Raw genomic sequence first — 57,671 nt, forward strand, 5'->3', positions numbered from 1 at the left:
CTCGCTTTGTCCCTCGGGTAGGAGGGCGAATTCGGGTAGTGTGCGTAATGCAGGTGTGGGTGCTGGGGCAAATGATTTGTTCCAAAGTCTGGCGTGGTGCGCACAGTAATTGCGCACGATAGTTAACTGTTCCATCCAACGGACTAGAGGGGACTCGCGTTTGACCTTTTCCTGCTGCAATTTGGATAGTTGCTTGAGGTCTAGTTTGATTCCCATATCTTCGGCGATAGCTCGTTGGTCGGATGCAGGTAATCCTTCATATAGGCGTGAAATGTCGGAGAAATCTAGAACTTCAGTCAGCACCCAGAATGGGTATTCTCCTTCGTATTCATCGCGGTAGTGCTTAATGGCCTCATTGCGAGCCCCTGCACGAGAAATTCTCTTTTTGGCAGTAACCATCCACTTTTTATGATCGAATTTGGAGCGGAAGATTCTCGGATTTGTATACGCCAGTGGATCTTTTTTGACCAGTAGTTCACTCACACGTGTGCGCATGGCGATCTCAACTCGTTCCATACCATCGTGAACAAGAGCACGTAGTTTCCGATCCGCTTCGTAAAGTGCAACGGCGTCGCTGAAGCTAATTCCTGGTTTGAGTCGATCGGTTAGTCTTCCTTGAGCATCCATTACTCTGGCTGGATACCAATACGCTGACAAACGGTAGTAACTCACGTAAGTGAGCCACTGCTCAGCCAAGGTGGCGTCTACTTCCATGCCACGATCTCGCAACCGTGCTACGTGATCAACAATAGTGGCTGCTTGTTTTATTGCTCTGGTCACCGCAGTTACTCCGAGCCTAGATAGAGATCCAGCCCGCTCTCGCATGAGGTCGAGGCGGGCTGAACGATTGCGTCCATCGTATAACAAACTGGTGCATATTTGCCAGATGGCATTTTAGTGAAGCAGACAATAATCCGGCTAGTAGTAGCGTGAGCTTCAGGTCTTCTATTTACACCCACTTTGACTCTACGTGGAAAACTGGTTTCAAGAGTCCTCGCACAAAATATGTGCTTCTGTGTCCGCAGCCAAGCGTGTCAAGCGGAGCCAACATTGATGCTCGTCGTGAGACGCAAATGGCGGCGCATGATTCCAGAAGCTCCGCGCCTTCTGCTTGCGCAAGTGTGACTACGGCTGTAAACTCACAGTCAAGACTGATTTCTCAATAAGGCCCGCCTCGTTAGCGGGTTTATCGATTGCTCCATCGGGCCGTAAGGCCCGATATTTTTTTGAAAGCACGGATCGGCAACAGTAGCTGCATATTCACATTTAATGTCCGTGGTGTCTGCTAATAGTTACGTATGGCTAATTCATATCTTAAATACCGCGTCGGCGTAGACGTTGGACAGAACTCTATTGGTTTTGCAGCTATCGAACTGAACCATCAGGATCTTCCTATTCGTATTCTTAACTCCTGCGTGTTGAAGCATGATGCGGGCATTGATCCCGAGCAGGCAAAAACGCAAACTACGCGGCTAGCTTCTGCTGGTGTTGCCCGCCGCGCACGTAGAAGGCTGGTGCGTAAGCGTAAACGTCTTGAAAAGCTTGACCGGTTAATAACGGATTTGGATTGGCCGCTAATTAATTTGGAAGATCAGAGCGACCCTTACTATCCGTGGCGTGTTCGTGCCGAACTGGTGGAGGGTTTTATTGACGATCCTGATGAGCGGGCGCAGAAGCTGTCTGTAGCTGTGCGACATATTGCGCGTCACCGGGGGTGGCGTTCGCCGTGGATTCATGAGCGTACGTTGTTGCAACCTGCTGAGCCGAGCGATCAGTATGTAGCATTTAAACAGCGGGTTGAGGATCTGATTGGCTACGAGCTACCAAATAACCTGACTTTGGGAGAGCTTGTGGTAGCCGCAGGTTTGTCTCCCAAAGTGAATCTTCGTCGTACCGGCTCAATGGATAAGCCAAAGAATCCGATTCTTGGTAAGACTTTGCAGAGTGATAACGCGAATGAGCTTTTAGAGGTTGCGCGTGTTCAGGGATTGGATGACCAGACGGTTCGCAAGCTGGTTCTAGCGGTGTTTGAGAGTAAGAGTCCCAGGGGCTCTGCAGCCAAGCGGGTTAAGAAGGATGCGCTGCCCGGCCAGGGCGCCTATTACCGTGCAGAGAAGGCTCATCCTGCGTTCCAGAAATATCGAATCGCAACCGTTGTGGCTAATCTTCGCATTAAGAATCCGAATACTGCCGAAGTTGAGTCGCTTCCGCTGGAAGTTAAGAACCAGATAGTTGATTACTTGAATACCTGGTCTAAACGTCAGGCACCAACATGGATTGATGTTGCCGATTACATCGGCGTTGAACGCCAGTATTTGCGTGGTACTGCGTCTGCAACGGCGGATGGCGAACGCGCCGCAGCACGTCCGCCAATTAACGAAACGCATGTCAGGATTTTGAACGCATCTAAGTTGAAGCCGGTAAAAGACTGGTGGAAGAAGGCAGATGAGCAGAATCGCGGTGCTTTAGTTGATTGCTTGTCTAACTCGTCAGTGATTGATGAGGAAGACGTTAAGTACGCTGATGCTCTTGAACTCATTGGTTCGTTGGATGATGATCAGTTGGCAACGCTTGATGCGCTTAAACTTCCGATCGGGCGGGCAGCATATTCGGTGAACTCACTTGAGCGGCTTACGCGGAGAATGTTGTTGCACGGTGATGATTTGCATCAGGCGCGTAAGAATGAGTTTGGGGTGGATGATGATTGGGCGCCTCCTGCAGATTCGATTGATGAGCCTGTAGGAAATCCGGCTGTGGACCGCGTCCTCAAGGCGGTTAACAGGTGGCTGTTGGGAGCTGAAGAGGCGTGGGGAGCGCCGGTGAGTGTAAATATCGAGCATGTTCGTGACGGGTTCATGTCTAAGCGGCAAGCGCATGAGATTGAGCGTCAAAATGAGCGCCGGTATAAGCAGAATCAGGCTGCGCGTGAACGCTTGAAGGACAGCTTCAACGTGGAGAGTAACCGAACGTCAGATATTCGCCGCCTGTATGCGTTGCAGCGACAAAATGGTCAATGTGCTTACTGCGGTGTTGCGATTACCTTCCAGAACTCGGAGATGGACCATATTGTTCCCCGGAAGGGCGTTGGTTCGCGTAACACGATGGATAACTTGGTGGCGGTTTGTACGCGCTGCAACAGGTCTAAGACAAATAGGCCGTTCTCCGTCTGGGCTAATAGCAGACCATTCCCGGGCGTGAGCGTGGAAGAGGCGGTTAGTCGCGTTGATTTTTGGAACAACGACGGTGGTATTCCAACCGCGGACTTTAAGAAGCTACAGCAGTCGGTGAAGGATCGTTTGTCACGGAGTGAGCTTGATCCGGAGATTGATGAGCGGTCTATGGAATCGGTTGCATGGATGGCGCGTGAGCTTGCCCATAGGATCAAATACCATTTCTTAGAGAGTGGGAATGAAACTAAGGTGTTTGTGTTCCGCGGTCAGGTTACGGCTTGGGCACGCCGAGCTTCGGGCATGGAGAATCGCCTGAATTTCATAGGTGGTTCGGGTAAGACCAGGTTGGATCGGCGTCACCATGCAATGGATGCTGCAACGGTTGCGCTCATACGTAATTCGGTAGCTAAGACGTTGCTGCAACGCAATAGTTTGCGCCAGCAGGAGCGTTTTAGTGGGGGTACAGAAACTTGGAAGACCTTCCGTGGTGATCCAGCTGATTCGGGAGCTCGCGTTATTTACGATAAGTGGCTTGAGCAGATGCGGGTTCTCACAGAGTTATTTAATGAGGCGCTCGCTAATGATGAGATTCCGGTATTTTCTAATGTTCGTCTTCGCCTAGGTGACGGTAGGGCGCACGCGGACAAGGTGGAAAGTCTAGTCCCCCATAAGGTTGGCTCTGCGTGGAGTATGAAAGACATCGACAGGGTTTCAACGGAGGCCCTGTGGTGTGCGCTGACGCGACAGCCTGATTTTGTGTGGTCCAAGGGGTTGCCAGAGAATCCGCAACGAGAAATCGTGGTCAATGGAACTCACTTTAGGGCGGATGACGAAGTGGAGATGTTCCCCAGTTATTCGGCCTATTTGAAGGTTCGCGGTGGTGCTGTTGCGCTCGGAAACACCATTCACCATGCGCGTATTTACCGTTATAAGGCGGGTAAGAAGATTAGTTATGGCATGGTGCGCGTGTTTGCGCAGGACCTGCAACGGCACAGGCGCGAGGATCTCTTTAAGGCTCCTTTGAAACCGCAGTCGGTTTCTATGCGGGATGCCGATGTTAAGTTGCGAACTGCGGTTCAAAACGGTGAGGCAGAATACCTTGGATGGGTTGTTGTCGGTGACGAATTTGTGGTCGATCCCAACTTGTTCAATGCGGAGGGGATTACGGCGTTTAACCGAGAGTACCCAAATACTACACGATGGACGCTCACTGGATTCAACGACAATAGAAGAATCAAACTAAGACCAGTTCTGCTTGCAGCAGAAGGGATGCCAGATAATGTCTCAAAAGAGGTGAGCACTATCCTTTGTGGCAAGGGTTGGCTCACCACGTTCTCTCAGTTAGTAGAGAAGAGTGGCCTGACTGTAATTCGTAGAGACAGCATGGGGCGAGTCCGGTACAAGTCCAGGGCGAACTTCCCAGTTACCTGGACTATTGATCCAGAGCAATATGTCTAGCAACTGGCGGATCATAGACTGCACTCAGTTGCAGGGTGAGATCACCGCTAAACGTGGAAAAGTGGTGATCTCACCCAACAAGGCTTCCCCTACGGAGATAGCGGCAGTAGATGTAGCAGTTCTTCTGTTGGGCATGGGAGCCACTATTTCTGGTGCATCGTTGCACCGACTGTTTCAAAATGATGCGGTTGTTCTGTTATGCGACTGGAGGGGCGTGCCAGAAGCGGGCGGGTTCGGCTGGTCCGACCATTCCCGCGTTGCCGCACGCCGGCGTGCGCAAGCATCACTGTCTGAACCTCGACGGAAGCAGGCCTGGAAAACCCTCGTGAAAACGAAAATTCAGGGCCAGCGAGACTGCTTGCGTGCGTTAGACAAGCCGGAATATGTTCTGCTGGATAGATTTGCGAAGAGCGTTCGATCAGGCGATACCACGAATGTAGAAGGACAAGCTGCCCGGTTTTATTGGAAAGCTCTGTGTGGATCTACGTTCACTCGCATTCCTGGGGAGGGTGTTGGGGTCAATGGGATGCTTGACTACGCTTACACCATTGCTCGCGGGCACGGTATTAGAGCAGTTTTAGCTGCAGGCCTTGAACCCAGCCTCGGGATATTCCACAAGAATCGGGCCAACATGTTTTGCCTGGTTGATGATTTGTTGGAGGTATTTCGTCCAGCGATCGATTTGGCCGTTATTGAACTATTTCTATCGGGAAAGTGTTCTGTAGAAGAAGCTAGGGCCGAGCTAGTTTCCATTGCTTGTGGGCCGTTTTCAGATGAGGGGCATACCATTCCAACAGTTTTTCAAATGCTAGCTCAAAGTTATGGGCGCTATGTTGAAGGAGAGATAGACAAGTTAGAAATACCTGCCTGGAACCCTATTGAGGTAGTTAACCGTGGCGGATGATCCTATGTGGATGCTTGTCATGTTCGACCTTCCTGTGAAAACCAATGAGCAAGTTCGGCTTGCTAACAGGTTCCGTACGATCCTTCTTGATTCTGGGTTCAGCATGGTGCAGTTCTCTATCTACGCGCGATACACGCCCGCAGGTGGTAGTGACACTCGCATGCTTAGGATTATCAAGTCAAACGTTCCGTATGGAGGTAAGGTTCGGATCTTGTTTTTAACTGATAAACAATGGTCCGGGATGGCTAAATATTCCAACGCAGTGGAAGAGAAACCAGAAAAAGCTCCCGAACAGCTCGCTTTTTTCTGAGTCAAAAACCTCTTGAGGCCCGCAAATTCAACGAGAATTTGCGGGCCTCAAGTTTATCAAGGGGAATGAAGACTGATTCCCAACGATTGCGACGTCTAACGCGGACGCTTTGCAAGTTTATCAAGGGGAATGAAGACTGATTCCCAACCACTGCGATAGCGATAAGTCGCTTGTATCAAGTTTATCAAGGGGAATGAAGACTGATTCCCAACTAAGCAGTGAAGCAGTTAGCAGTTTGGACAAGTTTATCAAGGGGAATGAAGACTGATTCCCAACCGGCCTTCAAATGACCGTAAAAGAGTTCCAAGTTTATCAAGGGGAATGAAGACTGATTCCCAACCAGCATGAGAGCTAAACACAAACGTAGTCAAGTTTATCAAGGGGAATGAAGACTGATTCCCAACTCCCCCACTTCTTGACCTGCCGTTGTTTCAAGTTTATCAAGGGGAATGAAGACTGATTCCCAACCTAGGACCGAGCGGGCGGCTTGGGTGTCCAAGTTTATCAAGGGGAATGAAGACTGATTCCCAACGCCGCGATCGACGCGCTGTTCATTAAGCCAAGTTTATCAAGGGGAATGAAGACTGATTCCCAACACGCCTTGGTATCGTTATTGGCGTGCTCCAAGTTTATCAAGGGGAATGAAGACTGATTCCCAACGCATAATCCAGGTAGCCAACTCAACCACCAAGTTTATCAAGGGGAATGAAGACTGATTCCCAACAGTTTTTGTACCTGCATGAGAATCTCCTCAAGTTTATCAAGGGGAATGAAGACTGATTCCCAACAGCCTCGAGGTAGGCCGCCGCGTGGCTGCAAGTTTATCAAGGGGAATGAAGACTGATTCCCAACTCGTGACTCACTTATTCGGGGTTTGCGTCAAGTTTATCAAGGGGAATGAAGAGCGATCCGCCAGAGGGCCCCGACCTGTTGGTCGAGACCCCATGACAGCAACTAGGCTTACGCCTCTAATACTGATTTTGGTAGGCGATGCACTGTCACCGCACCAACCGCGTTGAACGGGTGTAGTGGGTCCGGGTTTTCAGAGCCGGTGGGCCCACCGAGCTCCGAGTGTGCCAGGGCGCTCATCACCACGTACGCATCGCCCGCGTCCCAACCATTATCGATGGTAAGGAAGTCGAACATATCCTCATAGTCATTAGTGATCGACTGCTGCACCGGGTTTCCAATACCTATGAAAACCACTCATCAGCCGTCTCAATGCGGGGTGCGCGAATCTTCTTACCCTTAACCAAGTCAACCTCAACCACAGCTACGCCCTCAGCCTCGATAGCCACAAATGAGTATTCGCCGCGCGCCATAATCGCGTGAATATCGCCAATGGAAAGGTAAGCGCCCTCCACCTCAACAGGTAGATACACGATAGAGTCTTGCTTACTTCCGCGTCGTCGAGCCTTCTATCGCTCAACTACTACGCGCAACGCGGCTCCTCTGAAATCGAACTAAGACGTATCAAGCGATCCGAATTGAACGGTAACGGTTAAGCGCCGCCGCTAAATCAACCATGCGGGGCCGCACCATGAACGCCGACTTTTCTGGACCGCCAAGACCATCCAGGCCGTGCTGCTCGATAATCTCATCGAGCGCCTCCAGAGCCTGCGCCAACGTGGTTTCGCCGTTAAACGCGGTGGCGCGCTCCCCATCAGTAAGCGCCCTAATCGCCCACGCTATGGCCTCCGTCTGGCCTCCGTCCACAATCTGCTCCACGTTGGACACGTCAATATCTTGGCGATCCAGCGAGATGGTATCCAGCCCCTTAGACTTCGTTTTCGCCTTACCACCATGCGCCTTAAGTGGGAGCATCGCGCGCTGCTTCACAGCCGGGAAATCCTCCACGTCCATGCGCTCGCGCGGCTGAGCCTCCACAACCTCGCGCGCCTTCTGCGTCACGTCATACGCCACATAGCTATCCATCATGAGAACCAAGTCCGCTACATCCAGATAGTCACCGGAGCCGCCCATCACCAAAATCGTTGAAACGCCAGCCCTCGCCAGCCCTCCAATGCGATCCACAAACGGAGTGATCGGCTCCTTCTCATCCGCCACCAAAGCGCGCATACGCTCATCACGGATCATGAGGTTAGTAGCCGAGGTGTCTTCATCCACTAACAGCACGGGGCAGCCCACCTCCACGGCCTCCACAATCGAAGCCGCCTGCGAAGTTGAACCCGACGCATTTTCCGTAGAAAACGCCGCGGTATCCGCCCCGCCGGGCAGGTCATTAATAAACGCGGACACGTCAACCGAAGTGACTGCCCGACCATCCTCGGCCCGGATCTTCACGGCACTTGGCACAACCGCAACAAGTTCCCGGCCATCACCCGGCACGTGAGCGTAAACGCCGCGCTGCAGGGCATTCAGCAACGTGGACTTACCGTGATAACCACCGCCCACAATCACCGTGATTCCCGGTTTCAAAGCCATGCCCTTAACCTCGCCCGCATGGGGCAGGGACACCGTTTGCTCCAGTGACCCTGGCGAAGTGAAACGCACAGCTTCATCCATTGGATAATCCGAAATGCCAGAGCGGCGAGCCAGCACCGACTCATTAGCCACAAAACCAATCCAACCGTTATCAGCCAGCGCGGCCTGCAACGCCTGGTAATCCACGTACGTCTCCACGTGGCGGCGCAGATTAGCTAGGTGCTGCGCGGCATCCTCGGAAACAAAATCGAACGTGTCCATCACCGTGTACGGAATATCAACGTCCGCAAGACGCGCCATGGAACGCCCCATGATTGTGCGCCCGCGAGCGGGGAACTGGCACTGGAACCGCACCTCAACCGTGCTTTTGTCAACGGATGCGTATGAGCGCTCCAAAATCTCCTGACCGCAACGAGCAATGCGGATCTCTGGCGTTTTTGAACTGTTCTTCGCAAACTCGCGAGCCAAGAAATCAGCTACAGCTACGCGCTTTTCGCGAGTATCAAGCAGATCTTCAGGGATGCCCATCTTGACCGGCGAGGCCGTAGCGCGCAACTGCGATGGTGGCGCGTACGGATCGGACTGCACGCGGTCGATATGCAAAGTGAAATCGCCATAGTCGTAATCGCCGACCACGGACTTGTACTGGCCATAGTTGCGCCCATCAATTTCGTGGAACCGATCAATCAGATCCTGATCCGAACCCGACTTGCGTTCAAACTCGCGCTTACCGCGGTATTCGCCCCGATCGCCGCGGAATCCGCCCTGGCCTCGATTGTCACGAAAACCGCCGTTGCGCCCGCCTCGATACTGCTTGCCGCGATCATAAAAGTCTGCCATGTTACTTCCTAAAACCTCTAAACCGGCTCTAATTTAACAAATCAAGATATTGTGCCCGAGCCTTCATCGCATGGATAACGAGTTCATTCCCGCTGTCAAAGATCAGCACGACGAGCTCTAATAGTCTTCCTGCGTTGTCGAAACCGAGTCTCAGTTCTCGTTGGGGATTTTCATCATCTAAAGCAGCGACCCACAGAGGGAACGTTGCTGCCTTGAGAATGTCGTCATCGTTAATATGGTCGCGTTCTTGGTGTTTTCGTGCTGAGTTGTGCAGTGAAATCTTCACGCCAGAACCGCTTCGCGAATCAGTGCGGATCGGGTGATGTTTTCTTTCGCCGCACGTCGGTCAATGCGTTTCAATTCGTCGGCAGTGAAACGGATGGCAACAACTTGGCTTGGTTCGGCTCCGCGGCCTGGCCGGCCACGTTTTTTCAGTTGTGTGACGTTGTATCCCGCTTCAGCTTCTTGAGCCCACTTCTCAATCTGTTCTTCGGTGACTTCTTTACCTGCAATAGTTTCACGCATATGAATATCGTAATACGAAATAGGTGAGGAAGGGAAGAGAGATTGCCTGGCAGTCATTGCTTTACGAGGATGTCTGGCTTCGTCGTTAGAATGAGCGTATGACTTTGATTGCTGCCACCGACGGATCCTCCTTGGGAAATCCCGGCCCTGCCGGCTGGGCTTGGTACATGGACGAGCAAAACTGGAGTGCAGGAGCGCTAGAAGAGAGCACGAATAATGTGGGCGAGCTGCTCGCCGTACTCGACCTTCTCCGTCAAACCAGGGGCACGCAAGAAGACCTGCATATTTTTGCCGATTCGCAGTACGTCATTAACGCCCTCACCAAATGGCGTTTCGCCTGGAAGCGCAAGGGTTGGAAGAAGGGCGATGGCAAACCGGTAGCTAACCGCGAAATCATGGAAGCTTTGGACGAAGAACTTGATTATGCCCGCAAGAAGGGTCGCAAAGTCGAGTTCGAGTGGGTGCGCGGACACAACAATCACAACATGAACGAGCGTGCCGACGACCTTGCCCGTGGCGCTGCAACGGCAATCCAAAGCGGGAAAACGGTTAAAGAGGGGCCGGGGTTTTCTCGCCTCGGCCAGGAAAGACAACCTGAAGAGCCTGTGAATGAGATGGACATGCTGTTCTCATTCGACGAGCCAGCGCAAGATAGTTCGAACGAGCGCTCACAGACTGCTGTGCCAAACGCAGAACCCGCGAGGGAAAGCGTGCCCGTCAGGGAAATCGCATTGAAAGAGGCCGGCAACACGGGCGAGAAGCACATAGAGAACAGGCAACGGATAGAAAAGAAGGTGGATCCGGTGAGCAGCGTGGTTTCAAAGTCGGCTAGCGAGGCAGCGGGCCGCCGCACTTACATTCACCGTGGCGTACACGTAACTGAGCACCGCTTGCAGGTCCCACTGGATTACTCCGACCCGAATGGGCGCCAGATTGAACTGTTTGCCCGCGAAGTGACGCTGGACAAGAACGGTCCAAACACTGACCAGCCCGCAATCATTTTCATGCAGGGAGGCCCGGGTGGACGCGCGCCGCGTCCCGGCGACTTCAATAGCGGCTGGATCGGTGAAGCGCTGAAAACTCACCGAGTGATCCTGATGGACGAGCGTGGCACGGGCCTTTCAACCCGCCTTGACGCTCTGACGCTTTCCGAGTTCGCTACGGTCAAAGACCAGGTCAACTACGTTAAGCACTTCCGCGCGGACAACATGGTGCGCGACGCAGAACTGCTGCGCGGTGAAATCAACGCCGGCAAGAAGTGGGCCAGCCTGGGCCAATCCTACGGCGGCTTCATCAACACGTCGTACCTGTCCCTAGCCCCCGAGGGTCTCTCGGCGGTCTGCTACACCGGCGGCCTGCCCGGTCTGGTAAGCATTGACGAAATCTACCGTCGCACCTACCGCGCAACAGCGGCCCGCAACGAGGCCTACTTCAAGCGATACGAGGCAGACCAGCAAACACTGAAAGACGTGCTCACCCACCTCGACACGCATGAAGAGATTTTGCCAACAGGGGAGCGCCTGACTTCCCGGCGTCTGCGCATGCTTGGCCTCATGCTTGGAACGACTACCGGATTTGACCAGTTGCACTATTTCTTCGAGGGCCCGTTTGTGAGCGTGCGTGGGCACAAGCGCCTGAACACGCAGTTCCTCGACATGGTGGCGCGCCAACTCTCGCACGGCGATTCACCAATGTACGGGGTGCTTCACGAGACGATTTACGCTGGTGCCACGCCAGCTCTCCGCGGTGAAGCCACAAATTGGGCCGCTGAACGTCTCCTAGGTGAGGTGGGATCAGGCATCCCCGAAGGGTTTGCGCCCGCGCCGGACTACCGGGCCGAAAGCCCTGTTTACCTGACCGGCGAGCACATGTACCCCCTCATCTATGATGAGGACCCTGCGCTTGCTCCCATGCGAGAACTGGCACACGAACTCGCGGCATTCACGGACTGGGAGCCGGTTTACAACCCCGAGCAGCTCGCAAACAACGAGGTGCCCGGAGCCGCAGCCGTCTACTTCGAAGACATGTTTGTGCCCACCGACCTGTCTCTTCAAACCGCGGAGCTTGCCGGCATTCGCACCTGGGTGACCAATGAATACCAGCACGACGGACTTAGAGCCGACGGCGCCGCCGTGTTCCAGCACCTGCAAAGCCTGCTCGAAGACTAGTTGCATAGACTTTTCGCCGAGGTCTGCCGCAAACTGTGATGGTTCCAGCCGCGTAAACCCCATCATTTCGTAGGGGAATGAATAGTCACGATTTGATCACCTATTGGCGTGTCTAGTTGAAACCGCTACAATCGGTACATTCGAGTGCGAATGCGGGGTTTTATGAGGCGAAAGATTCTTCACACCCGCCTCCTAGCGATGGGGGCGGCAATCGTTCTACCTCTCTCCCTTGCTACGCCAGCCCTTGCCGCGCCTGATCTCTCGATGGGCTCGCGCACAACCCTCATTTCCACCACTTTTGCTGGCGACATTCAGATGGTGCGTTACGAAGAAACCCCTAGCGAAGCCGCTATCGCAACTTCCATACGCCAATTCAATCAGTCCGCAAAAACTGTTTACCTTATCAACCCATTTGAGGATGGCGGAGCGGCCACCATCGCGGGAGCTCCCAAATCGCAACGTCCCGGCCCCGTCCTCTTCACCGAAAAGAACGGGGAGCTTAGCGAGCGCACACTACTTGAAATCGCGCGGCTTTGCCCGGAAACTGTAGTTGTTGTTGGCGAGGGAGTGGCTGAACAAGCCGGCGCGGTTGCACGCAGCTTCGCGCAAACTGCTCGTGACAATAGCAATGCCCTCACCGGACAGGTTGAACTATTGACCTGGCAGGGTGAATCCGCCGAGGCTACCTCAAACCTCATTGCACAAGCTACTTACTCAAAGGGAGCTAAACGCGTTTACCTGGTGGGGGCTGACGATGAGAACAAGGATGCGCTCGCGGCGATTGCTGGCACCATGGGGGATGGGCCCGTGCTTCTGGTCAGCAAAGATCACGTGCAACAGGCCAAGCAAATCGCTGCAAGCCTGAAACCAGATTATGTTGTAGGAATTGGCACGCTAGACCCCAAGCTGGTGGACGGAGTAGCAGGAGCGTTCCGCAAGAGCTCCATTAGCGGGTCCGTTAAGTCAGTTGCTCTAAACGCTGCAACCGCGCGGAAAGTTGAAAAGAACTCCGTGACGGCGGTTGCCGCCCAAGACGACCCGGCCAGCCTCATTTTGGCGGCTGAGTCCGCAAGCGGCCCCCTCATTCCACTACCTGCGAACACCAGCGAAGCCGAAGCGGTAGCTACCGTGCTGATGACAAATAAGCTCACCGAGGCCTCGTCGAAACGATTTGTAGCCTTTGGCGAAAAGGGCCTGGACGGCAAGCTTTTCAACGCGGTGCAGAAGTAGACGTTGCTTGTCTCGCTCTAGTCTGCCAGCCGAACTACACTAGAGCGTAACCGTTGTTAAGAATGCTAGGAGCAGCCATGAGCACGCAAACCGCACTCGAGCAAGACTTTAAAGGCGAGGTCGTTAAGACGCTGACCGAGCTACATGACTGGAGCGTTGATAATCCCGTTGAGGCCGAATCTATGGTGATTGGCTCAACCGTTTTCGCGTGGTACGCAATGCCTGACATTCTGCGCGGATCCGGTACTCGCTTCGTTGCAAAGAGCGCCCTGCTGGGCGGTATTGGCGCCTACTACAAGCACGTGGGTTATACCGCTGACGACGTGAAAGAGTCGGGGGCGCAGCTACAGGACTTCTGGAAGAAGAACTTTGGTGACCTGCCCATGGCTGCGCAGGTCGGTATCGGCGTTGGGTCGGTAGTGGTCTCGCTGAAAGTGAACTCGCTTGTGGAGCGTTACATCCTCCACCGCGGCGAGCGTCGCAAGCGCGCGGGCAAGAAGATGCCACACATTCGCCAGGGTCTAGTTCTTGGCGCAGTAGCTGGCGGGGTGACCTATTTCGCCCTCAAAAATCAGTAATAGTAAGGAAGTCACGCGACACGCGTGCATGATCGGTTGCAAGTGAAAGGCGCAGTTGAAGTTGGCTGAAGGAAACGTTTTCGAAGCAATTAACTGGAACAAGCTTGAGGACGAAAAAGACCTGGAGGTTTGGGACAGGCTTACGGGTAACTTCTGGTTGCCAGAAAAGATTCCGTTGTCGAATGACATCCCGTCTTGGCGCACACTAAACGACGCTGAGAAGGATATGACCAATAAGGTTTTCACAAACCTCACGCTTCTTGACACCCTGCAGGGCACGGTTGGCGCGATCTCGCTGATTCCCGATGCGCGCACGCAGCATGAAGAGGCCGTGCTCACGAACATCGCGTTCATGGAGTCCGTGCACGCCAGGTCTTACTCCTCGATCTTCTCCACGCTGCTTTCTACCAGCGAGATTAACGAGGTGTTCCGCTGGTCTGAAGAGAATGCGGAACTGCAAAACAAGGCGCGCATCATTAACAGCTTCTACGTGGGTGATGACCCGGAGAAGAAGAAGGTTGCCTCAACGATGCTTGAGTCGTTCCTCTTCTACTCTGGCTTCTACGCGCCCATGTACTGGTCTGCGCACGCCAAGCTCACAAACACGGCAGATCTGATCCGTCTGATCATTCGCGACGAGGCCGTGCACGGTTACTACATTGGCTACAAGTACCAGCTGGCGGTTGCTGAGGCTTCGCCGCAGCGCCAGGCTGAGCTGAAGGATTACACGTTCGAGCTTTTGGACGAACTGTACGAGAACGAAGAGAAGTTCACGGAAGACCTGTACGATCCGCTGGGTCTAACGGAGGACGTGAAGAAGTTCTTGCGCTACAACGCGAATAAGGCCCTCATGAACCTGGGCTACGAGTCGCTATTCCCGCCCGAGAGCACGGACGTCAACCCGGCAATCCTGGCTGCACTGTCGCCAAACGCGGACGAGAACCATGACTTCTTCTCTGGTTCAGGTTCCTCTTACGTTATCGGTGATATCGAGGACACTGAGGACGACGACTGGGATTTCTAGTTTGAAAACCGAGGTTTACCACCGACTTTGAGGCGGTTTGCCAAGGTAAACCAGAGGTGGCCCGGACTTACATATGCGAGTCCGGGCCATTTGTAAACATGGCGCACGTCACAAAAGTAACCAGATTGTTACAATTTTTGTTTGCTACGTGGCAAATAACTTTGCTACGTAGCATATAGTCGGTATATGAGAGTCAACGACGACAGTTTCTTCAAATGGTTAGAAGCCGGCTATCCACGGCCGCAGCTGTGTAGAGAAGATTGGCACAGTCTTAATGACGAGTGGGGGTTCCAAGAAGATCCCGATGATGTTGGGCTGGTTCAGAAGTGGTATCAGGCTGGTAGCTCGGATGCGTTTGGGCATGCCATTATCGTCCCGTTCCCACCGGGTTCAAAAAGGTCTGGCTATGCATGGCAGGACGCTCAGAATGACTCGGAAGTTGTTTGGTATAAACGAACGATTACAGCTGAGGATCTGACGAGCTCATTGGAGCATCCGGAGTGGTTCATAAACTTCGAGGCGGTGGATTATGAGTGTGATGTTTGGGTTAATGGCCAACATGTCGCTCGTCATCGCGGAGGTTACACGCCGTTCTCGGTGCAACTTGAGGGCGCTGCTCCTTTCGAAGTAGTGGTTCGAGCCAAAGATTGTCCTGTTGCAAGCCAGCCGAGGGGTAAGCAGTCTTGGCGTGAAGAAATTAATGGAATTTGGTACGAGCGCAGTACAGGAATTTGGCGCGATGTTTGGCTAGAGGCTCGTCCGAAGTTAGCTATCGAAGAGCTGTACTGGCGCTCTGATGTTGAAGGTGCGCAGCTAATCGGCCAGATCACTTTGTCGAAGGAGCCCGAAGCAAGCGCTAAGTTCATGGTTCGGGCTAGAAGCAAGAACAGCGATATTGCAGACATCTCGGTTTGCCCTAATGCGCGAGTTTTTGATGTGGTGATTCCTCTTCCGCAGATCAAAAACAATATGGATTCACAAGAATGGTTGTGGGCGCCAGCGCATCCGAACTTGATTGACCTCTTCCTAACCTTGGAATCTGGCTGCGGTGTGGATCGCGTAGTGTCCTATGCGGGTATCCGAAGCGTTAGTGTGTCGCAGGATTACCTGCACATCAATGGCCAGCCTGTCTACATCAGGGGGATTCTGGACCAGGGATACTGGCCAGGGAGTTACTTTACTGCCCCCTCACCAGATGCTATTCGAGATGAGATTCAACTTATCTTGGACCTTGGATTCAACCTTTCAAGAATTCATGAGAGGACCCCGGATCGCCGCTACCTGGCGTGGGCCGATTCGCTTGGGCTCTTGCTTTGGGCAGAGTTCCCCTCCGCATATGTTTTTGACGACAGTGCACTGACTGATCTTTCTGCAGAATGGCTCAGTGCGGTTCGTAGAGATAGGTCGTCTCCGTCAATCATCACCTGGGTTCCAATAAACGAATCCTGGGGTGTTCCGCAGATAGCCGCCGATGTAAGGCAGCGAGCTTTTGTGGAGGGTATGGCGAATCTAACCCGCGCGGTAGATGACACGCGCCCAATAAGCTCAAATGACGGTTGGGAACAGCCTGCTACGGACATCGTTACGACACACGACTACGCGGATAAGCCAGAGCAACTCCAGTGCGCGTACGCGAGTGAAAGCGCCATGAGGCAATCCGTAAACGGCATCGGTCCCCAAGGGCGTCGAACCCTCCTTGATTCGGATTGGGATTTCAACAAACCCGTCATCGTCTCCGAATTCGGAGGGATTGCTTTGGCTGAGGAGGATTCGAAGCACTGGGGCTACAGGACGGTCGGTTCTAAGGAAGAGTACGAGAAGGTCTTTAGTGGACTTGTTTTCGCCCTACTTGAATCGCCTTTCTTAGCGGGTTTCTGCTACACGCAGCTAACGGATACCGCGCAGGAGGTAAACGGGATTTGCACTCCTGATAGGAAACCGAAACTGCCTAAGGAAACTGTTCGCGAGATCATTACCTGCTCAAAGCCGCATGATTCTCAAGTGCGTCCTCGAGTGGTAACCGAACACGCAGTGGGGGTGGCCGAAAAATGACCTCAACGCGTAGCGCTCGCGATATCAGACGGTGGTTCACCAACTTCGGTTTTACGGTTCCATTTCTGCTGTTCTACGTAGCGTTCATCCTTTACCCCGTTGTGCAAGCGGTGCTGATGAGCTTCTTCGACTGGGATCTACTTGGCAGAACACCGCAGTGGGTGGGATTCGAAAACTACAAGCAGATGCTTGGAGGAGCCGGAATTGAATGGAGCGTTGGATCCTCTTGGTGGGTGCAACTAACGCTTCTATTTCTTGCCGCAGTAACTGCAGTTTGGGCAGCACGCAATAATCGCCTTCGTTCAGGTGAAATATTGCTAGTTGTTTCCCTGATCGTAGCTGCCCTCCTGCTCGGCTTTAACGCGGGAGACACTGGGGCTTGGAACGATCCGCGCTTTTGGAACGCTTTCAAGAACACAGTGGTTTTCACGATCGTGTCAACACCGATCATTGCCGGGTTGGGCCTAGCTTTTGCGCTATTGCTTGATCTGGGCAAAAAAGGAAATGGATTTTATCGCGCAGCCCTTTTTGTCCCGTACATCCTCCCAGTATCGGTAGCCACCCTTATCTGGGGATACATGCTCAACCCCTCGCGAGGAATAGTTGCCAAACTGACTGACACACTAGGCGTTGGCGTAGTGGCTTGGTTGTCGGATCCACGGACTGCGATGGCCGCAATCGTTGTGACTACCGTGTGGTGGACGGTGGGCTTCAACATGATCCTGTTCGGAGCTGGCCTGCAAGATATTGATCCCACTCTGTATGAAGCTGCAGCAATAGACGGCGCGGGGCCATGGCGAAAGTTCGTATCAATCACCTTGCCTGGCCTGAAGCACGCCACACTACTTGTTGTAGTTACCCAGGTGATCGCGTCATTCCAGATTTTTGGTCAGGTGAACATCATGACAAATGGTGGGCCCGGAGGCGTCACAGATGTTTTGGTTCGATACATCTACCAAACCGGCTTCAGGGATTCGAACCTGGGGTATGCCTCCGCGATGTCACTTTTCCTATTCGTAGTAATGGTTTTCGTTTCACTTATCCAATTCCTCATGTCGCGCGAAAGGAGCAACTGAAATGACTGCTCAGACACTCTCTCTCGCTCCGGAGGTAACCGAGCCGAAGCCAAACCCTAAGCGAAACACGGCTAACGTGCTGTACCACGCTTCGATGATCCTAATCGTTCTGCTTTGGCTCATCCCCCTAATCTGGATGTTGTCTTTGGCGCTGACTCCAAATGACGTTCTAAAAACCAATTCGCAAAGCCTGTTTCCGCAAGGATTCACGCTCTCAAACTTTGCTGATGCTTTCCTTACAGGCGCAACTCTGCGGTGGTTCCTAAACTCCACGATTGTCACGGTCATAACCACTATCGTCACGGTAGCTGTATGCGCAATGGCAGGGTACGCATTTGCGAAGCTGCCGTTTGCGGGCAGATTAGTGGTTTACTCGCTCACGCTTGCCGGAATGATGGTTCCTAAAGAGGCAATGTTCATTCCTCTGTTCATGATGTTTAGCGACATTAACCTGCATAACACCTACCTGGCGTTGATTCTGCCACGGATTGCCTTTCCTCTAGGCGTGTTCATAATGACGCAATTCTTCGCGCAAGTTCCGGATGAGATTCAAGAGGCAGCCAGCATTGACGGGGCTTCTTCCTGGAGGATCTTCTACTCGGTGATGCTGCCCCTTGCCCGCCCTTCACTGATCGCTCTAGCAACATTCACATTTGTGCAGACGTGGAATGACTATCTGTGGCCACTCGTATCTGCTACGAAACCTGCAATGTTTACGATCACGACGGGCCTTGCATCGTTGCAGGGGACCTTCTCGCAATCAACGGAGCTAGGTTCATTGATGGCTCGAGGCATCGTGGGCACGTTGCCTTTGCTACTTGTATTCGTTTTCTTCCAGAAGTACCTCATTCGAGGCGTGTCCATGTCTTCTGGAGAAAAATAACAAACCCAAGAAAGATTGGAGAGAAAAATGAGGTTAAGGAAATTAGGTGTTCCAGCAATGATGCTGGGCGCTATTTCACTAGCTCTTACGGGTTGCGGCGTGAGTGGCTCGGGAGGATCCGGAGGCGAATCCGGATCCAGCGAGGACATGCTCCAGAAAATCGCAGAGGTTTCAGACGATGACCTTCAGGGCACCACGATAACCTTGGCGCGGTTCTTTGGAGATTGTAACGAAACCACCAACGGCGTTACAGACATGGATAAGGCGACCACAGAATGTGAAGCTATCCAGATCCTGACCAATAAGTTCGAAGCTGAAAATGCTTGGGGGATCAAGGTCGAACGGCTGGGTGGATCCTCCTGGCACTCGTATTACGACGGGTTGAATACAGCGCTGGCTAGTTCGGAGAAGCCAGATATCGCCGTAATGCACGGATCGAATCTGCCTGAGTATGCAGATAGGGACCTACTCATGGAGGTTCCCGAGTCTATTGGTGTTGACACCTCGGATTACACCGACCCGGCATCTGCAGCGGTTGAGTACGACGGTAAGCAATACGCGCTTCCCTTTGATTCGCACGCAACGGTTTCTCACCTGAACATGGATATTCTTCGCGAGGCAGGTTTGGCCGCAGATGGCGAAGTTTACAAGGTTCCAACAGACCCGAAGGTATTCCTCGAGCATGCTCAGATTGTGAAAGACAAGACCGGGAAGAATTACCTGGATGTCGCAATGACTGCTGATCCGATGGCTTCGCGCTTGTGGGAGGCATTCATCTATCAGCAAGGTGGAACGCTTTTGGATCCGCAGAGCGGTGAAGTAAACATGAACAGTGAGGAAGCTGTAACCTCTCTCGAACTCGTCAACAAGCTAGTTGATGGAGGATTTACCGCGAAGACTCACGACTATGATGCTTCCATGCAGGCCTTCCTGCGCGGGGAGTCGGCCATCATGTACAACGGCTCGTGGGCAGTCAATCAGTTTGAAGCTGAGACGCCTTTTGATTACGAAGTAGCTGACGCGCCGATGCTATTTGATAAGCCTGCAACTTGGGCGAACTCGCACGTCTGGACGGTTCCCGTTCAGGAACAAGGTGATCCTGTAAAGTATCGGGCTGCATTTGAGCTTGCTAAGTTCTACTACGAAAACACTGGAGTCTGGGGTATTAAGACGGGGCACATGCCTGCAAGTAACACTGCTTTGAACTCGGAAGAGTACCTCGCTGCTCCGCACCGCGAGCAGTATCTCGAAACTGCAAAGGCATACGGTACATTGCCTCCACGTGTTGTTGAGTGGTCTGCCATTGATTCATCTATCCAGGAGACCATCGAAGCTACCTGGCTGAATGATGCTGACATTAAAACGACGCTAGATGAGCTTCAGACAGCTATTGAGGGAATCCTCAAGTAAATCGAAAGCTATCTGTCCACCAACGTAGGGTGCCTACCGGTTTGAATCGGTGGGCGCCCTACGTTTAAGTCGCAATATGGGGATCGCGGGCACTATCTGTAAACTTGCATTTGATTCTTGTTTTGACGTTTTAATATTTTCAAAATAGCGATGGAGTTAGGGCTTGCGACCACCAAACATGCAAGACGTTGCGGCGCTTGCCGGCGTTTCGCAAAGAACTGTTTCAAACGTTGTTAATGACTACGTGCATGTTTCTGACCAGACTCGCAAGAAGGTGCAGGACGCCATTCAGGAACTCGGTTACAGGCCAAATATCGCTGCTCAAAGACTTCGGTCTGGACGTACCGGTATGATCGCGCTGGCTGTACCAAACATTTCTTGGCCATATTTTGGGGAACTAGCACACCTCATTCAAAGAGAAGCTCAAAAGTACGACCAAACTCTGCTCATCACCGAGACCGAAGGCATGCGAGATCGGGAACTTAAATCCCTTGAAGGTTTCCGACCAGACGTAGTTGATGGAGTGATCTATTCCCCGATCGTTCTCACGGGGGAAGAGCTACCCAAGATTGATGTGCCGCTCGTTTTACTGGGCGAAAAGATCTCTGATGTTGGCGTCCCTCACTTCGCAGTTGATGGAGAAGCAGCCGGCAAGGCGATCACAGAACACCTATTGGAGCGCGGGGCGAGAAGATTCGTTGTTGTAGGTTCCTCTGAAACAGTGATGACAATTGGGCCAGGCCCTCAACGCCGACGCGGTATTGAAAAAGCGCTTGAAGAAAAGGGGCTGAGCCTGACCTCAGATTGCGTGGTGGAATCTCCGTGGACATACGAGGGCGCGCACGGCGCTCTAACATCCTGGCTCACTACTCATGACTTGCCGGATGCGATCATCGCCCTCAATGACCTTGCAGCGGCGGGCTCAGTGCGAGCATTGGCCGATATCGGCGCGCATGTGCCAGGCGATGTGATGGTTACAGGCTGGGACGACACGGACGTGGCGTCCTACACTCTTCCATCTCTAACCGCAATCAGTCCGGACAAGGTTGCTATAGCCAGACAGTCTGTGAAGGCACTCATGGAACTGATTGAACTCGGGAACACCGATTGCGGTGAGGAACGAGTTGATTTTGAACTCGTAGTCAGGGAATCTTCGACGCGGCGCTAAGGCCTACAGATCGTGCAAAAGCCCGGGTGCAGTGCATGCTGCTCCTGCTCGATGCCGGCACCTATTGGCGACCTAACGCATTCAACCGCGGTTTTCGCTTTCTCGCTACGTTGATAGGCTGAGCCCCATGACGTTTCGAGTACTTTTTGTTTGCACCGGAAACATTTGCCGATCCGCCATGGCCGAGGTTGTGCTAAATCAGCACTTTGAAGCCGCTGGACTCGATGCCGTAGCTACCTCTGTTGGCATTTCTGACGAGGAACACGGCAACCCCATTGACTACCGCGCCCAGCGCACTCTAAAAGCCGCTGGCTATGATATCCCCAATCACTTCGCCAGGCAGATCACGGCGCAAGACCTAAAAGATTGCGACCTTGTTCTCGCAATGACGTCAAACCACTATGCGGCTGTCGAACGGCTGGCTACGCGCACCCATATTGATGTGATCGAAAACCCGCAGGTTGGCGACCAGCGTTCAACTGATCTGCGCATGTTCCGCGCAATGGATCCCGCGCTTGCCGGCGCGCGCAGGCGAGAACTTGACGTTCCCGACCCTTGGTATGGCACACAACAAGACTTTGAGAACACCCTCGACGTTATCGAATCCGTTGCCGACTACATCGTGGAGCACGCGCGCGAGGCGCTATGAGAGTTCGGACAGGGCGAGCGATAGACGACTCGTACGACCTGGACATCTAAATGGATGCCCCTGTACGCAATTTTCGTATACCAATGCAAGTATTACTTCAATTTCCAAAGATGCGGATGAGTTAGACCGGTTTCTTTGACTTCCTTTGGCAATGCCTCGTCCAGTGAGGCCATTCGCTTATAACGCTTCAAAAACTCCGTCTTTGATTCGAAGGCGCCATTTTGGATAGCCCATCGCAACAACGTCAACGTGTCCGCGTGAGATATGCTACCGCTTGAGTCATAAATCCCTCGCGATTGTTGCTCTCTCAAAATAGCGGATTGCCTCTCGATCATGCGAATACCGGCCCCATCATCGCAGACAATCAGTACTTGCTCGCCAGAACGGGCTGCCAAAACACCATGAAGTATCGCCATGGTTTCGCCCCTGTCCTTGGTTTGAGAATACATGTCACTAAACTCCAGGCCGAAAACAGCTAGACAACACTCGCGCATTTCTGCAGTAGGTTCGTCTGATAGTACACGCCGGAACCTGTCCGGAAAGCTCCTCCATACGTCTGCCGCCCTTGCAAACTGCCTACGTCTTTTCGGTGTGTCAAAAATTTCGTACTCCACTGCGGCAGGAACACAAATTTTATTATGGCCAAGTGCTGCTAGCAGCTGGGGTGTGCAATCCGTAGTGAGGAACTTAAAAATAGGACCCGTGTCGAGAATATGCATTATTCGGCATTACCCATCAGGGCTTTGAGCTCCTCCGCGGTCAATCGTGCCCCCGAATCTGTTGGAGCCTCAGCCGCAGTAAAGCGTGCGTTTCCAGGAATAATCTCCTCTGTTTGCAAGCGTTCAGAAACCGCTGAAACGTTGCTTTCGCCAGAAAGGCGAGCAATAGCGGCTGCAGAAACAGCACCCCACCTATAGCCTTCCATCGTTCGAGCGAGAATATCCTGAGGAGGACGGGCCGTAGATGATTCCAATGCCTGCACCTCATACTCGGATGGCCACCCGTAACGAGTCGACAGCAGGCTACCAGAAAGGCTCTTCCACTCCTCAAATGTAGAACTGTTTATCAAGCCCAAATCCCGCATTTGGATGGCGGCCATATGAGCAGAAACCCCAAAAGTCTGCACCAAATCTGATAGTAGCCGTTCCGAAACTTGCCTTCCATCAGCAAACTTCTCTACTGCCGCTAAAGGCAATAAGAAATGGCGAGCAAAAGCATCAGCCTGAATCTCTCTTGAATCTCGCTCCCCTATTTCCTGATCATGAAGATAACGATCAACGCTTTGAAGGACGACGTGACCTAACTCGTGGGCAAGCGTAGAACGCATTCGCAAAGGATGCGGAGTGCATCCCGCGGCAATAAGAGTGCGTAGCCCATCGCTCATAGTCATTCCATGGCCGGGTTCCGCCCCCTGAACGTAGGCAACCCCTATGCCGAGTTCATTCTCAATAAGTCGAGCCAAATTCCCGACAGGGCGCGTACCTAATCCAAGCTTCTCACGGTACTCCTCGGCTGCTTCTCGTCCGATTCGCTCGTTACTCATCGTGTCTCCGGTACGCCAAGCTCATCCAAGCGACGAGCCAACCCAAGCGCGTAGATCATGTACGCAGTCAATGCCGCAGAGCCATCACTATCGGTTCGTCCCGCGTAAACAACGTCCTCGGCAACGGTACTTGTTCCATACAGGTCAGCCGGCAACACGCCACACGCATCGGCAAGAACCGCAACCTCAACGGGTGAGGTTTCGCGCTGTCCCGCTTCAATGCGATGAATCGTCGGTTGGGAAATGCCCGAAGCTCCCGCCAAATCGCGCTGGGTCATGCCAACAGCATTACGAGCTTCAACAAGCCGTTGCCCAACAGAATTAGAATTACGCAACATGATGAATCAAAACCTCCCGCTTCTGATTCTAGCGGAACGAGGTGCGAAATAGTAGACTCGAAAATCGCGCGTGAAGAGGGCGAAACCTGCTAGCCATTCAAAGTGGCGTGTAGGCGCTTCAGTGACACCTTTCTTGAGGTTCCAAGTTCCTGAGCGAACAGGGATACGCGAAGCTCCTCCACCAACCACAGGGCCTCATTCAGCTGCGCAGCTCGGGCCACCTCGTGAGCTGGAAGCGCCGCCCGGGCGGATGCCAACGCCGCCTCGACGTCCTTAACGGAGCGCCACAGCCCCCCATCGCGCGCAAGTACGCTCGCGGACTGTGATGTCTTCTCTACCCGCAACCGGTCAGCCTTCACAAACCGTGCCACGTGCTGCAACCACTCAAAAGGTACGCGCGTTAAGAATCCTTCAAACACCAAGCTATTCGAATGCTCGCGCACATCCGCCAGCACCCTGACCATCGCCGGCGAGGACACCGAACGAACCGCCCGGTCAAGCTCGCCAAACTCGGCGAACGCCTCCACGGCCCAACCCAAAATCAGATAGGTGCGATCCTCAATCCGATCCTGCACCCACCTGGCCAATGCCTCAAACTGGGCCTTGGAACGTACCTGCACCGCAGGAGTCTCATACTCATCAATCAGTGACGTCACAGCTGCTAACTGTGCGTCCGCCACCAAGCTTTCCGTATCCGGGTATGGCCCGCTAGCTAGAATGAGCGCCTCCCGGCCCGTCCAGCGTGTGGACACCCGAGCCGTTGCCAAGCGTGTGTGTGCCAGAACCAGGCGAGCCAGGCCCTCCCGGTGGCTCGCATCGGCCTGTGTTCGCTCCGCAATAACTCGCACACCAGCGGACGGCTCAGACGCTGACCCCTGCGGCACCAACGCCGGGAATGCCCGAACAGAAAGCCCTGCCTGCGTGCGCGCATCCACGCTGAGGGGCAAAGCGCCTCCCTCAACAACGGGCCAATCCGACAAGCCATCCAATTCTGGGACCGACGCGAAAACACCTGGCGTCGGTTGGTCTGCCGAAGCAGGCGTACCCTCCGACGCGCGCCCCTTCGGGGATGCCTGCACTCCCGCAAACGCCTTTTTTGTGCGCTTAGACGGTTCTGACTTTGCGCCCGACTCCTTCATCGCCTGATCCAAAGCCTCACGCATTGCCGAACGAACCGCCTTTTGCGATTGTCCGCTCAACTGCTTTTGCAACCACGTCAGATCTTCGCCAGAGCGCAACTCGCGCCCCTGCGCATTGACCACAACGAACATAGGCGTGACATGCGAGGGCAGCGTTAAGTCGTCCCATGTTTCACGTGGAACATCGACGCCCTTAACTGCGTCGGTAGCGCGTATAAACGCATCAAAATAGTGGGGGAGGAACTCGCCAGCTCGAGTACCCGGAATCCGTTTCACCTGCTGTTTATCTTGATTTTCGAGGCCGCTCTGCGGCTGTTCGGGCGAAATCGACTGCTGGTTCTGCGTTTGCTGATCCGTGGGGGATACTGGTTTGGGCTTAGATTCTGGAGCCGTTTGTGACTGCGAGTAAGGGCACGCGGACGCCTGCTTCATCTTCGCAATCGACTTTAGATTCGCTGTGCCCGACTTTGAAGCCCAGGCGGCAAGCCTGCCAAGCGAAGCTTCAAGCGAACGAGGGTCCACCTCGTCCTCGCTCGCAGACTCCGGCGAGCTCGCGGCAGACACAGTTGAACCTGACGAGTTGTCACTCGAAGCGGAAACCCGCTCGTCCGGGTTTACCTGCCCAGATGAGGGGCTCGAGGCGTCCTCGGACATCCAAATGTTGTGCTTGATCCAAGCGGCGAGCTCGCGTGCAACATCGGGCGCGGGCACAAGCTGGGCACGCAACTGCTTAGGCAAAGCGCGGATAGTGGCCGTGAGCAGCTCTTCCAGCATTCCCGGAACCAGCCACTCAAAGCCCGCGTCATGCAGGCGCGGCAACACCGCTACAGGCACCCGAATCGTTAGTCCATCGCGGGGTGATCCCGGATCGAACTCGTAATGTAGCGGCAAAGTGATGTCACCTTGATGCCACTTAGCCGGATAGCCGCGCTGATCCACCTCGCGCACACCCGGAAGCACATCCGTGCGCTCCATTTCCAGCAAACGCTTATCGCGCTGACGGCGCCACCACGCATCAAAATGTGCAGCCGACATGATTTCACGCGGCACTCGCTCGTCATAAAACGCGAAAATCGCGTCATCGGACACCCTGCCGCCCTGACGCAACTTCTTTTCCGCCTCATGAATCTTTGCCAGTAGCTCACTGTTCTTGCGAACAAACTTGTGGTGAGCATTCCACTCACCATCCACGAGGGCGTGCTGGATAAACATTTCACGAGCAACCTGCTGGGGCGATCCACCCAACTCGCCGCCGGTAACTCCGGCCCGGGCCGCAATCGAGGTGGCGTTCGTTGGCGCCTCCACCTTCGCTCCATGCGGCACGTTTGCGAGTAGCAGGGGCCGATCCGCTACCAGAGTGAGGCCGTACAGCATCACCTTCTCGCGAACCATCGCCGCCCCCATCTTGGAGGACCAGTACGGCTGCGAATACGAATGCTTCAGCAAACGCTTGGCTGACTTCTCAACCCACTCGGGCTGGATCTTCGCGACCGTGCGAGCGAACAGACGTGACGTCTCTACCAGTTCCGCAGCCATCACCCAGTCATAGTGTTTGCGCGCCAAACCAGAGCCCGGCCACACCACGAACCGGGTTCCACGCGCCCCCTGATAGTCCTGACTAGCCTGGTCCCACGAACCCAAGTTAGACAGCAAACCAACCAGTAGCGCCCTGTGGATCTGCTCGCTGTTACGGCCGGATGTGCGCGCGGTCAGCGCCGTGGTTGCGCGTGCCGCAGCATCAACCGTTCCGCCCTCGCGCTCTTGATCGCGAACCTCTTTGCGTGACGGAATCTGGAGCGTATCCACTTTCAAACCGAGGGGACGCGCCAGATCGCGCAACTGGCCAGCGACGTCCTGCCACTCACGCCAACGCAAGAAGTGCAGGAACTCGCGCCTGCACATCTTTCTAAACTGCGTTCCCGAAAGCTCACGCGACTGCAAACGCAAATACCGCCACAGTGACAGGTAAGTGATGAAATCAGACTCCGGATCCAAGAAGCGCTCATGCGCCCTATCCGCATCCTCTTTGAACTGCTCCGGGCGCTCGCGGACATCTTGCATGGATAGTGCGGCAACAATAATCAAAACTTCCGAGGCCACGCCTTCTCGATCCGCTTCGATCAGCATTCGCCCCAGACGCGGATCGATAGGCAGGCGAGCCAACTGGCGTCCAACACGAGTAAGTCGCAGGGGATCACTAGGGGAACGCCTGGTTACCGCTCCAATTTCTTCTAGCAGACCGACACCATCACGCACGGCTTTAGAGGCAGGTGCATCCAGGAACGGAAAGTCCTCTACCGCGCCGAGCCCTAGCGAAATCATCTGCAAAATAACGGAGGCCAGCGATGTGCGTAGAATCTCCGGTTCCGTGTAGCGCGGCCGCGCCTCAAAATCTGCCTGCGAGTAAAGGCGAATCGCCACACCATCGCTCACGCGTCCGCATCGGCCCGAACGTTGGTTCGCAGAAGCCTGCGACACCGGTTCGATGGGCAGCCGCTGCACCTTAGTGCGGTTCGAATACCGCGAAATACGGGCCAAACCTGGGTCCACCACGTAGCGGATTCCCGGCACGGTCAGCGATGTTTCTGCAACGTTGGTGGCCAGCACAACTCGCCTGCGTGGGTGCGGCTTGAAAATGCGCTGCTGTTCCGGGGCTGACAGGCGCGAATACAGGGGGAGCACTTCCACCCCGTTGGCCGGACTCTTGTCGGTTGCATCGCCGGCGTGGATATAGCGCGGCCCCAGCGAATCTGAGAGCGCGTGCGTGGCGTCGCGAATATCGCGCTCGCCGGCCAAAAACACGAGGATGTCACCCGGCCCCTCATCGATAAGCTCCTCAACGGCTTCGCATATGCCCGTTAGGTAATCAATGTCCTCACCCATGCCGTATCCGAGCAGGGCGAGCGGCGCATCCGCGTCTTCTAACACTAGGCCCTTAACTGACACGGGGGCGTTGTCCTCATCCGTGATATTCGAGGGAGGATCGGACTGCTCCAGCGGGCGATAGCGGATTTCCACAGGGTAGGTACGGCCCGACACTTCCACAACCGGAACGGGCTTGCCTAGCGCTTTTGCAAAATGATCTGCAAACCTGTCCGAATCGATCGTTGCGGACGTGATGATTACCTTCAAATCTGGACGCTTCGGCAACAGACGCGTCAGGTAGCCAATCAGGAAGTCGATGTTTAGAGAACGCTCGTGCGCCTCATCAATAATTATCGTGTCGTACTTATCCAAGTTCGGGTCATTTTGCACTTCGGCTAGCAAAATGCCGTCCGTCATTAGCTTTACGAGGGTGGTGGGGCCAACTTCGTCCGTGAAACGCACCTGGTAACCAACCACGTCACCGGGCCGCTTGCCCACTTTGGTGCCCAGCTCATCAGCGATCCGGTCCGCAACTGTTCGAGCTGCCAACCTGCGCGGCTGGGTGTGCCCGATCATTCCTCTAATGCCGCGGCCCAGTTGCAGGCAAATTTTGGGAAGCTGCGTGGTCTTGCCCGAGCCTGTCTCACCCGAGACAATCACTACCTGGTGGTTTTCGATGGCCTGCGCAATATCTTCGCGCCTGGTCGACACGGGAAGTTCTTCTGGGAATGCTATTACCGGCAACGCCGCTGCGCGACCTGCCAGTTCTTCGCTGGAGAACCCAGATTTTCTTCCCTTCATGCTTCTATCCTAAAGAAAATCGCCAGAACACAAGCATTTGGAGCGTCTCGCTATCTGGAATATGTGTTTTGAAATAGTAAGTGTATGTCACAAAAATCTACGGGCGACAAAAATCATAATCCCCCACATATAGCGCAAAAGTGCCATTTTGGTTTCGAAATGCTAACAATAAAGCGTCTCAGACTTAGAACGCTTAGATTTCAAAAAATTTGCTCCTGCTAAAGTTCAACGCAAATGAAGCGCGACATTTCGCCCTTCATCGTTATCCGATTTTACGGAGGAAAAATGAAACGTTCATACCTGCGCCTAGTCGCTCCCTTTGCGGTTGCGGCACTTGCGCTGACCGCCTGCTCTGGCGGTTCCGGTGGTGGCGCGAGCGCGCCCGAGGGTGAGTCCGGTGGCGGTGTTGTTGTAGCAAACGGCTCCGAACCGCAGAACCCGCTCATCCCGACCAACACCAACGAAACCGGTGGCGGCAAGATTGTTGACCTGATCTACGCTGGCCTCGTCTACTACGACGCAGCCGGTGCCGTACAGAACGAACTCGCTGAATCGATCGAGACTGAAGATTCTCAGAACTACACGATCAAGATTAAGGAAGGCCAGACCTTCTCTGACGGTTCCCCCGTCACTGCTAAGTCGTTCGTTGACGCGTGGAACCAGGGCGTAGCGCAGTCGCACCTTTCCTCCTACTTCTTCGAGCCCATCAAGGGCTTCCCGGAGGGTGGCGAGGCCCCCGCTGACTTCGCCGGCCTAGAGGGTCTAAAGGTTGTTGACGACCAAACGTTCACCGTTGAGCTTTCGCAGCCTGAGGCTGACTTCCCGCTGCGCCTGGGCTACTCCGCGTTCTACCCGCTTCCTGAAGCGGGTATTGGCGACGCCGACGCGGTTGCAGCATTCGGTGGAGCACCGGTTGGTAACGGCCCCTACCTGCTAGAGTCCGGTGACGACTGGAAGCACAACGAGTCGATCATGCTGAAGCCGAACCCGAAGTACGACGGTCCGCGCAAGGCTCAGAACGGCGGCGTTGAGATCAAGTTCTACGCCCAGCAGGACGCGGCATACAACGACCTCCTCGGTGGAAACTTGGACGTTCTCGACGCGGTGCCTGACTCGGCATTCTCCAGCTTCGAGAGCGAACTTGGCGACCGCGCTGTAAACCAGCCGTCCGCTATCTTCCAGTCCTTCACCATCCCGGAGCGCCTCCCGCACTTCAGCGGCGAAGAAGGTAACCTGCGTCGTCAGGCAATCTCCATGGCAATCAACCGCGAAGAGATCACCGACACCATCTTCCAGGGCACTCGTAGCCCGGCACACGACTACACCTCGCCGGTAATCGACGGTTACAACGAGAAGGTTGAAGGCAACGAGGTTCTGAACTTCGACCCGGAGAAGGCCAAGGAACTGTGGGCCAAGGCTGACGCAATCTCGGCGTGGGATGGCTCCCTCGAACTCGCCTACAACGCTGACGGTGGCCACCAGGCATGGGTAGACGCAACCATGAACTCCATCAAGAACGTGCTCGGTATCGACGCGAAGGGCGCCCCGTACCCCGACTTCAAGTCGCTACGTGACGAGGTAACCAACCGCACGATCAAGACCGCGTTCCGTACCGGCTGGCAGGCCGACTACCCGGGTCTTGGTAACTTCCTCGCCCCGCTGTACGCCACGGGAGCTGGTTCGAATGACGGTGACTACTCCTCGGCAGACTTCGACGGCCTCCTCAAGCAGGCAGCTGGCGCCAAGTCGGTTGAAGAGTCCAACGAGCTGTACCTAAAGGCTCAGACGGTCCTCTTCAAGGATCTACCGGCAATCCCGCTCTGGTACGCCAACGTGACCGGCGGTTCGACCGAAGCTGTAGATAACGTAGAGTTTGGGTGGAACTCAGTCCCGCTTTACTACCAGATCACCAAGTGATTACTCGAATATAAGGTAGCGTAGGCTCGGAGGGTTTCCCTCCGGGCCTCGCTCCTGTGAGTGCAGGGCTCGCAACTGTGAGACCATAAACTCACAACTAATAAATAAAAACTGCGTAAGCAGTTACCCAAGGAGACCACAATGATCCGATATATCGGACGTAGACTCCTGCAGCTAATACCCGTCTTCATAGGCGCAACGCTGCTTATCTACGCGTTAGTGTTCCTCATGCCCGGTGACCCAATCCAGGCTCTCGGTGGCGACCGCGGCCTACCACCGGCAGTGGCGGAACAAATGAGGGCGCGCTATAACCTCGACAAGCCATTCCTCGTCCAATACCTGCTTTATCTAAAAGGTATTTTCACACTCGACTTCGGCACCACATTCTCTGGCCGTGAAGTCACCGACGTGATGGCCGGCGCATTCCCTGTAACCATCAAGCTCGCCCTAATGGCACTTGCATTTGAAGCAATCTTCGGCATTGGTTTTGGCCTCATCGCCGGCATGCGTCGCGGCGGCATCTTCGATGGCACCGTTCTTGTGGTCTCCCTATTTGTTATCGCAGTGCCCACGTTCGTTATCGGCTTCGTCCTCCAGTTCCTCATAGGTGTGAGACTTGGGTGGGCGCCAACGACGGTTGGTGGAAACACCACGTTTGAAGCCCTTCTTATGCCGGCAATCGTGCTCGGCGCCGTGTCTTTCGCTTACGTACTTCGCCTAACCAGGCAGTCCGTATCTGAAACCATGTCATCCGACCACGTGCGCACCGCATACGCCAAGGGTCTCTCCCGCGGCAAGGTGATTCAAAACCACGTGCTGCGCAACTCGCTTATTCCAGTTGCAACATTCCTAGGCGCCGACCTCGGAGCCCTCATGGGCGGCGCAATCGTTACCGAAGGTATCTTCGCTATCAACGGCGTAGGCGGCAACATGTACCAGGCCATCATCAAGGGCGAGCCTGCAACCGTCGTGTCATTCACGACCGTCCTTGTGATCGTCTACATCATCGCCAACCTGCTAGTAGACCTGCTATACGCAGCTCTGGATCCGAGGATTCGCTATGAGTAATCAAACTACCTACCGAAAAGGCCAGGAACACTTCGTCTCACCCGTAGACGAAACTGGCCTGGGGGCCGTTGACGCCGTAGCAGACGACTCCGCGCCCTCGTCCATGTGGGGAGAAGCCTGGAAGAACCTGCGCAAACGCCCCCTATTCTGGGTTTCAGCCGCAATCATTGCTGTGGCTCTGCTGCTGGCCGCATTCCCCAGCCTGTTCACCTCAATGGACCCGAACTTCTGCGAACTCTCGCGCTCCATGGAGGCTCCATCTGGCGGCCACCCATTCGGCTTCGACAGGCAAGGCTGTGACATCTACGCACGCACTATCTACGGTGCTCGCGCATCTGTAACCGTTGGTGTATTCACCACGATTGCCGTGACCATCATGGGAGCCGCATTCGGCTCGCTGGCCGGATACTTTGGCGGCTGGCTCGACTCGCTACTCTCGCGCATCACCGACGTCGTGTTCGCCATTCCGTTCCTGCTCGCCGCAATCGTGGTAATGCAGATGTTCCGCTCTCACCGTGCAACCTGGACCGTGGTTCTTGTCCTCGCAATCTTTGGATGGCCACAAATTGCGCGCATCACGCGCGGCGCGGTCATGAGCGTTAAGAACGAAGAATACGTGTCTGCAGCTAAGGCGCTAGGTGAATCCAAGTGGACCATCCTCATGCGCCACATCCTGCCGAACTCTGCGGCACCCATCATCGTTTACGCAACCGTAGCGCTCGGCACGTTTATCGTTGCTGAAGCAACCCTCTCATTCCTGGGTGTGGGCCTACCACCAGACATCGTCTCGTGGGGCGGCGACATCAACAAGGCGCAGGTTGCGCTACGTACCCAGCCATCCGTGCTGTTCTACCCCGCAGGTGCTCTAGCACTGACCGTGCTCAGCTTCATCATGATGGGTGACGTGGTACGCGACGCTCTCGACCCGAAGTCACGAGAGAGGTAAACGAAGTGGAAAACGAGATGAACACTGACGTCGAGCCCCTGCTCGAAATCAAAGACCTCGAGGTCGCTTTCCAATCTTCCACGGGCATGGTTCCCGCAGTGCGGAAAGCCAACCTCACCATCTACCCCGGCCAGTCCGTTGCCATCGTAGGAGAATCCGGCTCCGGTAAATCCACTACCGCGCACGCCATCATCAACCTCCTGCCCGGCACCGGCAAGATCGTGGGTGGCTCCATCAAATTCCGTGGTGAAGAACTCACCACCAAGAGCCGTAAAGAGATGGAACGTATTCGCGGACGCCACATCGGCCTCGTTCCGCAAGATCCCATGTCTAACCTAAACCCCGTTTGGAAGATCGGCTTCCAAGTTCGCGAAGCCCTCAAGGCCAACAACGTGGTTAAAGGCTCGCAAATGCACCAGCGAGTCAATGAACTCCTCGCTGAAGCCGGGTTGCCCGACACCGAACGCGTTGCGAAACAGTATCCGCACGAGTTCTCTGGCGGCATGCGTCAACGCGCCCTCATCGCCATCGGCCTGGCTGCTCGTCCCGAGCTGCTCATCGCAGATGAGCCGACCTCGGCCCTTGACGTGACCGTGCAGCGGCTCATCTTGGACCACATGGAGACGCTCACTCACGAGCTTGGCACCGCGATGCTGTTCATTACGCACGACCTGGGCCTGGCCGTTGAACGCGCTGAACACCTCGTTGTTATGCACCGCGGCCGCATCGTGGAGTCGGGGCCTGCCATGCAGATCCTGCAACGTCCGCAGCACCCCTACACCAAGAGGCTGGTTGCCGCTGCTCCCTCGCTAGCCACCGCGCGTATCATGACCGCGCACCAGGCTGGCATTCAGGTGACCGAAGAGGAACTGCTGGGCGCAGGTAAGGGCGCGACCTCAACTGAAGCTGCGGTTGAAGTTAAGAACCTGGTGAAGACCTTCCCGATTCGCGGCAAGCGCGGACAGACTTTCAAGGCGCTTGACGACGTGTCATTCACGCTGCGCAAGGGCACAACTCTAGGTGTTGTAGGCGAATCCGGTTCTGGTAAGTCCACTGCGGCGAACATCATTCTGGGTCTGCTCGAGCAAGACTCTGGTGACGTAATTTTTGAGGGCGAAAACGTTTCCGAGCTTTCTAAGAAGGAACGCTTCGCTATGCGCCGCAACCTGCAGGTGGTATTCCAAAACCCGTACGGCTCCCTGGACCCCATGTACTCGATTTACCGTGCGGTTGAAGAACCCATGCGCGTACATAACTGGGGAACCAAGAAGGAGCGCGAGGAGCGCGTAGCCCAACTACTCGACATGGTTGCCCTCCCTCGCTCTGCGATGAGGCGCTATCCCAACGAACTGTCCGGCGGTCAACGCCAGCGCGTAGCTATTGCTCGCGCACTCGCGCTACGCCCGCACGTCCTCGTTCTTGACGAGGCCGTATCTGCGCTGGACGTGCTGGTGCAAGACCAAATCCTGCACCTGCTAAACGACATTCAAGCCGAAATGGAACTGTCCTACCTGTTCATCACCCACGACCTCGCGGTTGTCCGTCAGATTGCTGACGATGTGGTGGTAATGCAACACGGCAAGGTAGTTGAAACCGGTGACACGGATTCGATCTTCGACAACCCGAACACCGGCTACACGCGCAACCTGATTGACTCGATCCCCGGCAAGAGCATCGAACTGGGAATCGCTGACGACTAACGCGTTCCAACTCGACAACGATCGCCGCTGGTAGCCCAAGCTGCCAGCGGCGATACTAATTCGCTTTCAAGCAGGGGCGGATCGCGCCTTTGAGTGAACGCGAGAAGCACCATTGATAACGCAAATGAGATACTTAAACCATGTACGGACTTTTCGCTGGGATCACCACACTCGACGTTGCCCAACTAACCGCGGGTACAGTGCGCGAGAATCAAAAAGTAACCTCACTTGATCAGATCCTCGCTGCGGGCGGGCCCGCAACCAACGCGGCCGTTGCGTTCTCTCACCTCACCCGCGCAGCAACCCGTGCCGCGAGCGCGAGCGACCTCAATCGGGGTGCGAATCCGGGAGGAGCGATGGCCTCCCTCCTCGTTTCCGCAATCGGTGAAGGCCCTGCCGCGCACCTCATTCTTGAAGACCTTGAAGTCCAGGAAGTGGCTTTGGTGGACTGTACCGATTACGAGGCTGAGGCGCCCGAAACCACTGGCAAGCTAGATCTGACCCCCAGCGTGTCCGCGATCCTCATCAACGCGCAAAACAATGCGCGCACCGTTGCCTCCACCAACACGCGCCTGCCACTAAAGCCCGAAATCGCGTTGGAAACCCTAGAAGCCATGGGCCAGCCGCAGGTTGTGCTTGTTGACGGCCACAATCCCGATCTGGCGATGGCTGTCCTCACCAGTGGCGCCCATGAAGATGGGGAACCGTTCGCGGCGCAAGAATACAAGCCTGAATACCTGCGCATCCTTGACGGCGGATCTTGGAAACCGTGGCTACCCACAATGCTGGGATACATAGACGTGGCCATCATCTCCGCAGACTTCCTGCCACCCGGATGCGTGAACTTCGATGACACGGTGGCCTTCCTCAAAGGCTTTGGCATTGAACGCGTAGTGCGCACAGCCGGACCAGACCCCGTGCAATGGGCCTGGCTCGGCAAAACCGGGACTGTTACCCCTCCTGCAGTTGATGCCATCGACACTCTTGCAGCCGGCGACACGTTCCACGGAGCCTTCGCGTGGGGATGCGCTCACGGTCTCTTAAATCGAGAAACAACCGACCCGTCTGCGCTCATCGACTTTTCCAACCGCATCGCATCGCTCAGCACCACCAGCTTTGGAACGAGGGCGTGGCTAGGAGACCTCGAAAATCTAGAAGCAGAAACCGCGCGCGTACTTTCATAAAATGCGCGAGGGGCGGGCAGAAGCCGGATTGAGTTAGCCTACGCGAACCGGAACGTGGTGGCTGGCCCACTTCACCGACATGTCGCGAAGCGTATCTACGCCCTCGTTTGCGCCAAAACGGGCCTCCCGCACGACCTCAACGCGAGAACCGCCCGGCAGGCGCGCAAACTCTTCCTGAGCCATCTCAACTAAGCCCAGTTGTTCATCGTCCGCGTCGTAAATGGCCAGGATCGGGACAGGCAAGTCGTCTAGCAAATCGTCTGCCTCATTCATCGACAGATCAATCAACGTCTGCTTCGAAATCACAAAAAACTCGCGCTTCGAATACGTATCGTCGGGAATCTGCGCGCGGCCGGAGCGCTCCAAATCATCCAACTGTGTGGACGAAAAAATCTGATCCCACTCAAACGACAGTGGGCCTGTAATCATGCCGGTGAGAAGCATCGCTTTAGCGGCCTGCGGGCGGGCTTTCAAAGCCACTAGAGTGCCAAATGAATGCGCGTGCAAAATCTGGCGTTCAAAACCCTGCGCGCGAAGCCACGCCGAAGCCGAATGTAAATCCTCAACCTGGCTGGCCAGCGTAATCACGTCATCATCGGAATCGCCGCAACCAGAAAAATCGAACTCCAAAGTTGCATAACCTGCGCCCCGGTACGCTGCTGACAAGCGGTCGAAGTGCTCCCCTGAATGCCTATCAGCCAAGAACGAGTGCGCAAACAAAACCGCAGCGTCCGTCGAATCAACAGGGTCCACAAACGTGCCCGCAAGCCGAACTCCGCGGGGCGTCGTAATCTGTACCTCTGTCACAACCTAAGCCTAAGCGAAAACCATGGATAAAGCGCTCCTAAATCCCGGCTTGTTCAAAACCGCAAGCAACGCCACCTCGAAACACTTCCAGCAAGTGCACACCCACCGTCTGGCCCGGTAAACTAGCTAAGAAACATGCAATAAGGAGGAGCCTTGGGCGCAAAATTCGGATTCATTGTAGGAGCCGGCCTTGGGTACGTGCTAGGCACGCGCGCAGGACGCGAACGCTACGAGAAAATCAAGATGCAAGCATCTAAAATCAGGCAAAGTCCGCTGGTAGCTGAGCGTATGGACCAGGCCTCTGAAAAAGTCTCCGAAGCCCTTAAAAAGGGCGGAGCAGCAGCCACTGACAAGCTCGTTGGAGTAGTCAAAGAGCGCGTCTTCGGTGAACCCCAAGACCAGTACGTTGACGTCACTGTCGTAGAAGTTGATGACATAGACACAGAAGAATAACGAGGCGAGGGCGGTAATACCGCCCTCGTAGCATTTCAACAGTCTTTAGAACAGCCCCACACTGCCCTTCGTAGCACTGGGGTGCAAAGTTCGGTGCGAGGAACAATCACATGACACCTGGCAATCAGCCGACCGAGGAACAAATCAAACGCTGGCGCAAATACCTTGCCGATGAGCAAATGGAACGCCAAACCTATTTGAACCTAGCGCAGCGACGCACCGGGGAAGAAGCCGCCATTCTGCAAGCGCTTGCCGACGCCGAAACGCGACACATTGAGCACTGGAGCTCACTCCTTGGCGAGCACGCACATCCCGCCCCCAAGCCCACGCTCTACTCGCGGATCCTCGCTCGGTTTGCCGCAACGTTCGGCTCCATCTTTATCCTCGCCCTCGCCCAACGCGCAGAACAGCGCCAGTCTTACGACGTTGACCAAGACGCCACCGACGCGATGGCTGCCGACGAGCACATTCACGGTGAGGTTGTGCGCGGCCTCGCCGCCCGCTCACGTGCTCGCATTGCTGGCACGTTCCGTGCCGCAGTGTTTGGAGCCAACGACGGCCTGGTATCAAACCTTGCCCTCATCCTCGGTATTGCCGCCACCGGTGTTCCAAACAGCATGGTCATCACAACCGGTATTGCCGGTCTGCTAGCTGGTGCCCTCTCAATGGCGGCAGGCGAATACATTTCCGTCACCTCTCAACGCGAACTACTAGAGGCCTCGGACCCGTCCACCGACGCGCCCGTGCAGGTTTCTAAACTCAACGTGCAACAAAACGAACTGGAGCTCGTCTTCCGCGCTCGCGGCGACACCGCTGAGGAATCTGAAGAACACGCACGCATCATCTTCGACGCGCTCAACCGTCCGGCCTCGGAAATGACCACCAGCTCTATCATCACGCCCCGCTCCCTGCTATCGTCCAAGGAACGTCACCTTGACCCGTCCGAATCGCACGCGGAAATCGGACACCCGTGGGGCGCAGCCGCATCCTCATTCCTGTTCTTTGCAATCGGAGCTCTGGTGCCACTGCTGCCGTTCCTGTTTGGCGCTAGTGGAAACCTGGGCATCCTGCTGTCTGCGATCGTGGTTGGTGTGGTCCTCATGTTCACAGGCGGTGTAGTGGGCGTGCTCTCGGGCAAACCGCCGGTGAAGCGCGCGATTCGCCAGCTCCTCATCGGCTATGGGGCCGCGGCCGTCACCTATACGCTGGGCCTCATGTTTGGCGCCAACGGAATCTAGCGCGCTGGTTTAGGAGGATCTATGTGCGGTCGCTACGTACTTTGGACGCCTGCGGAAGAACTCACGGCCATCTTTGGCACTGACTTTTGTGTAGGCGAAGTTACTCCCACGTACAACGCTGCCCCCTCCCAACAACTACCCATCGTGTTTGAAAGATACGAGGAGGAGCCTGGGCGGGTGCTACGGCGCATGCAAACCCACCAGTGGGGGCTGGTGCCTTCCTGGGCGCGCGACGCCAGCCGCCCCATGATTAACGCGCGCGCGGAAAGCCTGGTGGACAAACCCTCATTCAAAGCCGCTGCGCGCCGGCGCCGGTGCCTCGTGCCCGCCAACGGCTACTACGAGTGGCAGGCCGGCGCTGGCGGCAAGCAACCCTGGTTCCTGTCCGCGGGGGAGGGGGACCCGGTGATGGGATTTGCCGGAATTTATGAGGCATGGCAAGGCCCTCGAGACCAGTGGCTGCTGACCTTCGCGATTGTTACGCGTAGCGCGCCCGATGCGCTGGGGCATATTCATGATCGCTCGCCTGTGGTTGTGCCGCCTGACATGTGGAATGAGTGGCTTGATCCTGCTACCGAGACTGATTCTGAGATTCGCCACCTGATCGATGCGATTTCGAGCCCCGTCCTCGTGCCTCGAAAAGTAGGCAAGGCCGTTGGCAACGTGCGCAACAATGACCCGAGTTTGATCCAAGAGGTGGAATGAATCCTTACCTTCATGAGGTGTCTGTCCGCTCATAACGCGGATAAACATGAAATTAATGTCGCTGTTGCTGGTATGCGAATCTCCCTGAATGAGGCCGAGTAGTTTTGTCGTTTGCAGGGTCGGATACTCGTTTAGGAGAAATTGTGCTGGGTGTGTTCGGTAGTGCCTTGTAGATGGGTATGTGGTACCGAGATAAGGAGGATAAGGAAAAGGGCGAAGTCGTGAAACAGGGGTATGGGGGAGTTGACTTTGTAATCAGGGGTATGAAATGTCGTACAAATTCAAAAGGTATTGACGATAATACAACCAAACGACTATGGTTGATTTCATACTGCAGAGGGAGCTTCGATGTTTGAAAACGTGATTCCGAATAGGGTCATTCTCGACTGTGATCCGGGTATGGACGATTCCATGGCCATTGTCATGGCTGAAAAATCGCCGACCATAGATCTGTTAGGGGTGGTTTCGTCTCACGGAAACTACCCGATTGAAGTGACCACGATTAATGCGCTGAAGACGCTAGAGATGCTTGGAGCGGGCGACGTGCCAGTGGCTAAGGGACACGGGAAGCCGCTAATGCGTCTTTCACCGTCGGACCCTTTCTCGCACGGAGATGATGGACAAGCGAACAACAATTTGCCTGTACCAAGTAGGAAGGTGCTTAACGTGCCTTCTTCGAAGTTTATTGTCGACAAAGTCAATTCTTTCCCTGGGGAAATCACGTACATAGTCACCGGCCCCATGACAAACCTGGCTGCAGCAATAATTGCTTACCCCGAACTGCCGAAGAAACTTCGTAGAGTCGTTGCGATTTCGGGCGCGTTTGCCTTAAACGCAGCTGCTTATGCTAACGCCACGGGCGACACCCCTCAGTCCGAGTGGAACGTTTACGTTGACCCCGAGGCAGCTAAGATAGTCTATGAATCGGTAGAGAACTTATATGCGATAGGTCTTGACGTCGCTACGCACTTCGATGTCGATTTTTCTGCTGACCAGCTCAACAGCCTTAAAGGGTCTAGACGACCCGAAGCCCAGTTTTTGAGCACCGCGGTGGACTTTGTTACCAATCGTGGTTACGGAGCGTATTGCACCATCATCGACTGTATGGCGATCGCATCCGTCCTGGAGCCTGACATCATAGAGTTCTTCGAAGGCCATGTCGGTATTGAAACGATGTCGGAACTTTGCAGAGGAATGACTGTTCTAGACTCTCGTCACCACCATGTGTGGGAACACCTCCCTATCGTGCGCATTGCAAGGACCGCCGATTATGGCAGGTTCTTGAATCTCGTTACTGCGACCGTGTTACAAGGCGAAGGGGTGTGAATCGATGGATTTTCGCGTTCTGACAGAGATAAATTCTGATGAATGTGTCTATATCGCAGGGCCGGAGGTGTTTTACTATACCGGTGTAAAGAAGTGGGCTCACATGCGACTGCAGGCAGAAGCTCAAGGGTTCATGGTTGCGATGCCCAATGACACGCAGATTCTGACCAACGTCGAGGACGACCCTCACGGCTTTGCAGACGAGATTTTCGCAAACTGTGCTCGCTCAATAAATCGAACAACAGCGTTAATTGTAGATCTAGAAGATTTTCGAGGCCCGGTGCCTGACGGGGGATCTATTTTCGAGCTAGGCATGGCATACGCGCGAGGAGCACGATGCTACGCATTCTCTCGTGATTGCCGTCCAGCAGCCGAAAAAGATTATCATTCAAAATTCGTCGATGGACGTATTTTTGACGCATCTGATCTTGAACACCCTCATCCTTTTCTTCCCTTCTCGGCTAATGTGCTAGGTGCGGCAAAATTGATAGAGGGAACTTTTTCCGATTCTCTGAAACAATTTCAAAGTGATCTAAATTGGTCACGTATTCACGGTGAAAAGCTCCGTCTCAATGAAGAGGCTCGCGGCATAGAGCTAAATCCGAAGGGTCGCCCAAAAAAGGTCTACATCTCTACCGCACAAAGATTTGCATCGAACAACGTAGCGATCTTCGCAGAATTAGAATCAATTTGCTCGCAACGCGGATTGGAATTGATTACCGCACTCCCCGATCGAGAATCGGCGGACCCGATGGAAAGAGCTGGGAATGATTTCAGGGCGAATATTAGAGCACTTTCTGAAGCAGACCTGGTTATCCTCGATTTGAATGATTATCTCGGACTGGAACCAAATCCTGATGTTGCGTTCGAGGCGGGATATGCGTATCAAAGTGGTAAGTATGTACGCGGATTTATGTCTGATACAAGGGATATGTTGGATCGAGTTCCCCATCATGGCGTGGAACTAGACCAGCGAGATGTAGTTGGGCGTGATGTCGAATTCTACGAGTACCCACTGAATCTAATGTTCGCCAGCTCTATGCCGATCCTTCAGGGAGAGATGAAGGAAGCGGTGGCAGCGGTCTTAAATGAGTTTGTGGAATGAGCTCTCAACTGGCCATTTTTTCGCATATTGCCATTGATGCGGTTAGACTTCCCGGTTCAAAAGGTATTGCCGAAACCGTCGGTGGCGCTGGCGCTTATGCTGCTGTAGGGGCCGCACTAGCGTCCACAGGCGGCGGGGATCCGTTGCTTGTTGCTGGGGTTGGAGAGACACAACGCTCATTTTTTGAAAAATGGTGTTGCGACCGGGGAATTGCAAGCGGCGCTCTGTTTCGTGTGCCATATTCAGTTCCTATCACTCTAGTTGAGTACCGAGATGAACAAAATAGGCGAGAGATTCCTCTTCTCGGTCTTAAACACTTTGAAGACGCGACGCCTTTGCCGAATCGTGTTACAGACGCACAATTTGACGATGTAACTTATGCATTTGTCTTCCATGATGAAGATCCAGAATTTTGGAGACAAATGCGAGACTGGAGCGAAAGAGCAGGTGTAAAGGTTGGTTGGGAGCTGTCTCTCGACGCGTGCAAGAGCTCAAAGTTAGCAGCTGTTAAAGATATTTCCTCCGGGTGTGAAGTGATTTTTCTGAACTTGGAGGAATCAGAACTCCTACTGGGTACGCACGATGAGGAACAGATTTCCAAAGCATTTTCAGAGTTTGAAACTACTGTGGTGCTGCATGATGCCTCGCAGCCAGTGCGAGTTTGGAGTCACGGAGAATATTTCGAAGTGCCGGTTGTGCGAGGTATTAATGCAATTGATCCCACAGGGGGAGGGAACTCTTTTTGTGGCGCCATCTTAGAGAGACTGAAAACAGGCGATGATCTAAGAGTAGCCGTTGAATATGGATGTGCTGTGGCTGCATTCGTTGTTAGTGTGCGCGGAGTTCCAGTGAATGACTCCGAAAACGTGAAATGTATACGTGCGATGCGTGCGACTTTGACGCAATGATGAGATTAATGCGTGCTGTAACCATTCTGAAATGTTAAAAGGCTAGACAGTTACACATGTTGCTTGTATGCTCATTAATACAACCATACAAAGATGTGATGGTGAGGTGTAGCAGTGAAGTCACATCCTTGGGACAAAGATTTTCTAGAAACCTATGAGTTCAAAGAGAATGTGCCCGTTCATGGATTAGTCGACGCTGAAGGATTGCCGGTTCTGACTGGCATTCACGGTGAGCGAGTTGCCCGTTATGTACTGGTGATGGTTCGTGACCCGTTGTGTGGGTACAAAGAGGGCGCTTTGGCTGACACTGCGCGGAAACTTACAGATGTGGAAGTTGTCGGAAACTCCGGAATGTTTGAGACGATAACCGGCACATATCGGAATGCTCGGCTGAGCATTATTGTGGGCGGGTCTGGAGGGCCAGAAGCAGAGCTTGCTCTGATGGATCTTTTTGAACACAGCGAAGCGGACACGTTTATTCGTGTCGGCGGATCCGGAGGCGTAGGCTTTGGCGTGAAACCGGGCGACATTGTGATCACTCATGGTTGTGTTCGTGATGAAGGCCTGACAGCTGCCTACGTTCCTCAGTCATATCCGGCAGTTGCAAATATTGACGTTGTTACAGCATTGCAGAACGCGGCTGTTGAGACTGGCGTGCGGTATCACATTGGTCTAACTCGATCTACCGACTCGGACTTTGTTCAGTTTGGTCGGCCAGCAGCTGGCGGATTCTTGCCGCAGCACCAAAGAACCGCTCTGAAGCAATGGGCGCGGGCCGGCGTTCTAAATGGTGACAGAGAGACCGCCGCCATTCTTGTCCTGTCGTCCCTTTACGGGAAGCGTGCCGGCTCTATCTGTTCGGTCGCTGACAACGTCGTCACGGGAGACAAGTTTGAACTCGGTAGTGGGCATGTGGCAGCGATAGATGTCGCGCTCGAAGGGGTTGCCAAATTGCACGATCTTGATAATCAGCAGGAGTTAGAAAACAAAATTCAGTATAAGAGGAGGAGAAATGAAGAGGAAGTTTATTAATGTAGCGGCAGTTATGGCCGCTGCGTCCCTCCTTGCCGCATGTTCCGGTGGCGGTGCTGACGCCGGTGGAGGCAAGGAAGATATTGAGCTGTGGTTCTGGGGGGCATCTCCAGCTCAGCGCCAGATTTTTGAAGACAGCCTGGTTAAGCCATATAACGAATCGCAAGATAAGTATCGGCTGGTTGCAACCTTCAATGAGAAGGTCGATTCGAATATTCAGACCGCGTTGGCTGCGAATAAGGGGCCAGATATCGTCTATGGGTCGGGTCCCGCATTTGTTGCTCCGTATGCGCGTTCTGGAAAGCTGGCGGATATGACCCCATACGCAGAGCAGTATGGATGGGAAGATAAGATTCTGAAGCCGATCTACGACTCCGGCGTGGTAGACGGGAAGCTGTATGCTGTGGCTAACTCGATCAATACCATCGGCATGTTTTATAACAAGGCAGTGCTGGATCAACTTGGTGTTGGAGTCCCCTCCACGATGGCGGAGCTGGAAGACGCTATGGCGAAGGCCGAAGCTGCGGGACTCTATCCATCGGTAACTGGAAACAAAGGCTGGCAGCCGGTCAATGAAAACTATTCGTCTATGTTTCTAACCCACTTTGCAGGTCCAGATGCCATGTACAAGGTGCTGACCGGAGCGGCAAAATGGACGGACCCAGTCTATGAGCAAGCGGTTCATAAGTCTGCCGAGTGGTACCAAAGCGGCAAGCTTGGCGGCGGCCAATATCTTAACTTGACCTTCTCCGAGTCTATGTCATTGCTAGCACAGGAGAAATCACCGTTCTTCTTCGGACCAACTCTAGCGTTCCAATTTGCGGGTGAATATTTCAACGATGAGGCAGGTAATGTTGATGATCTAGGATTTACTGCATTCCCTAACTTTGACGAGTCTCTACCAGCACCGTTGTACACAATCTCCACGACGGCTTCTTTCTCGATCAACGAGAATTCGAAGAATAAGGATGAAGCCGCAAAGATTATCGATCAAATGATCCAAGAAGATTTTGGTATATCGATGACTGAGCAGTGGCCGGGGTACTGGGCGGTTCCGTTGAAGGATTTGGATCTTACAAAGGGGAACATGACAGGCTTGTCTGCGACGTACTCCGAAGCGGTGAGCGAGATTATTCCTGCAATTAACGACGGAAGATTCGGGTATTTTGCAGGTACATTCTTCCCGCCGAAGACTAAGAAGCATCTGATCGATATTGAGTCCGTCTGGCTTGGACAGACTGACGTCAAGCCTTTCATGGCTGAAACCGAGAAGCTATTCGAGGAAGAACTTGCGGACGGTGACGTCCCAGAGATTCCGAAGCCATAGTTTCTTGAGCGGTGTGAGGGCGCCTCTACTTAGCCCTCACACCGCAATTATTGAAGGAGTGACATGGCGGTTTTAGTTGCCCGAAATGAACAGGTTGCAGAGAAACGACGTAAGAGCGTCAGCAAAAGTGGATTGTTATCGCACTACCTATTATTGATGCCAGCGTTTCTGCTATCGGCAGCTATAGTACTAATCCCCGCAATATTCACATTCGTCATTGCATTTACCGATTGGGATGGCGTTGCAACGACCATTAATTTTGTAGGGACAGACAATTTTCGCGAGATCTTTGCGGATGGAGTTTTCTTAACCGCTCTCTTTAACAACGTTAAGTGGACGATTTTGTTTCTCACCATTCCCGTCGCGATCGGTCTAATGGTTGCGGTTTTGCTCTTAAACCGTCCTAGGTCACGAATCGTATTCCAGACGTTGTTTTTGTTGCCGTACGTTATGGCAGCTGCGGTAAACGCGATCATTTGGCTGAATATGATTTACAGTCCGATCTCCGGAATCGTTGGGGTGCTGAACCGCGCTGGAATAGATATTGCGAATCCTCTGACAGATACCAGTTCGGCGCTGTATGCAGTTGCCGCTGTTGACATATGGCATTACTGGGGATATCTACTAATTATCTATCTTGCGGCGCTCCGACAAGTGCCGTACGAGCAAGTAGAGGCTGCTCGTTTGGATGGTGCGAATTCCTTTCACATTTTCCGTTACGTCTACCTACCGGGTATCGCATCTGCGCTTAAAATGTCGCTAATCATGATTGTCATATTCTCGTTTTTGACATTCGATTACGTATATCTGATGACCCAGGGCGGTCCTGCTAACTCAACTGAAATTCTCGCCACTTATGCATACGGATTTGCATTCTCAACATTCCAGTTCGGCAAGGCGGCAGCGGTAGGTCTGATTATGAGCGGTTTTGGGCTCATTGCGTCGATTGTTTATGTTCGCGTCACCAAGAGGAAGGATTAATCCAATGAAAAAGGTATATCGTATGTTGCCTGGACATCTGATCCTCTTCTTGCTTGCCTTTACGGCTGTGTTTCCGATCATTCTAGTAATGATTAATTCTTTGAAAACGGGTGCGGAAGTTACTGCAAACCCACTTGCTTTACCTGCTTCATTCGACTGGGCTAACTATGCTGAAGCCTGGCAGTATGGCGAGTTTGGTAAAGCATTTAAGAATTCGGTCATTTTGACAGCCACCACAGTAGTTTTGGTTCTACTCACGGCTACCCCAGCGGCATACGTGATATCCGCCGGGAAAGTTCGTATCGCGCAAGGTCTGTCAATATACCTCCTTGTTGCGATGACAGTTCCCATACAACTATTCCTTTTCCCGCTTTATGCCGTTTTCTCTAAGTTTGGGTGGTTATCAAATCCGTTCACGGTGGGAATCGTTGTCGCGGCCATCAATATGCCATTGGCGGTTATGTTACTAAGAGCCTTCTTTGACCAAGTTCCGTCGTCGCTTCCTGAAGCCGCGCAAGTTGATGGTGCATCCACCATGCAGGTGCTTCGATATGTTCTCTTTCCCTCTGTATCACCAGGTTTGATTACCGTCGGAATCATTGTCGGATTGATGGCGTGGAACGAGTATCTGATCTCTACCACGTTCCTGCAAAGCAGTGACTCCTACACTGCAACACTTGGCTTCCTGTCTTTGACTGGAACGTCATCGGCCGATCAGGGTCTTCTAATGGCAGGCGCGGCCATCTTAATTCTCCCGATCCTAGTCATCTTCATTTTTGCCCAGAATTACTTTGTAGATGGACTCGCTGCAGGGGCAGTGAAGGGCTGATATGGGATACGTTAATTCGACAGATTACGAACAACGGGTCTATGCAGGTGTTCTTGGGAAAATCCTTGGCGTGTATATGGGGAGACCTGTTGAAGGATGGCCGTATGACGATATACGCATGCATTTTGACTCAATACGTCGATTCCCATCCAAGTCGCTCGGACTCCCGTTGATTGTTGCAGATGATGATATATCTCTGAGCTTTGTCATTGCGCGAATTCTAGGGGAAAGCAAGATTAACTATGAGACTGCCGCTAAGATCTGGCTCAATAACATTATCGAGAACCAAACAGTGTTGTGGTGGGGAGGTTATGGACGCGCAACAGAGCACACGGCTCTTATAAATCTGAAGCGTGGAATCTTACCCCCGAAATCTGGTAGCTCAGACACTAACGGAGATGTCTTACCTGTTCAGGTTGGAGCTCAGATATTTAATGACGCAGTGACTCTCGCATTTCCACTAGACCCGGAGAAAGCAGCGTGCGTTTCTAATATCACGTCATCAGTTTCGCATGATGGTATCGCACTGGATATAACTCGCTTCTTGGCGCGGATACGCTCCCAGGCATTTGCGGGATCCAACATATTGGATCTAATTCATCAGTTTCATGGAGCCATTGAGTACCCATTGGTTCAAGAAGTCGTTGGAAGAGTGATTGGCCTATTCGAAAACAAAGTTTCTTGGATGACGGCTCGCGAAATCATCAACACGAAGTATGGATACGCTACCCAGCGTGGTGGAGCGCCGGCGTTGTCAAACTTTGCAATGACTATGCTTGCACTTGTATTTGGTGAAGATGACTTTATGAAATCACTTGAAATAGCTTGTACAGCCGGATTGGATACAGATTCCAATGCAGGTGTAGTAGGCATGATCAACGGAGTCAGATTAGGGCTAACTGAGATTGACAACACGCCACTGAGGGAAGAAGTTGCTGACCGCATGCTGGTGGTTTCAGCTAAAGGTGGTAAATGCGTCACCGACGCTGTTAGAGAAACAAAGAAAATTGTGTCAGCTGCAAAGCGGCTACACGGCGAACAAACTGAGCATCAAGAGGACGCCTATACTTTTGATTTTCCAGGCTCGGTACAGGGATTCACTTCCTGTAAGTATTCTGGCCTGGAAGATACACAAGTGGTTAACGTAGGTGGCGCGATTTCTTTCTCCGCTATGGATGAGGCGGCGGTGAGCACGCCCACATTCTTAGATTACGCAGACCTAAGCAAGAACTTTGCGACCTATGCCTCCCCGACTCTATATCCGGGTGACCGTGTAGAAATATGGTTGTCAGGCGACTGCGAAGCCACGTTATTTGCTCTTTATCAAACACCTGATGGGGTCGTCGGACGAGAAAATCTGCTCGGCAATTTGGGCGACAAGAAGATATACGAGTGGGAAATTCCAGCTGTAGGTAATGCGTGCCCATTTCGTCTTGGTTTACGAATCCGGAGAGGATCCGCCACCATCCATCGAATCAACTGGTCCGGCGCACCCAAGCGATTCGAATTCAGTGGACGACTTCAACAGGACATATGGGATTTGCAACCCATAGAGCTCGGCTTATGGGTGCATGAAAGCGATACTTTTGAGGCAGATTTTGCGTCTACATTCGCTCTCGGTAAAGCATCCGGGCATGCATTTGCATCTATCGGAACGGACAAATGGGAGAACTACAGTGTGTCTGCGTTACTTGCTCCGTCTCATCGGGCTGCATGCGGATTATTGATCGGGTACCAAGGAAGATCAGATTATGATTTTGCGGTTGTAGCGGGAAATGTGTTTGAGCTCAGATCCAAAGTGGGAGAGACCTCGGTTCTGTTAGCGCAAACAATTCTCGACGAACCGGTGATTGAACCATTTGAGATGACGTTAACGATGAGAGGTAACCGTCTCGAAGCGTCCATTACGTCTAGGAACCAGGTTATGAGCACGATAACTGCCCTATCTGAGCATAGGAATGGTGGTGCAGGAGTGGTTGTAGAAAACGGTACCTGCGGTGTTGAAAAATTTGTAATTAAGTCGGAAGACAATTGATGAAAGGAAAACCGATGGCTGAAATCGGCAAGTGGCACACGATTGATATCAATACGAAACCCTCTGAGGGATACCCGAATCCAGTTTGGTATGTGAACATTACGGATCAACTACGTGAAGCTGTTCCGAGTGATCTCAAGGCTGGTGTTATGCACGTATTTGTTCCGCATACTACAGCGACATTAATAATGAATTCAGGTGTCGATGGCACGACCTTGCATGACATTCGCATGATGATTGAACGTTTAGTCCCAACTTCGGGTCCATTTGTGCATTTGCATGATGGACCTCAGGACGCGGCTGGACACCTGCGCATCCAGTTTGGAACGAATTCGCTGGCTCTCCCAATCTCAGATGGGAAGCTTGACATCTCGATTTCTCAAGGACTCTACTTCCTCGAGTTCGATGGCCCTCGCGATAGGCGAGTCAAGTTCGCGATTCAAGAGTTCTGATGACCGAACTTATTGTGGTCGGGGGGATCTCTATAGATCACCTCATCTATGAACGGGGGGAGGCGCATTACGACTGTCTCGGGGGGCCGGCGTTGTACGCCTCCCTCGGGGCACTGTTTGTGCCGAATACGAAGGTATCGGTTGCCACAAAGCTACCCACAGACGAACCCGAGATAAGACGACTTTTCGAGGAATTTGGGGTTGATACATCGAGATCTCCGGCCAGCGAAGCGGCGGAACGCATCTGGATTCTTCATGACAAATGCTCTAGAAAACTGATACCGGTACGAAATTCTTCTGCGACAGAGATTCAAGGTGCAACGTCAGAGCCGCAGGATGAAGGATTGTCACAGTTTTTGACAGGCGACGAGCGGGGAACCGTTCTGTTGTGTTCACCGGAACCAGGTATCCAGCTTCCGCAGGCTACCCTCATCATTGATCCTCACCAGACTTATGTGAAGGACTTAGGAATCGAGTATTTCAAGTCCTTCAGTGCGAGACGCATTGTTTTCTTACCAAGTCGTTTGCAGCTTTCAATACTTGACGAAAACGTGGATCGATCGATTCGTGAAATCTCCGCTGAAACCGGCTGTGAAATAATCGCTCGCTTAGATGCCGATGGAATGCGGGTTTTCGCCAGAGATGTCGATCTAGCCATGAAAGATCCGTTGGCTCGGGTCGTAGATACAACAGGAGCGGGTGATTCCTCAGCCGGCGCAATTGCGGCGTCGCTGGCGCATGGCGACTCCCTAGAAGTTGCAACGGTAAAAGCCTTACGAATCGTTCGAACCACTCTTGAAGGGTGGGGACCAGAATCACTAATACGCAAGCTTGAACAAATGAATCATACGAAAGGACAATAATGACGCAGTCAATTGATGCACTTGTTAATGCGCTGAACAATATGCCTGAAGTGGCAGCTACGACGATTGAATCAAATAAAAACGTTGTGTATACCGGTTGTGGTGATTCTCTAGCCTCCGCGTATGTTGCTTCACGCAAAGGGGCACGAGCATATTCGGCAGGCGATATCGAGTGGATGGAAGAAATTCCTGCCAAGACAGACGTTATGGTGGGTATTTCTAACTCTGGTACATCAGGTGCCACTATTCGAGCATTACGGAGAGCGAGCGAACAAGGTTGCGAAACCGTCGCAATTACCGCTTCTCCTGACTCTGTGATGGCGAGTGAAGCAAAGGAGTTACAGCTCATTCCGCCGCTTCGGGTGGAAGAGCAGGTTCCTGTTGCCGGCCACCTTGCTCTGGCAATTGGAGTTGCCGCTACTTGTGGTTACTCCGTTGAAGGGATTGCAAAGAAGGTAGCCGTAGGCATAGAAAAAATGAAGCCGGTCATCAACGAGACAGTTGCTAAATTACCGAAAAATATGCCTAGCGCTATAACTGTCCTCTCACTTCCTGAATTACGTTCTGCTGGCAACTTTGCAACCTTGAAATTCATGGAGGCTACCGGAATTGCTGCTCGAGACGTTCCATTAGAAGAATGCGGACACGTCGATTATTTTGTAGGCCCCCAAGACCATCTTGTACTCTCTATGCGAGGTACTCGCGGCAAGGCTCGGTTCGAGCGTCTCGAAAGAGCATTAGACGAGAATGGACAAAGCATAATTCCAATCGATTTCGACTTGATTTCTGATGGTGGCAAAGAGCCTATAGATGATCTTGCACGAGAACTTGTTGCAGCGGTAGTAGTAACCTTTATTTCAATCGAAGCCGCAACCTTATGGAACCGTCTGCCTTTCCGTGGCGGGGCGGTGAATATGGATGCGTCGCACATCAAGATTGAAATCTGACAGATTAACGGTTCAATAAGGAGAGTCCCAATGCCGGTTCGAACGTCTCGAACGCCTGAAGCACGGCTCAGAGAACTTAAAAGAGTTATTCCTGAGGTAGATCGTTCAAGCGCGATCCCGACATGGGCTCAGGTTGAAAAACAAATGAGGGTCTTGATCTCCGCGATTTATAACAAAGGCGATCAACTTCCCTCGGAATCTGAACTTGCAGAGCTGTTTGATGTAAGCCGAGTTACTGTACGTAGAGCTATAGGCGATCTCGTACTTGATGGGACACTGGTCAGACGGCAGGGCTCAGGCACGTTTGTGAAACGACCGATATCTACTATTGAACACAATCTTGGACTCACATCACACTGGACAGGACGTCTAGAAGAACAAGGTCACCAGGCGAGCTCCGAGGAGATTGAGCGTAGCCTGGAGGCATCAATTCCGCTAGATTTTGTCCCGGAAAAGCAGTTGCAATTAGGAGAGGAGTATCTGCGCATAAGCAGACTCCATGCAGCGGATGGCAAGGCGATTGGATTCGTCGATTCGTGGATCGATGTCGATGTGGTTCCAGAAGCACTGACAATCGAACTTGAGAAGGGATCGCTCTCTAAAGCATTCAAAAAATGCGGAGTGAATCTTGTATCTGCGGGCGTGTCGTTGAGCTTGGGTTACGTCACAAAAACAGAGGCTGATTTAATCAATTTGAGTATTGGTGATCCAGTATTCGTAGTCATGGAAACTACTAAACGTGATGATAAAGTGGCCTATATTTCCAGGACATTGTGGAATGCCAACAGAGTTAGGTTCTGGCTATAGAGGTAATCCGATACTTGTCCTGGATCATGTCACGCACAGACAGTTGTGGTACTCACAGCCAGATCGAGGGCAAACAGTTTGAGCCGGGCGAAAGCCCGGCTCAAACCTACCTGAACCTAGCGCAGCGACGCACCGGTGAAGAAGCCGCCATTCTGCAGGCGCTTGCCGACGCCGAAACGCGTCACATTGAGCACTGGACCTCCCTCCTTGGCGAGCACGCACATCCCGCCCCCAAACCGACGCTCTACTCGCGGATCCTCGCCCGTTTTGCCGCTACCTTTGGCTCCATTTTCATCCTTGCCCTCGCCCAACGCGCAGAGCAACGTCAGTCTTACGACGTTGATCAAGATGCTACTGACGCGATGGCTGCCGACGAGCACATTCACGGTGAGGTTGTGCGCGGCCTCGCCGCCCGCTCGCGCGCACGCATTGCCGGCACGTTCCGCGCGGCAGTGTTTGGAGCCAACGACGGCCTGGTATCAAACCTCGCCCTCATTCTCGGTATTGCCGCCACCGGTGTGCCAAACAGTATGGTCATCACAACCGGTATTGCCGGTCTGCTAGCTTTCCTTTCTGCGGGGGAGGGGGACCCGGTGATGGGATTTGCCGGCATTTACGAGGCGTGGCAAAGCCCGCGTGATGAGTGGCTGCTAACTTTTGCGATTATTACGCAAAGTGCGCCCGATGCGCTGGGGCATATTCATGATCGCTCGCCTGTGGTTGTGCCGCCTGACATGTGGAATGAGTGGCTTGATCCTGCTACCGAGACTGATTCTGAGATTCGCCACCTGATGGATGCGATTTCGAGCCCCGTCCTCGTGCCTCGAAAAGTAGGCAAGGCCGTTGGCAACGTGCGCAACAATGACCCGAGCCTGGTTGAACCCCAAGAGCAGTAGGCGAGCGGCCCCGCCGAGTAAGCCGGGGTGCACGGCCTCGACAATCGGATAAAAAAGGGAGCCATAGCGGGGTAAACGGCACGTTCGGGCACTGCGTAACGGGCGTAAAATCAGCTAATTTTTAGGCAATATCTGCGAGTTTAACGGCAGTTTGACGCCGCAAACGCGCGCTTAGTAATAGGCTACTTGCGAGTTTGAAGACGAACTTGACTGGCTCGCGCAACCATCGCGCGGCCACTTTAGGTCGGGGCAGTGCTCCGGCCAATTCTGTCAGGCAGAAGGACAACTGCACGCTAAACCTTCAAAAGTAAAGAATGGAGAAATCATGGGAGTTTACCTCGTTACCGGCGTTGCTTCGGGCATGGGTAAGGCCACCGCTAACCAGCTTCGATGGGAAGGCCACCGCGTAATCGGAATCGACTTGCATGACGCAGACATTGAGACCGACCTATCCACCGAGGAAGGCCGCAAGCACGCCATTGACGCCGTGCACGAGCTGGCCGGCCCGAGGCTCGAGGGCGCAGTGCTCGCTGCTGGCCTTGGCCCGATCCCGGGGCGCGAGAAGCTAATCGCAACGGTTAACTACTGGGGCGTGGTTGAACTCCTCGAAGGCATTCGAGACCTGCTCGCAAACGCGATCGACTCGAAGGTCGTTGTATTCTCCTCGAACTCCACAACAACCGTGCCGGGATTGCCCACGGATCTATTCCAGGCGTTCCTCGACCGCGACCTCGACAAGGCGCTAGAAATCGCTCAGAAGGCGAAGAACCCGGCAACCATCATGTACGCGGCGTCTAAGACTGCGCTCGCCCACTGGGTGCGCATCACCGCAACGAAGATGGAATGGGCGGGCTCCGGCATTCGCCTGAACTCCATCGCGCCGGGCGCTATCCGCACGCCGATGGTTGAAAAGCAGCTTGCCACTCCCGAAACTGCCGAGGCCGTGCTGAACTTCCCCGTGCCGGTCGGTGGTTTTGGCAACCCCGACGACATCGCGCACTGGGTGATCTTCATGCTTTCCCCGGCCGCGAGCTTCCTGTGCGGCTCCGTCATCTTCCTCGACGGTGGCACCGACGCGTGGTTCCGCGCTAAAGACTACCCGGGCCCGCTACCTGCAGATCACATCGACTACTACATGCAGCGCATGGAGGAGTACCGCGAATACCGCAAGGAGCGCGACGCTCGCTAAGCGCGCGGTCTAAAACGCGAAATAGCCGGTTGCACTGCCTAAGCCAAGTGCAACCGGCTATTTGTCTAGTTTAAGAAGCGCGGCCCAGATTTGGGCTGGGCGCTCTTAGTTCTTTGCTTCCTTCTCGCGCATGAGTTCGTTCTCGTACGCCGGGAGGTCGAGCAAACCGTTACCCGAAACACCGATCACCACGACCTCGCCATCGCGTGCCTTGCCAGACTTAATGTAGTTCAACGCGCCCGCAACAGCGTGCGTGGACTCCGGAGCCGGAATGATACCCTCCGCGCGAGCAAACTCCAGGCCGGCAGCGAACGTCTCATGCTCACCAATCGCAACCGAATCAAGTAGACCCAGCGACTTAGCGTGAGACACCATCGGGCTCATACCGTGGTAGCGCAAACCACCAGCATGAATCGACGGCGGCACAAAATCATGACCGAGCGTGTACATCTTCATCAGCGGCGTTGTGCCAGCCACATCACCAAAGTCGTAACGGAACTCGCCCTGAGTCATCGACGGGCAAGCCTGCGGCTCACAAGCAACCACCCTCGTGGTCTTCCCATCGCGCAAGTTCTCACCCAAGAACGGGAACGACAGGCCAGCCAAGTTAGAACCGCCACCGGCGCAACCAAACACTACGTCAGCCTGCTCTTCGTCGGCCTCACGCAACTGCTCAATCGCCTCCAGACCAATCACCGTCTGATGCAGCATGACATGGTTCAAAGCCGAACCGAGCGCATAGTGGGCGCTATCCGACTTCAGAGCAACCTCCACGGCCTCCGAAATCGCCATACCAAGCGAACCCGTAGTGTCAGGATCCTGCTCCAATATCTTACGACCGGCCTCCGTTAGCGTAGACGGTGACGGATGACACGTGCCGCCATACGCCTCCATCTGCATGCGACGGTACGGCTTCGCGTCAAACGAGGAGCGAACCTGGAACACCTCGCACTCAAGCCCAAACATCGCGCAAGCCATCGACAAAGAAGCACCCCACTGGCCAGCACCAGTCTCGGTAGTTAGCTTCTTCGTGCCCTCAAGGGCGTTGAAATACGCCTGCGCAACCGCCGAATTTGGCTTATGCGAACCAGCGGGAGACACGCCCTCGTACTTGTAATAAATCTTCACCTTCGTATCGAGCGCCTGCTCCAACCTACGCGCACGAACCAAAGGCGATGGACGCCAGCTCGCATACACCTCGCGAACAGCCTGCGGAATCTCGATCCATCGTTCGGTGGAAAACTCTTGTTCCACCAACGCTTTGGAAAACAGAGGATGCATTTCCTCCGGCTTAAGTTCCTCACGAGTCTGCGGATTCAAATGCGGAGCCATCGGCTCTGGAAAATCAGCAGTGAGGTTGTACCAATGCGTGGGGACTTTCGACGGAATTGCAAACTCGAGCGCGTCAGTAAGCGCATGTTTCATAACCAATTTCATCCCCTTTACTCAAGATAAAGCTGTCCTCGCAAGGCCCTTCCTAGCGAGCGGCAATAATGCCGCCTTCAACATTACGCATCCGGTAATGAACAAGACGACACGTCCCACAGGATGATATTACGAGTGGCGAAAATTAGCGAAGAATGCCAAGGGCCCTTGCCCGGTGTAGGAGCTCGAAGCCGTCCTCGCCAACCACCACCGGGATTTTCGGGTCAAGAGATTTGATCAGTGGGCTCAGCTCCTCGCGCGGATCGGGGGCACCATGATTCAAAACCTGCTCTGTCGTAGTCAAACTGCGAATAAAAACTGCCGCCACATTCTGCGGATACTCGCGGGCGAACTCCGTATAGATTGAGGGGTCGTGCTGGCCATCATCACCAACCAGAACCCACTTAACCCAGGGGAACATTTGGGCCAGCTCACGCAACTGCGAGCGCTTATGCTCGCGTCCAGAACGGAACCAACCCGTTTGAGAAGGCCCCCAATCTGTCATCAGTGGCGTGCCCGTAGGGAAGTTTGAGCGGAACAAAAACCGGCGCAAACTCGGCGCCACATTCCACGCTCCCGTAGACAAATAAACCGTGGGAGCTGGCACAGTTCCCATGCGGCCCTTAGACGTTTGCATGTGCGAAATCTGCTGTAGCAAGTTCGCCATACCCGGCACCGCCTGGCGCGACGACACGTACGTGAAGAACGCGTTCTTTGCTGCCACCAGTGGGCGAGGTAGCCACGACACCATCACCGTGTCATCCACATCTGACACGAGGCCAATGCATTCCTGCTGTGAAACCACTCGCACCGGCACTGCAATAGGTCTAGACGCGCGCACGCGCTTCTCGCTCCGCGCCACCTCGTCGGGCTTCAGCGCCTGCAGCGTCGCCGCATGCCAACCCGGCTCCAAACCGTGATCCTCAACCATAAGATCCACATAGCCGCCGCGATCCGTATAAACCATCAGCTTGCGGTTACCAACAGTCACCAACACCGGTGCTCTCGGCACCTGCGCGTCCACAAACTGGCGCCACCCGCGTTCACCGCGCATGTGGGACGTCGTGTTCGTATCGTCGCCCTCGTCGGCGCCAATGGCGTCTTTAACTACCTCGCCAAACGTGTGTGGAAGCCTATCTGCTGCGCGCGTTTGGAACTGATACCAGCTAGGTAAGCCGTGCCGGTTAGCCCAAACCTCGTACTTCTCTTCAAAATACGTAGGGGCCATCAACGCCCTGGCAATGATGCGCACGCGCTGGGTGTTTCCAAAGCCGCCGTACGCGATAAGCTCTGGGCGCCAACCCAAATCCGAAAGCGTCCGCGCTACCTGCGTGTTAAACGCGTCTTCCAGCCGAGTGACAGCAGTTAAAAGCACACCCTCAGTCTACCGACTTTCGCGACCGGCGCTTCCACAAACCCCCAAGACCCATCCGGCGCGAACGCACCTGCACAGGGATCCGCGCCCTCTTCTTATGCGAGGTGGCCCGCAACGCCGGAATCGCAATCAGAGAAATCGTAACCATGACCCACGCGAAACCAATCGCCGTGTGGAAACCGCCCACATGCCCGCTGTGGTCAACCACGCGGCCAGCCAGTGCCGAACCCAGAGAACTACCCACATTCATAGCTGTGGACATCCACGTGAGGCCCTCCGTTAGACGCCGCGGGGGAACCGCCTTTTGTACCATCGCGGTCACGTTAATCATAGTGGGTGAAATGGAGAATCCCGTGAAGAACAAAATGACGCCCAGGCCGATTATCGTCCGCGCAAAATACGTGAGGCTCACGCCCACCGCCAGCAGGAAAACCCCACCAACAAACAACTTCCACAATGGGATGGATGTTGACCTCGCCCCATAAAGGAGGCCCGCCAGCATAGAACCGGACGCAAACACGCCAAGCAGGAGGCCAGACAGTGCCTTTTGGCCCATCGACTCGGTAAACGCAACCACCGAAATATCGATTGAGCCAAACATTGCGCCCGCACCCACATACACCAAAGCCAACGCAATCATCACCGGTTGCGCCATCACGGAGCCTTTAGGCCCGTGAATACTCGAGGTGGAAATAGGCGGCTCCGTTGCCCGCTGCGACAACAGCCAGAACCCGCCAGAAACCGCGAGAATAAAGGCCAAAACCATGCCCGCAACCGGGTTGACGTTAGCCGAAAGGATCGTTGCCAAGATCGGGCCGATCATGAACACGACCTCGTCTAGCGTTGCCTCCATCGAAAACGCCGTGTGTAACTGTGCCGGATTCTTCACCGCCACCGTCCACCTCGACCGCACCATCGAACCCAGCGAACCCGAAGTTGCACCCGAAACTGCCGTCAAAACGTACAGGTACACCACCGGCGCATGTAAAGCCGCTGCAATGATCAAGCCCAACAAACTGGTAGCAGACACCGAAACCAGCGGAATCATCACACGCGCCTGCCCAAAACGGTCAACCAAACGCGCCACAAACGGGGCACAAATCGCAAAGGCAATAATATTCGTTGCCCCCACCTGGCCCGCCAGCGTGTACGAACCATACAGTGTTGAAATCATCAAAATCTGCGAAATTCCAACAATCGACATGGGGAAACGGGCAATCAAACCCGCCAACGAAAACTTCAGCGCCCCCGGAATCGACAAAATTTCGCGGTAAGAATTCAACACAAATGCAGTCTACGGCAAAGCAGACAGTACAGACTCAACAGCACTAGAAACCGACCAAAAACACGTTCCGGGTACGCATCAAAAACACGTACCCGGAACGACAACTAACCGAACGCGCTAGCAGACCCGCTAGGCTACTCGGCTCTCAAGCCGTAAAGGTTTATGCCAGAGCCTCCTTTACGACCTCCTTTGCTTCCTCCAACACCTCTTGCAGGTGGTCCTCGCCCTTGAACGATTCCGCGTAAATCTTGTACACGTCCTCCGTGCCAGAGGGGCGAGCCGCGAACCACGCGTT

Annotated in this window: 50 protein-coding genes and 1 CRISPR repeat array (2 of these 51 running past the window's edge); of the genes, 35 read left to right on the forward strand and 15 right to left on the reverse strand. The window is 53.9% G+C overall.

What is annotated here, in order from left to right:
- Positions 1 to 780 carry the 5' portion of an Abi family protein gene (locus tag BQ7114_RS07115; protein ID WP_230206001.1) on the reverse strand. 168 nt of this gene lie to the left of the window's left edge, so the window shows 780 of its 948 coding nt (coding positions 1-780); the start codon lies at positions 778 to 780; its stop codon lies off the left edge, out of view.
- 518 nt (positions 781 to 1,298) lie between these two features.
- On the opposite strand from BQ7114_RS07115, the gene cas9 reads away from it, so the two are divergent.
- Genes cas9 through cas2 form a run of 3 tightly spaced genes read left to right on the forward strand, consistent with a single transcriptional unit; the run spans position 1,299 to position 5,842 of the window.
- Positions 1,299 to 4,628 (forward strand): type II CRISPR RNA-guided endonuclease Cas9, encoded by a 3,330-nt coding sequence (gene cas9, locus BQ7114_RS07120; RefSeq protein WP_072343778.1) that lies wholly within the window; start codon positions 1,299 to 1,301, stop codon positions 4,626 to 4,628.
- A complete protein-coding gene (gene cas1, locus BQ7114_RS07125; protein WP_072343782.1) occupies positions 4,621 to 5,532 on the forward strand; it encodes a type II CRISPR-associated endonuclease Cas1 in 912 nt (303 codons plus the stop codon). Before cas9 ends, cas1 begins: the two co-directional genes overlap by 8 nt.
- Positions 5,522 to 5,842 (forward strand): CRISPR-associated endonuclease Cas2, encoded by a 321-nt coding sequence (gene cas2, locus BQ7114_RS07130; RefSeq protein WP_083431785.1) that lies wholly within the window; start codon positions 5,522 to 5,524, stop codon positions 5,840 to 5,842. Before cas1 ends, cas2 begins: the two co-directional genes overlap by 11 nt.
- Before the next feature lie 48 nt (positions 5,843 to 5,890).
- Positions 5,891 to 6,758: a CRISPR direct-repeat array (repeat unit 36 nt; unit sequence CAAGTTTATCAAGGGGAATGAAGACTGATTCCCAAC).
- 44 nt (positions 6,759 to 6,802) lie between these two features.
- Here the strand turns inward: cas2 and BQ7114_RS09020 are convergent.
- From BQ7114_RS09020 to BQ7114_RS07155, 5 genes are all read right to left on the reverse strand, one after another.
- On the reverse strand, positions 6,803 to 7,021 hold the full coding sequence (locus tag BQ7114_RS09020) for a hypothetical protein (protein ID WP_230206002.1): 219 nt from the start codon (positions 7,019 to 7,021) through the stop codon (positions 6,803 to 6,805).
- A 14-nt stretch (positions 7,022 to 7,035) separates the two neighbouring features.
- Positions 7,036 to 7,224, reverse strand: a complete 189-nt coding sequence (locus tag BQ7114_RS09025) for an acetamidase/formamidase family protein (RefSeq protein ID WP_072343787.1) — start codon at positions 7,222 to 7,224, stop codon at positions 7,036 to 7,038.
- Between the two features lie 91 nt (positions 7,225 to 7,315).
- Positions 7,316 to 9,127 carry an ABC-ATPase domain-containing protein gene (locus tag BQ7114_RS07145; RefSeq protein WP_083431786.1) on the reverse strand — a complete coding sequence of 604 codons (1,812 nt, stop codon included), beginning with the start codon at positions 9,125 to 9,127 and terminating at the stop codon, positions 7,316 to 7,318.
- A gap of 28 nt (positions 9,128 to 9,155) precedes the next feature.
- Complete coding sequence (locus BQ7114_RS07150) at positions 9,156 to 9,413, reverse strand: toxin (protein WP_143236825.1); 258 nt, start codon at positions 9,411 to 9,413, stop codon at positions 9,156 to 9,158.
- Complete coding sequence (locus tag BQ7114_RS07155; protein ID WP_195906735.1) at positions 9,410 to 9,652, reverse strand: ribbon-helix-helix domain-containing protein; 243 nt, start codon at positions 9,650 to 9,652, stop codon at positions 9,410 to 9,412. Before BQ7114_RS07155 ends, BQ7114_RS07150 begins: the two co-directional genes overlap by 4 nt.
- A 98-nt stretch (positions 9,653 to 9,750) precedes the next feature.
- Between BQ7114_RS07155 and BQ7114_RS07160 the strand changes: the two genes are divergently transcribed.
- From BQ7114_RS07160 to BQ7114_RS07205, 10 genes are all read left to right on the forward strand, one after another.
- Entirely contained in the window at positions 9,751 to 11,820 is a 2,070-nt protein-coding gene (locus tag BQ7114_RS07160) for an alpha/beta fold hydrolase (protein ID WP_072343789.1), read from the forward strand.
- 162 nt (positions 11,821 to 11,982) lie between these two features.
- Positions 11,983 to 13,050, forward strand: a complete 1,068-nt coding sequence (locus tag BQ7114_RS07165; RefSeq protein ID WP_143236826.1) for a hypothetical protein — start codon at positions 11,983 to 11,985, stop codon at positions 13,048 to 13,050.
- Between the two features lie 77 nt (positions 13,051 to 13,127).
- A complete protein-coding gene (locus BQ7114_RS07170; RefSeq protein ID WP_072343793.1) occupies positions 13,128 to 13,628 on the forward strand; it encodes a hypothetical protein in 501 nt (166 codons plus the stop codon).
- A gap of 61 nt (positions 13,629 to 13,689) precedes the next feature.
- On the forward strand, positions 13,690 to 14,652 hold the full coding sequence (gene nrdF / locus BQ7114_RS07175) for a class 1b ribonucleoside-diphosphate reductase subunit beta (protein WP_034508967.1): 963 nt from the start codon (positions 13,690 to 13,692) through the stop codon (positions 14,650 to 14,652).
- 186 nt (positions 14,653 to 14,838) lie between these two features.
- On the forward strand, positions 14,839 to 16,704 hold the full coding sequence (locus BQ7114_RS07180) for a glycoside hydrolase family 2 protein (RefSeq protein WP_072343795.1): 1,866 nt from the start codon (positions 14,839 to 14,841) through the stop codon (positions 16,702 to 16,704).
- The gene (locus BQ7114_RS07185) at positions 16,701 to 17,780 is read left to right on the forward strand and encodes a carbohydrate ABC transporter permease (protein ID WP_072343797.1); all 1,080 of its coding nucleotides are present in this window, start codon (positions 16,701 to 16,703) and stop codon (positions 17,778 to 17,780) included. Before BQ7114_RS07180 ends, BQ7114_RS07185 begins: the two co-directional genes overlap by 4 nt.
- Position 17,781: 1 nt before the next feature.
- On the forward strand, positions 17,782 to 18,663 hold the full coding sequence (locus BQ7114_RS07190) for a carbohydrate ABC transporter permease (RefSeq protein ID WP_083431787.1): 882 nt from the start codon (positions 17,782 to 17,784) through the stop codon (positions 18,661 to 18,663).
- A gap of 27 nt (positions 18,664 to 18,690) precedes the next feature.
- Complete coding sequence (locus BQ7114_RS07195; RefSeq protein ID WP_072343799.1) at positions 18,691 to 20,073, forward strand: extracellular solute-binding protein; 1,383 nt, start codon at positions 18,691 to 18,693, stop codon at positions 20,071 to 20,073.
- A gap of 163 nt (positions 20,074 to 20,236) precedes the next feature.
- Positions 20,237 to 21,241 carry a LacI family DNA-binding transcriptional regulator gene (locus tag BQ7114_RS07200; protein WP_143236827.1) on the forward strand — a complete coding sequence of 335 codons (1,005 nt, stop codon included), beginning with the start codon at positions 20,237 to 20,239 and terminating at the stop codon, positions 21,239 to 21,241.
- Positions 21,242 to 21,368: 127 nt separating this feature from the next.
- Positions 21,369 to 21,890: a low molecular weight protein-tyrosine-phosphatase gene (locus tag BQ7114_RS07205; RefSeq protein WP_072343803.1), complete on the forward strand. Its 522-nt coding sequence runs from the start codon at positions 21,369 to 21,371 to the stop codon at positions 21,888 to 21,890.
- A 92-nt stretch (positions 21,891 to 21,982) separates the two neighbouring features.
- Here BQ7114_RS07205 and BQ7114_RS09030 read toward each other — a convergent pair whose 3' ends face one another.
- The 4 genes from BQ7114_RS09030 to hrpA all read right to left on the reverse strand — a co-directional run bounded on the left by BQ7114_RS09030 (position 21,983) and on the right by hrpA (position 28,576).
- Complete coding sequence (locus BQ7114_RS09030) at positions 21,983 to 22,306, reverse strand: PIN domain-containing protein (protein ID WP_230206003.1); 324 nt, start codon at positions 22,304 to 22,306, stop codon at positions 21,983 to 21,985.
- A 302-nt stretch (positions 22,307 to 22,608) separates the two neighbouring features.
- Positions 22,609 to 23,433 carry an ImmA/IrrE family metallo-endopeptidase gene (locus BQ7114_RS07215; RefSeq protein ID WP_072343807.1) on the reverse strand — a complete coding sequence of 275 codons (825 nt, stop codon included), beginning with the start codon at positions 23,431 to 23,433 and terminating at the stop codon, positions 22,609 to 22,611.
- Positions 23,430 to 23,771, reverse strand: coding sequence for a helix-turn-helix domain-containing protein (locus BQ7114_RS07220; protein ID WP_072343809.1), 342 nt, complete (start codon positions 23,769 to 23,771; stop codon positions 23,430 to 23,432). Before BQ7114_RS07220 ends, BQ7114_RS07215 begins: the two co-directional genes overlap by 4 nt.
- A gap of 89 nt (positions 23,772 to 23,860) precedes the next feature.
- The gene (gene hrpA / locus BQ7114_RS07225) at positions 23,861 to 28,576 is read right to left on the reverse strand and encodes an ATP-dependent RNA helicase HrpA (protein WP_072343811.1); all 4,716 of its coding nucleotides are present in this window, start codon (positions 28,574 to 28,576) and stop codon (positions 23,861 to 23,863) included.
- 285 nt (positions 28,577 to 28,861) lie between these two features.
- Between hrpA and BQ7114_RS07230 the strand changes: the two genes are divergently transcribed.
- From BQ7114_RS07230 to BQ7114_RS07250, 5 genes are all read left to right on the forward strand, one after another.
- Positions 28,862 to 30,493: a peptide ABC transporter substrate-binding protein gene (locus BQ7114_RS07230; RefSeq protein ID WP_072343813.1), complete on the forward strand. Its 1,632-nt coding sequence runs from the start codon at positions 28,862 to 28,864 to the stop codon at positions 30,491 to 30,493.
- A gap of 141 nt (positions 30,494 to 30,634) precedes the next feature.
- Entirely contained in the window at positions 30,635 to 31,561 is a 927-nt protein-coding gene (locus tag BQ7114_RS07235) for an ABC transporter permease (RefSeq protein ID WP_072343815.1), read from the forward strand.
- Entirely contained in the window at positions 31,554 to 32,507 is a 954-nt protein-coding gene (locus BQ7114_RS07240; RefSeq protein WP_072343817.1) for an ABC transporter permease, read from the forward strand. Before BQ7114_RS07235 ends, BQ7114_RS07240 begins: the two co-directional genes overlap by 8 nt.
- Positions 32,508 to 32,524: 17 nt before the next feature.
- Positions 32,525 to 34,207: a dipeptide ABC transporter ATP-binding protein gene (locus tag BQ7114_RS07245; protein ID WP_072343819.1), complete on the forward strand. Its 1,683-nt coding sequence runs from the start codon at positions 32,525 to 32,527 to the stop codon at positions 34,205 to 34,207.
- Positions 34,208 to 34,347: 140 nt separating this feature from the next.
- Positions 34,348 to 35,391 carry a PfkB family carbohydrate kinase gene (locus BQ7114_RS07250; protein ID WP_072343821.1) on the forward strand — a complete coding sequence of 348 codons (1,044 nt, stop codon included), beginning with the start codon at positions 34,348 to 34,350 and terminating at the stop codon, positions 35,389 to 35,391.
- 33 nt (positions 35,392 to 35,424) lie between these two features.
- On the opposite strand, the gene BQ7114_RS07255 is transcribed toward BQ7114_RS07250, so the two are convergent.
- Complete coding sequence (locus BQ7114_RS07255) at positions 35,425 to 36,198, reverse strand: alpha/beta hydrolase (RefSeq protein WP_072343823.1); 774 nt, start codon at positions 36,196 to 36,198, stop codon at positions 35,425 to 35,427.
- A 153-nt stretch (positions 36,199 to 36,351) separates the two neighbouring features.
- On the opposite strand from BQ7114_RS07255, the gene BQ7114_RS07260 reads away from it, so the two are divergent.
- The 17 genes from BQ7114_RS07260 to BQ7114_RS07345 all read left to right on the forward strand — a co-directional run bounded on the left by BQ7114_RS07260 (position 36,352) and on the right by BQ7114_RS07345 (position 53,291).
- On the forward strand, positions 36,352 to 36,651 hold the full coding sequence (locus BQ7114_RS07260; protein ID WP_072343825.1) for a YtxH domain-containing protein: 300 nt from the start codon (positions 36,352 to 36,354) through the stop codon (positions 36,649 to 36,651).
- Between the two features lie 110 nt (positions 36,652 to 36,761).
- Positions 36,762 to 37,889, forward strand: a complete 1,128-nt coding sequence (locus BQ7114_RS07265) for a VIT1/CCC1 transporter family protein (protein WP_072343827.1) — start codon at positions 36,762 to 36,764, stop codon at positions 37,887 to 37,889.
- 21 nt (positions 37,890 to 37,910) lie between these two features.
- Positions 37,911 to 38,594 (forward strand): SOS response-associated peptidase, encoded by a 684-nt coding sequence (locus BQ7114_RS07270; RefSeq protein ID WP_072343829.1) that lies wholly within the window; start codon positions 37,911 to 37,913, stop codon positions 38,592 to 38,594.
- 348 nt (positions 38,595 to 38,942) lie between these two features.
- Positions 38,943 to 39,920 (forward strand): nucleoside hydrolase, encoded by a 978-nt coding sequence (locus BQ7114_RS07280; protein WP_072343833.1) that lies wholly within the window; start codon positions 38,943 to 38,945, stop codon positions 39,918 to 39,920.
- A gap of 4 nt (positions 39,921 to 39,924) precedes the next feature.
- Complete coding sequence (locus BQ7114_RS07285; protein ID WP_072343835.1) at positions 39,925 to 41,025, forward strand: nucleoside 2-deoxyribosyltransferase; 1,101 nt, start codon at positions 39,925 to 39,927, stop codon at positions 41,023 to 41,025.
- A complete protein-coding gene (locus tag BQ7114_RS07290; RefSeq protein ID WP_072343837.1) occupies positions 41,022 to 41,933 on the forward strand; it encodes a carbohydrate kinase family protein in 912 nt (303 codons plus the stop codon). The genes BQ7114_RS07285 and BQ7114_RS07290 overlap by 4 nt, the downstream gene beginning before the upstream one ends.
- A 114-nt stretch (positions 41,934 to 42,047) precedes the next feature.
- Positions 42,048 to 42,965 (forward strand): nucleoside phosphorylase, encoded by a 918-nt coding sequence (locus BQ7114_RS07295; RefSeq protein ID WP_072343839.1) that lies wholly within the window; start codon positions 42,048 to 42,050, stop codon positions 42,963 to 42,965.
- Positions 42,946 to 44,292 (forward strand): ABC transporter substrate-binding protein, encoded by a 1,347-nt coding sequence (locus BQ7114_RS07300; protein WP_072343842.1) that lies wholly within the window; start codon positions 42,946 to 42,948, stop codon positions 44,290 to 44,292. The genes BQ7114_RS07295 and BQ7114_RS07300 overlap by 20 nt, the downstream gene beginning before the upstream one ends.
- Before the next feature lie 63 nt (positions 44,293 to 44,355).
- Positions 44,356 to 45,273: a carbohydrate ABC transporter permease gene (locus tag BQ7114_RS07305; RefSeq protein ID WP_083431788.1), complete on the forward strand. Its 918-nt coding sequence runs from the start codon at positions 44,356 to 44,358 to the stop codon at positions 45,271 to 45,273.
- Positions 45,274 to 45,277: 4 nt separating this feature from the next.
- Positions 45,278 to 46,102, forward strand: coding sequence for a carbohydrate ABC transporter permease (locus tag BQ7114_RS07310; RefSeq protein ID WP_072343844.1), 825 nt, complete (start codon positions 45,278 to 45,280; stop codon positions 46,100 to 46,102).
- A 1-nt stretch (position 46,103) separates the two neighbouring features.
- On the forward strand, positions 46,104 to 48,137 hold the full coding sequence (locus tag BQ7114_RS07315; protein ID WP_072343846.1) for an ADP-ribosylglycohydrolase family protein: 2,034 nt from the start codon (positions 46,104 to 46,106) through the stop codon (positions 48,135 to 48,137).
- A gap of 14 nt (positions 48,138 to 48,151) precedes the next feature.
- Positions 48,152 to 48,589 carry a secondary thiamine-phosphate synthase enzyme YjbQ gene (locus tag BQ7114_RS07320; RefSeq protein WP_195906736.1) on the forward strand — a complete coding sequence of 146 codons (438 nt, stop codon included), beginning with the start codon at positions 48,152 to 48,154 and terminating at the stop codon, positions 48,587 to 48,589.
- The gene (locus BQ7114_RS07325; RefSeq protein WP_072343848.1) at positions 48,589 to 49,452 is read left to right on the forward strand and encodes a carbohydrate kinase family protein; all 864 of its coding nucleotides are present in this window, start codon (positions 48,589 to 48,591) and stop codon (positions 49,450 to 49,452) included. Before BQ7114_RS07320 ends, BQ7114_RS07325 begins: the two co-directional genes overlap by 1 nt.
- Positions 49,452 to 50,399: an SIS domain-containing protein gene (locus BQ7114_RS07330; RefSeq protein WP_072343851.1), complete on the forward strand. Its 948-nt coding sequence runs from the start codon at positions 49,452 to 49,454 to the stop codon at positions 50,397 to 50,399. Before BQ7114_RS07325 ends, BQ7114_RS07330 begins: the two co-directional genes overlap by 1 nt.
- 30 nt (positions 50,400 to 50,429) lie before the next feature.
- A complete protein-coding gene (locus tag BQ7114_RS07335) occupies positions 50,430 to 51,206 on the forward strand; it encodes a GntR family transcriptional regulator (RefSeq protein WP_083431790.1) in 777 nt (258 codons plus the stop codon).
- A 26-nt stretch (positions 51,207 to 51,232) separates the two neighbouring features.
- On the forward strand, positions 51,233 to 52,102 hold the full coding sequence (locus BQ7114_RS09035) for an SOS response-associated peptidase family protein (RefSeq protein WP_407638968.1): 870 nt from the start codon (positions 51,233 to 51,235) through the stop codon (positions 52,100 to 52,102).
- Between the two features lie 325 nt (positions 52,103 to 52,427).
- Positions 52,428 to 53,291: an SDR family oxidoreductase gene (locus tag BQ7114_RS07345; RefSeq protein WP_072343858.1), complete on the forward strand. Its 864-nt coding sequence runs from the start codon at positions 52,428 to 52,430 to the stop codon at positions 53,289 to 53,291.
- A 105-nt stretch (positions 53,292 to 53,396) separates the two neighbouring features.
- Here the strand turns inward: BQ7114_RS07345 and BQ7114_RS07350 are convergent, their stop codons facing one another.
- The 4 genes from BQ7114_RS07350 to pgm all read right to left on the reverse strand — a co-directional run.
- The gene (locus BQ7114_RS07350; RefSeq protein ID WP_072343866.1) at positions 53,397 to 54,728 is read right to left on the reverse strand and encodes a TrpB-like pyridoxal phosphate-dependent enzyme; all 1,332 of its coding nucleotides are present in this window, start codon (positions 54,726 to 54,728) and stop codon (positions 53,397 to 53,399) included.
- A gap of 133 nt (positions 54,729 to 54,861) precedes the next feature.
- Positions 54,862 to 56,091: an App1 family protein gene (locus BQ7114_RS07355; RefSeq protein WP_230206004.1), complete on the reverse strand. Its 1,230-nt coding sequence runs from the start codon at positions 56,089 to 56,091 to the stop codon at positions 54,862 to 54,864.
- A gap of 4 nt (positions 56,092 to 56,095) precedes the next feature.
- Positions 56,096 to 57,376 carry an MFS transporter gene (locus BQ7114_RS07360; protein WP_072343871.1) on the reverse strand — a complete coding sequence of 427 codons (1,281 nt, stop codon included), beginning with the start codon at positions 57,374 to 57,376 and terminating at the stop codon, positions 56,096 to 56,098.
- A gap of 160 nt (positions 57,377 to 57,536) precedes the next feature.
- A protein-coding gene (gene pgm / locus BQ7114_RS07365) for a phosphoglucomutase (alpha-D-glucose-1,6-bisphosphate-dependent) (protein WP_072343877.1) crosses the window boundary here: on the reverse strand, positions 57,537 to 57,671 show its end. 1,542 nt of this gene lie beyond the right edge of the window; the window shows 135 of its 1,677 coding nt (coding positions 1,543-1,677); its start codon lies beyond the right edge, outside the window; it ends in the stop codon at positions 57,537 to 57,539.

This window comes from Actinomyces urinae, from assembly GCF_900119695.1.
Lineage (GTDB): Bacteria > Actinomycetota > Actinomycetes > Actinomycetales > Actinomycetaceae > Gleimia > Gleimia urinae.

What these genes read in the sequence shown, in the direction of transcription:
- cas9 (WP_072343778.1), top strand. Translation starts at nt 1,299, where the DNA reads ATGGCTAATTCATATCTTAAATACCGCGTCGGCGTAGACGTTGGACAG.
- cas1 (WP_072343782.1), top strand. Translation starts at nt 4,621, where the DNA reads ATGTCTAGCAACTGGCGGATCATAGACTGCACTCAGTTGCAGGGTGAG.
- BQ7114_RS07145 (WP_083431786.1), bottom strand. Translation starts at nt 9,127, where the DNA reads ATGGCAGACTTTTATGATCGCGGCAAGCAGTATCGAGGCGGGCGCAAC.
- BQ7114_RS07155 (WP_195906735.1), bottom strand. Translation starts at nt 9,652, where the DNA reads ATGCGTGAAACTATTGCAGGTAAAGAAGTCACCGAAGAACAGATTGAG.
- BQ7114_RS07160 (WP_072343789.1), top strand. Translation starts at nt 9,751, where the DNA reads ATGACTTTGATTGCTGCCACCGACGGATCCTCCTTGGGAAATCCCGGC.
- BQ7114_RS07165 (WP_143236826.1), top strand. Translation starts at nt 11,983, where the DNA reads ATGAGGCGAAAGATTCTTCACACCCGCCTCCTAGCGATGGGGGCGGCA.
- BQ7114_RS07170 (WP_072343793.1), top strand. Translation starts at nt 13,128, where the DNA reads ATGAGCACGCAAACCGCACTCGAGCAAGACTTTAAAGGCGAGGTCGTT.
- BQ7114_RS07180 (WP_072343795.1), top strand. Translation starts at nt 14,839, where the DNA reads ATGAGAGTCAACGACGACAGTTTCTTCAAATGGTTAGAAGCCGGCTAT.
- BQ7114_RS07185 (WP_072343797.1), top strand. Translation starts at nt 16,701, where the DNA reads ATGACCTCAACGCGTAGCGCTCGCGATATCAGACGGTGGTTCACCAAC.
- BQ7114_RS07190 (WP_083431787.1), top strand. Translation starts at nt 17,782, where the DNA reads ATGACTGCTCAGACACTCTCTCTCGCTCCGGAGGTAACCGAGCCGAAG.
- BQ7114_RS07195 (WP_072343799.1), top strand. Translation starts at nt 18,691, where the DNA reads ATGAGGTTAAGGAAATTAGGTGTTCCAGCAATGATGCTGGGCGCTATT.
- BQ7114_RS07205 (WP_072343803.1), top strand. Translation starts at nt 21,369, where the DNA reads ATGACGTTTCGAGTACTTTTTGTTTGCACCGGAAACATTTGCCGATCC.
- BQ7114_RS09030 (WP_230206003.1), bottom strand. Translation starts at nt 22,306, where the DNA reads ATGGCGATACTTCATGGTGTTTTGGCAGCCCGTTCTGGCGAGCAAGTA.
- BQ7114_RS07215 (WP_072343807.1), bottom strand. Translation starts at nt 23,433, where the DNA reads ATGAGTAACGAGCGAATCGGACGAGAAGCAGCCGAGGAGTACCGTGAG.
- BQ7114_RS07220 (WP_072343809.1), bottom strand. Translation starts at nt 23,771, where the DNA reads ATGTTGCGTAATTCTAATTCTGTTGGGCAACGGCTTGTTGAAGCTCGT.
- hrpA (WP_072343811.1), bottom strand. Translation starts at nt 28,576, where the DNA reads ATGAAGGGAAGAAAATCTGGGTTCTCCAGCGAAGAACTGGCAGGTCGC.
- BQ7114_RS07230 (WP_072343813.1), top strand. Translation starts at nt 28,862, where the DNA reads ATGAAACGTTCATACCTGCGCCTAGTCGCTCCCTTTGCGGTTGCGGCA.
- BQ7114_RS07235 (WP_072343815.1), top strand. Translation starts at nt 30,635, where the DNA reads ATGATCCGATATATCGGACGTAGACTCCTGCAGCTAATACCCGTCTTC.
- BQ7114_RS07240 (WP_072343817.1), top strand. Translation starts at nt 31,554, where the DNA reads ATGAGTAATCAAACTACCTACCGAAAAGGCCAGGAACACTTCGTCTCA.
- BQ7114_RS07245 (WP_072343819.1), top strand. Translation starts at nt 32,525, where the DNA reads ATGAACACTGACGTCGAGCCCCTGCTCGAAATCAAAGACCTCGAGGTC.
- BQ7114_RS07250 (WP_072343821.1), top strand. Translation starts at nt 34,348, where the DNA reads ATGTACGGACTTTTCGCTGGGATCACCACACTCGACGTTGCCCAACTA.
- BQ7114_RS07265 (WP_072343827.1), top strand. Translation starts at nt 36,762, where the DNA reads ATGACACCTGGCAATCAGCCGACCGAGGAACAAATCAAACGCTGGCGC.
- BQ7114_RS07270 (WP_072343829.1), top strand. Translation starts at nt 37,911, where the DNA reads ATGTGCGGTCGCTACGTACTTTGGACGCCTGCGGAAGAACTCACGGCC.
- BQ7114_RS07280 (WP_072343833.1), top strand. Translation starts at nt 38,943, where the DNA reads ATGTTTGAAAACGTGATTCCGAATAGGGTCATTCTCGACTGTGATCCG.
- BQ7114_RS07285 (WP_072343835.1), top strand. Translation starts at nt 39,925, where the DNA reads ATGGATTTTCGCGTTCTGACAGAGATAAATTCTGATGAATGTGTCTAT.
- BQ7114_RS07290 (WP_072343837.1), top strand. Translation starts at nt 41,022, where the DNA reads ATGAGCTCTCAACTGGCCATTTTTTCGCATATTGCCATTGATGCGGTT.
- BQ7114_RS07300 (WP_072343842.1), top strand. Translation starts at nt 42,946, where the DNA reads ATGAAGAGGAAGTTTATTAATGTAGCGGCAGTTATGGCCGCTGCGTCC.
- BQ7114_RS07305 (WP_083431788.1), top strand. Translation starts at nt 44,356, where the DNA reads ATGGCGGTTTTAGTTGCCCGAAATGAACAGGTTGCAGAGAAACGACGT.
- BQ7114_RS07310 (WP_072343844.1), top strand. Translation starts at nt 45,278, where the DNA reads ATGAAAAAGGTATATCGTATGTTGCCTGGACATCTGATCCTCTTCTTG.
- BQ7114_RS07315 (WP_072343846.1), top strand. Translation starts at nt 46,104, where the DNA reads ATGGGATACGTTAATTCGACAGATTACGAACAACGGGTCTATGCAGGT.
- BQ7114_RS07320 (WP_195906736.1), top strand. Translation starts at nt 48,152, where the DNA reads ATGGCTGAAATCGGCAAGTGGCACACGATTGATATCAATACGAAACCC.
- BQ7114_RS07325 (WP_072343848.1), top strand. Translation starts at nt 48,589, where the DNA reads ATGACCGAACTTATTGTGGTCGGGGGGATCTCTATAGATCACCTCATC.
- BQ7114_RS07330 (WP_072343851.1), top strand. Translation starts at nt 49,452, where the DNA reads ATGACGCAGTCAATTGATGCACTTGTTAATGCGCTGAACAATATGCCT.
- BQ7114_RS07335 (WP_083431790.1), top strand. Translation starts at nt 50,430, where the DNA reads ATGCCGGTTCGAACGTCTCGAACGCCTGAAGCACGGCTCAGAGAACTT.
- BQ7114_RS09035 (WP_407638968.1), top strand. Translation starts at nt 51,233, where the DNA reads ATGTCACGCACAGACAGTTGTGGTACTCACAGCCAGATCGAGGGCAAA.
- BQ7114_RS07345 (WP_072343858.1), top strand. Translation starts at nt 52,428, where the DNA reads ATGGGAGTTTACCTCGTTACCGGCGTTGCTTCGGGCATGGGTAAGGCC.
- BQ7114_RS07350 (WP_072343866.1), bottom strand. Translation starts at nt 54,728, where the DNA reads ATGAAATTGGTTATGAAACATGCGCTTACTGACGCGCTCGAGTTTGCA.